Annotated in this window: 47 protein-coding genes (2 of these 47 running past the window's edge); 20 read left to right on the top strand and 27 right to left on the bottom strand. The window is 70.0% G+C overall.

Going from position 1 to position 57,671, the window contains the following annotated elements; all coding sequences use genetic code 11:
* The 5 genes from CLV67_RS37070 to CLV67_RS37050 all read right to left on the bottom strand — a co-directional run.
* Positions 1–245, bottom strand: partial view of a DUF4360 domain-containing protein gene (locus tag CLV67_RS37070; protein WP_106327058.1) — the 5' portion only. The gene continues 337 nt to the left of window position 1, outside the view; the window shows 245 of its 582 coding nt (coding positions 1–245); its start codon is at positions 243–245; its stop codon lies beyond the left edge, outside the window.
* A 135-nt stretch (positions 246–380) separates the two neighbouring features.
* Positions 381–1,400: a LacI family DNA-binding transcriptional regulator gene (locus tag CLV67_RS37065; RefSeq protein WP_106327056.1), complete on the bottom strand. Its 1,020-nt coding sequence runs from the start codon at positions 1,398–1,400 to the stop codon at positions 381–383.
* On the bottom strand, positions 1,397–2,890 hold the full coding sequence (locus CLV67_RS37060) for a glycoside hydrolase family 43 protein (protein ID WP_106327054.1): 1,494 nt from the start codon (positions 2,888–2,890) through the stop codon (positions 1,397–1,399). The genes CLV67_RS37065 and CLV67_RS37060 overlap by 4 nt, the downstream gene beginning before the upstream one ends.
* A gap of 43 nt (positions 2,891–2,933) precedes the next feature.
* Entirely contained in the window at positions 2,934–4,982 is a 2,049-nt protein-coding gene (locus CLV67_RS37055; protein ID WP_106327052.1) for a cellulase family glycosylhydrolase, read from the bottom strand.
* Between the two features lie 95 nt (positions 4,983–5,077).
* Positions 5,078–5,491, bottom strand: a complete 414-nt coding sequence (locus tag CLV67_RS37050) for a MarR family winged helix-turn-helix transcriptional regulator (RefSeq protein WP_239166675.1) — start codon at positions 5,489–5,491, stop codon at positions 5,078–5,080.
* A 53-nt stretch (positions 5,492–5,544) separates the two neighbouring features.
* On the opposite strand from CLV67_RS37050, the gene CLV67_RS37045 reads away from it, so the two are divergent.
* The 4 genes from CLV67_RS37045 to CLV67_RS37030 all read left to right on the top strand — a co-directional run bounded on the left by CLV67_RS37045 (position 5,545) and on the right by CLV67_RS37030 (position 9,103).
* Positions 5,545–6,132: a TIGR03086 family metal-binding protein gene (locus CLV67_RS37045; protein ID WP_106327050.1), complete on the top strand. Its 588-nt coding sequence runs from the start codon at positions 5,545–5,547 to the stop codon at positions 6,130–6,132.
* Positions 6,133–6,183: 51 nt separating this feature from the next.
* The gene (locus CLV67_RS37040; protein ID WP_106327048.1) at positions 6,184–7,620 is read left to right on the top strand and encodes a GGDEF domain-containing protein; all 1,437 of its coding nucleotides are present in this window, start codon (positions 6,184–6,186) and stop codon (positions 7,618–7,620) included.
* 11 nt (positions 7,621–7,631) lie between these two features.
* Positions 7,632–8,129, top strand: coding sequence for a hypothetical protein (locus CLV67_RS37035; RefSeq protein WP_106327046.1), 498 nt, complete (start codon positions 7,632–7,634; stop codon positions 8,127–8,129).
* Between the two features lie 77 nt (positions 8,130–8,206).
* A complete protein-coding gene (locus CLV67_RS37030; protein ID WP_106327044.1) occupies positions 8,207–9,103 on the top strand; it encodes an NAD-dependent epimerase/dehydratase family protein in 897 nt (298 codons plus the stop codon).
* On the opposite strand, the gene CLV67_RS37025 is transcribed toward CLV67_RS37030, so the two are convergent.
* Entirely contained in the window at positions 9,082–9,705 is a 624-nt protein-coding gene (locus CLV67_RS37025) for an HIT family protein (protein WP_106327043.1), read from the bottom strand. The two genes, CLV67_RS37030 and CLV67_RS37025, sit on opposite strands and share 22 nt — an antisense overlap.
* Positions 9,706–9,897: 192 nt before the next feature.
* Between CLV67_RS37025 and CLV67_RS37020 the strand changes: the two genes are divergently transcribed.
* Positions 9,898–10,842: an FAD-dependent oxidoreductase gene (locus CLV67_RS37020; protein WP_106327041.1), complete on the top strand. Its 945-nt coding sequence runs from the start codon at positions 9,898–9,900 to the stop codon at positions 10,840–10,842.
* Positions 10,843–10,857: 15 nt separating this feature from the next.
* Here CLV67_RS37020 and CLV67_RS37015 read toward each other — a convergent pair whose 3' ends face one another.
* Positions 10,858–11,499, bottom strand: a complete 642-nt coding sequence (locus CLV67_RS37015; protein ID WP_106327039.1) for a TetR/AcrR family transcriptional regulator — start codon at positions 11,497–11,499, stop codon at positions 10,858–10,860.
* 208 nt (positions 11,500–11,707) lie between these two features.
* Here CLV67_RS37015 and CLV67_RS37010 point away from each other — a divergent pair, with 208 nt between their 5' ends.
* The 8 genes from CLV67_RS37010 (at position 11,708) to CLV67_RS36975 (ending at position 20,754) form a co-directional block, all read left to right on the top strand.
* On the top strand, positions 11,708–12,898 hold the full coding sequence (locus CLV67_RS37010; protein ID WP_239166674.1) for an oxygenase MpaB family protein: 1,191 nt from the start codon (positions 11,708–11,710) through the stop codon (positions 12,896–12,898).
* Between the two features lie 14 nt (positions 12,899–12,912).
* Complete coding sequence (locus tag CLV67_RS37005) at positions 12,913–14,082, top strand: oxygenase MpaB family protein (protein WP_106327035.1); 1,170 nt, start codon at positions 12,913–12,915, stop codon at positions 14,080–14,082.
* Positions 14,082–16,331 carry a molybdopterin cofactor-binding domain-containing protein gene (locus CLV67_RS37000; RefSeq protein WP_106327033.1) on the top strand — a complete coding sequence of 750 codons (2,250 nt, stop codon included), beginning with the start codon at positions 14,082–14,084 and terminating at the stop codon, positions 16,329–16,331. Before CLV67_RS37005 ends, CLV67_RS37000 begins: the two co-directional genes overlap by 1 nt.
* Positions 16,324–16,797 (top strand): (2Fe-2S)-binding protein, encoded by a 474-nt coding sequence (locus CLV67_RS36995; protein ID WP_106327031.1) that lies wholly within the window; start codon positions 16,324–16,326, stop codon positions 16,795–16,797. Before CLV67_RS37000 ends, CLV67_RS36995 begins: the two co-directional genes overlap by 8 nt.
* Before the next feature lie 184 nt (positions 16,798–16,981).
* A complete protein-coding gene (locus tag CLV67_RS36990) occupies positions 16,982–18,244 on the top strand; it encodes an acyl-CoA dehydrogenase family protein (protein WP_106327028.1) in 1,263 nt (420 codons plus the stop codon).
* Positions 18,241–19,014 carry an SDR family NAD(P)-dependent oxidoreductase gene (locus CLV67_RS36985; RefSeq protein ID WP_106327026.1) on the top strand — a complete coding sequence of 258 codons (774 nt, stop codon included), beginning with the start codon at positions 18,241–18,243 and terminating at the stop codon, positions 19,012–19,014. Before CLV67_RS36990 ends, CLV67_RS36985 begins: the two co-directional genes overlap by 4 nt.
* Positions 19,007–19,741, top strand: coding sequence for an SDR family oxidoreductase (locus CLV67_RS36980; protein WP_106327024.1), 735 nt, complete (start codon positions 19,007–19,009; stop codon positions 19,739–19,741). Before CLV67_RS36985 ends, CLV67_RS36980 begins: the two co-directional genes overlap by 8 nt.
* Entirely contained in the window at positions 19,738–20,754 is a 1,017-nt protein-coding gene (locus tag CLV67_RS36975) for a phosphotransferase family protein (RefSeq protein ID WP_106327022.1), read from the top strand. The genes CLV67_RS36980 and CLV67_RS36975 overlap by 4 nt, the downstream gene beginning before the upstream one ends.
* Here the strand turns inward: CLV67_RS36975 and CLV67_RS36970 are convergent.
* Positions 20,738–21,367: a hypothetical protein gene (locus CLV67_RS36970; protein WP_146169439.1), complete on the bottom strand. Its 630-nt coding sequence runs from the start codon at positions 21,365–21,367 to the stop codon at positions 20,738–20,740. The two genes, CLV67_RS36975 and CLV67_RS36970, sit on opposite strands and share 17 nt — an antisense overlap.
* A 102-nt stretch (positions 21,368–21,469) precedes the next feature.
* On the opposite strand from CLV67_RS36970, the gene CLV67_RS36965 reads away from it, so the two are divergent.
* Both CLV67_RS36965 and CLV67_RS36960 read left to right on the top strand, forming a co-directional pair.
* Positions 21,470–22,759 (top strand): MFS transporter, encoded by a 1,290-nt coding sequence (locus CLV67_RS36965; protein WP_106327018.1) that lies wholly within the window; start codon positions 21,470–21,472, stop codon positions 22,757–22,759.
* A gap of 189 nt (positions 22,760–22,948) precedes the next feature.
* Positions 22,949–23,749: a winged helix-turn-helix transcriptional regulator gene (locus CLV67_RS36960; RefSeq protein WP_106327016.1), complete on the top strand. Its 801-nt coding sequence runs from the start codon at positions 22,949–22,951 to the stop codon at positions 23,747–23,749.
* Here CLV67_RS36960 and CLV67_RS36955 read toward each other — a convergent pair.
* From CLV67_RS36955 to CLV67_RS52240, 4 genes are all read right to left on the bottom strand, one after another.
* Complete coding sequence (locus CLV67_RS36955; protein WP_106327014.1) at positions 23,727–24,350, bottom strand: hypothetical protein; 624 nt, start codon at positions 24,348–24,350, stop codon at positions 23,727–23,729. The genes CLV67_RS36960 and CLV67_RS36955 overlap by 23 nt on opposite strands.
* Before the next feature lie 25 nt (positions 24,351–24,375).
* The gene (locus tag CLV67_RS36950) at positions 24,376–24,648 is read right to left on the bottom strand and encodes a WXG100 family type VII secretion target (protein ID WP_146169438.1); all 273 of its coding nucleotides are present in this window, start codon (positions 24,646–24,648) and stop codon (positions 24,376–24,378) included.
* 152 nt (positions 24,649–24,800) lie between these two features.
* Positions 24,801–29,105, bottom strand: coding sequence for a type VII secretion EssC family protein (locus CLV67_RS36945; RefSeq protein ID WP_106327010.1), 4,305 nt, complete (start codon positions 29,103–29,105; stop codon positions 24,801–24,803).
* A gap of 109 nt (positions 29,106–29,214) precedes the next feature.
* Positions 29,215–29,895 (bottom strand): hypothetical protein, encoded by a 681-nt coding sequence (locus CLV67_RS52240; protein WP_170154147.1) that lies wholly within the window; start codon positions 29,893–29,895, stop codon positions 29,215–29,217.
* Between the two features lie 31 nt (positions 29,896–29,926).
* Here CLV67_RS52240 and CLV67_RS36935 point away from each other — a divergent pair, with 31 nt between their 5' ends.
* Positions 29,927–31,573: a serine/threonine-protein kinase gene (locus CLV67_RS36935; RefSeq protein ID WP_170154146.1), complete on the top strand. Its 1,647-nt coding sequence runs from the start codon at positions 29,927–29,929 to the stop codon at positions 31,571–31,573.
* Here the strand turns inward: CLV67_RS36935 and CLV67_RS36930 are convergent.
* From CLV67_RS36930 to CLV67_RS36910, 5 genes are all read right to left on the bottom strand, one after another.
* Positions 31,546–32,556, bottom strand: coding sequence for a MerR family transcriptional regulator (locus CLV67_RS36930; RefSeq protein ID WP_106327004.1), 1,011 nt, complete (start codon positions 32,554–32,556; stop codon positions 31,546–31,548). The genes CLV67_RS36935 and CLV67_RS36930 overlap by 28 nt on opposite strands.
* Positions 32,557–32,615: 59 nt before the next feature.
* Positions 32,616–34,076 (bottom strand): glycoside hydrolase family 43 protein, encoded by a 1,461-nt coding sequence (locus CLV67_RS36925; RefSeq protein ID WP_239166673.1) that lies wholly within the window; start codon positions 34,074–34,076, stop codon positions 32,616–32,618.
* A 160-nt stretch (positions 34,077–34,236) separates the two neighbouring features.
* Positions 34,237–35,604, bottom strand: coding sequence for a cellulase family glycosylhydrolase (locus CLV67_RS36920; protein WP_106327110.1), 1,368 nt, complete (start codon positions 35,602–35,604; stop codon positions 34,237–34,239).
* A 67-nt stretch (positions 35,605–35,671) separates the two neighbouring features.
* Positions 35,672–36,367, bottom strand: coding sequence for a hypothetical protein (locus CLV67_RS36915; RefSeq protein WP_106327002.1), 696 nt, complete (start codon positions 36,365–36,367; stop codon positions 35,672–35,674).
* Between the two features lie 53 nt (positions 36,368–36,420).
* A complete protein-coding gene (locus CLV67_RS36910) occupies positions 36,421–37,137 on the bottom strand; it encodes an ankyrin repeat domain-containing protein (RefSeq protein WP_106327000.1) in 717 nt (238 codons plus the stop codon).
* 120 nt (positions 37,138–37,257) lie between these two features.
* On the opposite strand from CLV67_RS36910, the gene CLV67_RS36905 reads away from it, so the two are divergent.
* A complete protein-coding gene (locus CLV67_RS36905) occupies positions 37,258–39,600 on the top strand; it encodes a glycoside hydrolase family 9 protein (RefSeq protein WP_239166672.1) in 2,343 nt (780 codons plus the stop codon).
* A gap of 48 nt (positions 39,601–39,648) precedes the next feature.
* Here CLV67_RS36905 and CLV67_RS36900 read toward each other — a convergent pair whose 3' ends face one another.
* Positions 39,649–40,287, bottom strand: coding sequence for an isochorismatase family protein (locus CLV67_RS36900; RefSeq protein WP_106326996.1), 639 nt, complete (start codon positions 40,285–40,287; stop codon positions 39,649–39,651).
* Positions 40,288–40,386: 99 nt separating this feature from the next.
* On the opposite strand from CLV67_RS36900, the gene CLV67_RS36895 reads away from it, so the two are divergent.
* A complete protein-coding gene (locus CLV67_RS36895) occupies positions 40,387–41,355 on the top strand; it encodes a GlxA family transcriptional regulator (RefSeq protein ID WP_239166671.1) in 969 nt (322 codons plus the stop codon).
* A 45-nt stretch (positions 41,356–41,400) separates the two neighbouring features.
* Here CLV67_RS36895 and CLV67_RS36890 read toward each other — a convergent pair whose 3' ends face one another.
* The 7 genes from CLV67_RS36890 to pepN all read right to left on the bottom strand — a co-directional run bounded on the left by CLV67_RS36890 (position 41,401) and on the right by pepN (position 51,994).
* A complete protein-coding gene (locus CLV67_RS36890; protein WP_106326992.1) occupies positions 41,401–41,919 on the bottom strand; it encodes an AAA family ATPase in 519 nt (172 codons plus the stop codon).
* A gap of 621 nt (positions 41,920–42,540) precedes the next feature.
* Positions 42,541–44,772 (bottom strand): beta-L-arabinofuranosidase domain-containing protein, encoded by a 2,232-nt coding sequence (locus CLV67_RS36885; RefSeq protein WP_106326989.1) that lies wholly within the window; start codon positions 44,770–44,772, stop codon positions 42,541–42,543.
* A 194-nt stretch (positions 44,773–44,966) separates the two neighbouring features.
* Positions 44,967–46,322 (bottom strand): BNR repeat-containing protein, encoded by a 1,356-nt coding sequence (locus tag CLV67_RS36880; protein WP_106326987.1) that lies wholly within the window; start codon positions 46,320–46,322, stop codon positions 44,967–44,969.
* Positions 46,323–46,684: 362 nt separating this feature from the next.
* Complete coding sequence (locus tag CLV67_RS36875) at positions 46,685–47,152, bottom strand: NUDIX hydrolase (protein WP_106326985.1); 468 nt, start codon at positions 47,150–47,152, stop codon at positions 46,685–46,687.
* A 466-nt stretch (positions 47,153–47,618) separates the two neighbouring features.
* Positions 47,619–48,806: an acyl-CoA thioesterase/bile acid-CoA:amino acid N-acyltransferase family protein gene (locus tag CLV67_RS36870; RefSeq protein ID WP_106326983.1), complete on the bottom strand. Its 1,188-nt coding sequence runs from the start codon at positions 48,804–48,806 to the stop codon at positions 47,619–47,621.
* Between the two features lie 69 nt (positions 48,807–48,875).
* The gene (locus CLV67_RS36865) at positions 48,876–49,616 is read right to left on the bottom strand and encodes a methyltransferase domain-containing protein (protein ID WP_106326981.1); all 741 of its coding nucleotides are present in this window, start codon (positions 49,614–49,616) and stop codon (positions 48,876–48,878) included.
* Positions 49,613–51,994: an aminopeptidase N gene (gene pepN / locus CLV67_RS36860; protein ID WP_106326979.1), complete on the bottom strand. Its 2,382-nt coding sequence runs from the start codon at positions 51,992–51,994 to the stop codon at positions 49,613–49,615. The genes CLV67_RS36865 and pepN overlap by 4 nt, the downstream gene beginning before the upstream one ends.
* A 47-nt stretch (positions 51,995–52,041) precedes the next feature.
* Between pepN and CLV67_RS36855 the strand changes: the two genes are divergently transcribed.
* A complete protein-coding gene (locus CLV67_RS36855; protein WP_203737476.1) occupies positions 52,042–52,413 on the top strand; it encodes a VOC family protein in 372 nt (123 codons plus the stop codon).
* A 25-nt stretch (positions 52,414–52,438) separates the two neighbouring features.
* Here the strand turns inward: CLV67_RS36855 and fxsT are convergent, their stop codons facing one another.
* The gene (fxsT, locus tag CLV67_RS36850) at positions 52,439–54,937 is read right to left on the bottom strand and encodes an FxSxx-COOH system tetratricopeptide repeat protein (protein ID WP_170154145.1); all 2,499 of its coding nucleotides are present in this window, start codon (positions 54,935–54,937) and stop codon (positions 52,439–52,441) included.
* A gap of 186 nt (positions 54,938–55,123) precedes the next feature.
* A complete protein-coding gene (locus tag CLV67_RS36845; RefSeq protein WP_106326975.1) occupies positions 55,124–55,687 on the bottom strand; it encodes a dihydrofolate reductase family protein in 564 nt (187 codons plus the stop codon).
* A gap of 203 nt (positions 55,688–55,890) precedes the next feature.
* On the opposite strand from CLV67_RS36845, the gene CLV67_RS36840 reads away from it, so the two are divergent.
* Positions 55,891–57,671 carry the 5' portion of a methyl-accepting chemotaxis protein gene (locus CLV67_RS36840; protein ID WP_106326973.1) on the top strand. It continues 184 nt past the right edge of the window, so only the first 1,781 of its 1,965 coding nucleotides appear in the window; it begins with the start codon at positions 55,891–55,893; the stop codon falls past the right edge of the window.

Raw genomic sequence — 57,671 nt, 5'->3', positions numbered from 1 at the left:
CCGACCTGGCAGTTCTTCCGGTAGTCGAGCGCGTCGCCGCCCGACGAGGCGGTGAAGTCCTCGAAGGCGATGGTGATGGTTCCCTTACGCGCGACGGCCTTCAGCGCGCCGGGCGGACACCCGGATCCGTTCGCGTACACCACGTCGACAGTCGTCTTCCCGTCCGGCGGTGGCGCGGGCGCCGCTGATCCGGACACCAGCAGCGACGCGAGGAGCGCTGGCCCGGCGGCGAGGATGTTGAACATGAGATCCCCTTTCACAGCGATTTATCGGCCTACGCCCGTTATCGTGGCACCGGTCGCTGATCCGGAGGGCGTACACGCATAAAGCCCCGACCAACGGATGAGGGGGTAAGGGCCGACCGACCGCCGGTCGTACGCTCAGTCGCGCCCGACCACCGGCGGGGCGGTGCTCTCCCGGACGATCAACCTGGTGGCCAGTTCGATGCCGGTCTGCGTGGCGGTCTCGCCGCGGCCGAGGGCGAGCGCCAGCTCGGTGGCGGCCATCGCCATCTCGGTGAGCGGCTGCCGGACGGTGGTCAGCGGCGGGTCGATCATCGTGGCGATCGGCAGGTCGTCGAATCCGACGACGCTCAGATCGGCCGGCACCCGAAGGCCGAGCGTGCGCGCCGCCCGGTAGACGCCCACCGCCTGCAGATCGTTGCCCGCGAAGATCGCCGTCGGCCGGCCGGAACGACGTAGCAGCCGCAGCGCCGCCTCGTGTCCGCCCTCGGCGGTGAGCGGCGCCCGCGCCACGTCGTCATCGTGGACCGGCAGCCCGGCCGACTGCAGCGCGGACCGGTGGCCGTCGAGCCGGGCCTGGCAGAACAGCTGGTCCGGCCCGCCGATCACGGCGATGTCGCGATGACCGAGACCGATCAGGTGACGGGTCGCGGACCGGCCGCCGTTCCAGTTGGTCGCCCCGACATAGGGCACGTCGTCGGGAAGTTCGCTGCCGGGGTCGAGGACGACGAACGGGATGCCGCGGGCGCGCAGCTGATTCTGCTCGCTCTCGGACAGCTGGGCGACGGTCACGATGCAGTCCGGGCGGCGGGCGATGGTGTCGTCGATCCAGTAGCGGATGGTGCTGCGTTCCGGGCCGAACTCGGTGAGCACGAGACCGATCCGGTGTTCCCGCACCACCTCCTGCACCCCGCGGATGATCTCCACACCCCACTGGTGCTCGAGCTCGTCGACCACCAGTTCCATCAGGTTGCTGCGCTGGGCCGGGCTGGACTTGCGGTAGCCGTACTGCGTGATCAGAGCCTCGACCCGCGCCCGGGTGTCGGCGGCCACCCCGGACCGGCCGTTGATCACCTTGGAGACGGTCGGGACGGAGACGCCGGCCGTCTCGGCGATGTAGGAGATGGTCACCGGCTTGACCGCGTCCTCGGCACTCATCGCGTCAGGATAGGCCGGTAGTCGAACCAGTCGAAGCTCATGGTTCCGTCGGCGGCGTACATGCCGATGACCCGGCCGGTGAAGCCGCCGGCGACCTCGGTGGACAGGTAGCGGCCGTCCAGTTCGGCCAGCACCCGGAACTCGCCGTCCGGCAGCTCGACGCCCAGCCGCAGCGTGTCCGGCTCCTGGCGGGGATGGCCGTCGCCGGGTGCCGCGGCCAGCACGTCGATACGCAGGTGGACCGGTCCGGCGGGCATCGGCCAGGCGGGCATGGTGTGCCGGATCGAGCCGAGGCGGGCGGTCACCCGTACGCCGTCGTCGCCGGCCTCGAGCTCGTAGTGGTGACTCTCGTCGAGGCGGACCGCGAGCCCGCCCCGGCCGGCGGACGGGTCGGCCAGGGTGCTGACCGTGCAGGACGGGTGCTGCTGACGGCGTCCCACGAAGGTGACCTGCGGGTCGTCGAGGGACCGGTCCCGGGCGCGCAGGGTGAGGTGTCCGGGCGGTTCGGTGAGTGACCAGCAGCTGTCCGGGCGGGACCGCACCGAAAGCCAGCGCGGGTGCAGTGCCGGCGCGTCGAAGTCGTCGCGGACGGGTTCCGGCGCGGGCGGGCGGGGTTTCCAGGGTGCGGTCATCTCCGGGCGCAGGTCGCCGACGACCGGCCAGCCGTCGTGCCAGGTGACCGGGGCGAGGAAGGTCTCCCGGCCGAGCACGTGCCAGCCCGGGGTGCCGCCGCCGGGGCGTACTCCGAGGAGCACCATCCACCAGCTGCCGTCGGGCGCCTGGACCAGGTCGGCGTGGCCGGTGTTCTGGATCGGCCGGTGGGTGCCGCGGTGGGTGAGGATCGGGTTGGCGGGGCACGGTTCGAACGGGCCGTCCGGTGCCGGGCCGCGCGCCACCGAGACGGCGTGCCCGCGTTCGGTGCCGCCCTCGGCGATCAGCAGATACCAGTGGTCGTCGATCCGGTACAGGTGCGGGGCCTCGGGAGCCTGGGCGTCGGTGCCTCCGGACCACAGCTTGCGGGGCCGGGTGAACACGTGACCGGTGAGCGGGTCGATGCGGACCTGCCAGATCCCGGCAGAGGTGCACCAGCAGTTGCCGTCCTGATCCCAGGCGAGGTCGGGGTCGATGCCGATGCCGGGCACCCGGACCGGGTCGGACCAGGGGCCGGCCGCGTCGAGCGCGGTGTAGATCATGGCGCCGCCGCCGGGGCCGACGTTCGTGGTGATCAGCCAGAACCGCCCGTCGTGGTGGCGCAGGGTGGGCGCGTAGACGCCACCGGACGACGGCGTGGTGGCCGGCAGGGAGAGCTGGCCGGGCCGGTCGAGGGCGTTGCCGATCTGCTCCCAGTGCATCAGGTCGCGGCTGTGCAGGATCGGCACGCCGGGGAAGTACTCGAAGCTGGAGCAGGCCAGGAAGTAGTCGTCGCCCACCCGGCAGACGCTCGGATCCGGGTGCATACCGGCGACAACCGGGTTCGTGAAGGACGTCATCCTGACCTCTCCGCTTGATGTTTCAACTATCGTAGAGAAAGTTTCAGCTTGGCGATCCGGTCACCGTGGTACCGCTTCGACTGATGCGGTACGACGTACGCGCGCCGCTCCAGAAGTGGAAGGTCAGGTCGACTGTCCCGTCTTTCACCTCGGCGAAGAACTCCGGCTTGAGCAGGAGAGAGTTCTGGGTGTAGTCCGGCTGGAAGTGGGTCCAGAACTCCTTGTAGGGCGTCCAGTCCGCGGGGCCCGCGTTGGTGCCGTCCGCGTACCGGGCCTCCATGGTGGCCAGCTGGTCGCCACCGAACCTGGTCGGAATCGCGAACGACGCCGTGGTCCCCGACGCCGATGTCTGGGCCGGCTGGTCGTACGACATGATGTCGATCTTCCAGGGGACACCCGCGCTGAACCGCGCCTCGATGCTCGCGTTGACGCCCTGTGTGCGGTTGCCCGCCAGGCGTGTCAGCGCCGCGGCGGTGAGTGTGAGCGTGCCGCCGGAGACCGTGTAGTCGGTGCCCCGGAGCAGGTCGGCGCCGTTGTGCCGCAGACTCTGGAAGGTCAGGCCGTTGAGGTTGAGCGTCAGCGTCCTGGCCGTGATCGCGCCGGTGCGCGGAAGGTAGATCTGGTCGGACGACGCCGTGCCGGAGCGGGTGGTCCAGCTCGCCCGGATGATGTCGTGGACACCCTGGTCACGCCAGCGCAGCTGGTTGCGGTCGAGGAACTGCCCGGCGTCCCACAGCATCGTGGTGAGGCCGCGGGTACGGGCATGGTGTCCGACCGCCTCCAGGAACTTGAGGAACTCGCCGCGTTCGATGATCCCGGGCCGGTTGTGGTCCCAGTTGAGCAGCGCCCACTCGCCCACGATCACCGGGATGCCGCGGTCCGTGAAGGTGGTCTTCACCCGGTCGAACGTGCCGGTCAGGTCCTGTTCGACGACCGTGTCGTAGCGGATGCCGCCGGCGATGTTGACGCTGAACGGCCAGTATCCGTAGAAGTGCACCGTGGCCGCGAGGTTCGGGTCGTCGAGGGCGTCGAACTCGGCGGTCAGCGCGTCGAGCCGGCCCTGGTCGGCGTTGGTGTAGAGGGTCGGCAGGACCAGCAGCCGGTCGGCGTTGCCACCGCCGGAGGCGCGCACGATCTCGACGAACCTGGCGTTCAGCTCGCGCAGCACCTGATAGTTCTGCTCGTCGCCGGAGGTTCCGGCGAACTGCGGCTCGTTGATGCTCTCGAACGTGAGTCCGGCCGGGTGGTCGCGGAAGGCCGCGCTGATCTGCGTCCACAGTTTCGTGTAGCGGGCGGTCACCCCCGCCTGGTCCGACGGGTAGGTGTTGATCCATTGCCACGAGTCGTGGTGCAGGTTGATCAGCACGTACAGGTCTTCGGCCAGTGCCCAGTCGACGATCTCGCGGACCCGGTTCAGCCAGGCGGCGTCGATCGTGTACTCGGGGGCCGCGCCGTGGTGATTGCTCCAGGTGATCGGGAGGCGGACGCTGTTGTAGCCCTGCGACTTGACGTGCCGCAGCAAGTCCCGGGTGGTGAGCGGGTTGCCCCAGGACGTCTCACCGGGGATCGCGTCCAGGGTGTTGCCGAGGTTCCAGCCGGGCTGCATGGCGGCCACGATCTCCATCGGGTCCGCCGGCTCGGCGGGCGGCGGGGTGGAGGTGCTCGGCGACGGGACGACACCGCCGGTACAGGCCACGTCGTTGAGCGTGAACGCGCCGGGGATCGCGTTGTTGCCGGTCCAGGAGCCGTTGAAGCCGAACGCGACGCTGCCGTTTCCAGGAATGGCCGCGTTCCAGGAGGCGTTGACGGCCGTGACCTGGTCGCCCACGGCGGTGACGGTCGCGTTCCAGGCCTGGTTGACACGCTGGCCGTCGGCGAACTTCCACTTCAGGTTCCAGCCGGTCAGCGCGTCGCCGAGGTTGGTCACGGTGACGTCGGCGGTGAAGCCGCCGGGCCATTGGGACGCGACCTTGTAGACCACGCGACAGCCCGCGGCCGCTTGCGCGGCTCCGGCCACGAAGATGCCGGCGAGGAGGAGGACAGCCGCCAGAGCGGTATGGAGGGTGGTTCTTCGGGTTTGGGGAGCGGGCATGAGTCACTTCCTGTCGGGGAAACAATCGCAACTCGTAAAGAAAGTTTCTGCCCGCGACCATAGACACGACTTCGATGCGCGGGTCAATGGATGGTTCAGGCGCTGAGTTTGCGCAACGCCTGGAGGAACGTCTCCCGCTCCGCCGGGGTCAGCCGCCCCAGCAGCTCCCCTTCGGCCGCCTGAATGGCGGCCTGCGCAGCGTCGCGCAGCCGGCGGCCCTCGTCGGTGATCGCCAGCAGGCGGACCCGGCGGTCGGCCGGGTCCGGCCAGCGCCGGATCAGACCACGCGCCGTGAGGTCGTCGAGGATCTTGATGATCCGGGTCCTGTCGGCGCCGATCCCGTCGGCCAGGGCGTTCTGGGTGCGCACCGGCTGCTCGCCGAGATGCAGGAGCACCGCGTACGCCCACATGGCCAGCCCATGGGCCTGCAGGATCGGCGCCTCGAGGGCGAGAAGCGTGCGCCCGAGCGGACCGATCATCGCCGCGAGGTCGGGGCGGGCGCTGGTCACGCGCTGACGATACCCGCTTGCGTAAACAATAAGCGCGTGTAGATGATGTGCACATGCCTATCGAATTCACGGACCTTCTCGCCCTCGACCGCACCGCCGTCGAGCACAGCATCACCCTGATCGATCCGATCACCACGGCCGACCTGTCCCGGCCCACTCCGTGCACCGGCTGGGACCTGGCCCACCTGATCGCCCACATGACCGCCCAGCACCGGGGATTCGCCGCGGCCGCCGCCGGGCGCGGCGCCGACCCCGAGCCGTGGAAGGAACTGCCCGCCACCGACCCGGTCGAGGAGTACCGGCAGGCCGCACGGGACGCGCTGACCGCGTTCACGGGCGCGGCCGACGCCGCGTTCACCATGCCGGAGATCGCACCGCGAACGATCCCCGCCCCGATGGGGGTCGGCTTCCACCTGGTCGACTACGTGGTCCACTCGTGGGATGTCGCCATCGCCCGCGGCGTGCCCTTCACCCCCGAGCCGGACCTCGTCGCGGCGGCGCTGCCGATCGCCCTGGCGGTCCCCGACGACGAGCAGCGCCTCTCCCCCACTTTCCCGTTCCGGCCCGCCGTCCCCGTTCCCGGCGACGCACCCCCGTTCGACCGCCTGCTCGCCGCCCTCGGCCGCCGCCCTATGCCCTGACTCACAGGGTTGTTTCCAAAGGTCAGGGCGGTACAGGCCGACCGTCTCGTCATGGGAACCCGCAACATCTGGGTGTTTCTCGGCGGCGCGGCGTCCGCGGTCACCGGACTGGTGATCACGTACGGCACGGACGCGGGCAACATCTTCTACCTCGCCACCTACCTGACGCTGTGCACCGCGGCGTGGCTGGCGGTCGCCCGCACCCCCGAGCCCGATCGCCGGCCGTGGGTGCTGGCCGCGGTCTCCCAGACACTGTGGCTGACCGGCGACATCATCGAGCTCGTCTACTACTACCTGTCGCGGGTGCCACCGGTCGGCCTCGCCGACGCCTTCTGGTTGACCGGCTACCCGATCCTGGCGGTGGCCCTCGTCATGATGGCCCGCCGCCGCGCCCCCGGCCAGCTGCGTGGCGCCGTCCTCGACGGCCTCACCCTGACGGTGGCCGCCGCGCTCGCCGCCTGGCAGTTCCTGATCATGCCGAGCCTGAACAGCGGGTACGGGATGGCCGAGACGATCGTGCCGGCGCTCTACCCGGTCGCCGACGTGGCGCTGCTGGCGGCCGTGCTGTTCATCGCGCTGTCCCCCGGCGAGCGGGGCATGCCGATCCGGCTGATGATCGGCGCGGTGACGCTGTACCTGGCCGTCGACATCGGCTACAACGTGCTGCCGTACTTCTTCGACTACAACAGCGTGGTCGCCCGCATCGGCCCGCTGATCATGCTGGGCAACGCGATGATCATCGCGGCCTGCATGCACGCCGACCGTACTCAGCTCACCAGCGCGGGGCAGCGGGTCAACGTGCTGCACCCGTCGCGGGTGCTGTTCCTGGGCCTGGCGTTCCTGACCGCGCCGACGCTGAGCCTGGTCAAGACCGGTCTCGAGGTCAACGCGGTCGCCGTACTGATCGCCACCGCGCTGAGCACCGCGTTCGTGCTCACCCGGTTCACCATCGCGGTCCGTGAGCAGGAGAGGGCCCAGGCGCAGCTCGCCTACCAGGCCCGGCACGACCCGCTCACCGGCCTGGCCAACCGGGCCGTGCTCACCGACGAGCTGGAGCGGGTCCTGCCGCAGCGGTCCGGGCCGGTCGCGGTCCTCTACGTCGACCTCGACGGCTTCAAGGAGGTCAACGACACCCACGGCCACCATGCCGGCGACCTGGTCCTGTCCACCGTGGCGCAGCGGCTGTCCGGCGCGGTCCGCGCCACCGACCTGGTCGTCCGGCTCGGCGGCGACGAGTTCGTGATGCTCTGCCCCGACCTGCCGGAGGCCGGCGCGATCAAACTCGCCGAACGTGTGCTCGGCGACGTGGCCCAGCCGATCCGGTACGCCGGGCAGGCGCTCGACATCGGCGCCAGCGTCGGCATCGCGGCGTACGGCTCGGACACCCCCACCCATGACAGCGACGTCCTGCGCACCGCCGACATGGCGATGTACGAGGCCAAGAAGCAGGGCCGCGGCCGCTGGGTGATGGCCGGGACCAGCTCCTGATAGCGTGCGGCGTGGTCAGTCTGGTCCTTCACGAGGTGGATCTCGGCATCACCCCGGCCGCCCGGACAGTGCCGTGGTTCACCGGGAAGGCCGAGGACTTCGACGCCGGCAGCCTGCACTACTCGCTGTTCCCGGCCCGCGTGACCCTCAGCGTCGGCGACCTGACGATCATGGGGCCACGCACCATGGTCCCCCTCTTCGACTTCCTCGCCGTCTTGGCCTTCATCCTGCCGAACGTCAGGGACGGCAAGCCCGCCTCGATCGGGTTCACCGAGTCGGCCGACCGGATCCGCCTGCGCCCGGTCGGCGCCGACGACATCGACGTCACCTATCTCGAGGCGCGCTCCCACACGGGCCGTCGACATCGGCGGGAGAGGGTCTCGGCGCGGGCCGATCGCGGCGACCTGACGAGAAGCTTCACCACGTTCCTCGAGACCGGCCGGGCCTTGCTGATCGACGCCTACCCGGACCTCGTACGGAATCCGCTCTTCGGCAAGCTGACGACCTGACGTTGAAACGGATGGCCTATCCGCTAAGCTCGAACACGGCAAGCGGATAGGTCATCCGTTTCAGCCTGGGAGAGAACATGCGAATCCTCGTCACCGGCGGCACCGGCTACCTCGGCTCGGTACTCGTCGAACACCTCCTCGCGGCGGACCACGACGTGGTGGCGCTGACCCGGTCACCGGAATCCGCGGCCAAGGCGACGCGGGCCGGCGCGCGTCCTCTGCTCGGCGGCCTGACCGACACCACGCTCCTCGAGGAGACCGCGGCGCAAGCCGATGCCGTGGTACACACCGCGGTCGACTACTTCGGTGGCGAGGAGGCGATCGCGGCGGAAGCCGCCGCGATGGAGGCGCTGACCCGTGGAGCGGGAAAGGCGGGCACCGGCAAGCCGTTCCTCTACACCAGCACCAACCTCGTCTACGGGCTCGACCCCGCCCACTCCCGCGACGAGGAGGCGGAATTGCCGGAGCCCGGCCTGCAGCCGTTCAAGCTCGTGGGCGAGCGGCTGGCGCGCGAGGCGGCGGGCCTGAACAGCGTCATCATCCGCGCGGGTCTGGTCTACGGCCGGGGCGGTTCCCTGCTGCTGACCAGCCTCATCGACGCCGCGACCGGCTCGGGCGCCGCCACCTACATCGACGCCGGCGACAACTCGTGGACCCCGGTACACGTGGACGATCTCGCCCGCCTGTATCTGGCCGCGCTGGAGCGTCCGGTGGCGGGCACCTACAACGCGGCCGGGCCGCACGAGTTCACCTTCCGCGAACTCGCCGAGGCGATCGCGGAACTGACCGGAACCACCGCGACCTCGATCACCGCCGAGCAGGCCGAGATCGCCATGGGGCCGATGGCCGCGCTGCTCCGGTCCTCGGCACGCATCAACTCCCACAAGGCGCGCGACACGTTCGGTTGGAGTACCAGCGGTCCCGCTCTGCCGGACGACGTGCGCTCCGGCTCCTACCGGGTCGTGAGCCCCTGAGGTGTGCGGGAGCCGCCCGACGAGGCGACCAGCGCGTCCGCGACCAGGGCGGCATCGGCGTCGGCCGGACCGGCGGGGTATTCCGGGAGCAGGTCGTCCCAGACCGGCAGCCACGATCCCCACAGCTGGGCCTGGCCCTCCGGACGGCCGAAAAACCACAGGTGCAGGTGGGCGGCCCCGTCGCCGAACCGGTACAGGTGGGCCCGCGCGATGTGCGGCACCGCCTGCATGTGACGGACGATCCGGGTGCTGAGCAGGCCCATCTCGGCGGCCATCTCATCGGGGAGTTCGGCCAGGTCGTAGTGGTCGCGCGGGTAGAGCATCAGCACCAGCGGAACCCCGACACCGGAGACCCGGGCCAGCCGCCAGCGCTCGTTGAACCAGACACCCTCATCCCGCTTGCCGCAGATGCCGCACGTCGCCGGGTCCTCGCCGTGTCGCGGGGGCTCGGGCGTCACCGGCGGGCGCAGCGGGGTGACCCGCAACCCGTCCTGCTCGAACGGGCTGATCTCCCACATCGTCATGCGAGACAGCGGAAGGCGGCGCTCGGCGTCGGTGGCCGCGAGCGCGTGCTGGTGGAACTCGTCGGGAGTCAAAGCCATGATCGCAGACTATCCAGACCGGACACCGGCTCAGACGGCCGAACCCGGCGATCTCCGGACTGGGTACGCCCCCGCCTGCCCGGTCCGCCGGTACCGGTGGATGCCCTGGACCAGCGCTGACTTGTCGTTGCCGACCCCGACGACAGCGACGCGCACCTTTTCGATCACCGCGTGACGCTATCGTGTGATCCCGTGGGCAACGTGACGGTGGTGGGCGCCGGGGTGATCGGGCTGAGCATCGCCCATGAGCTGGCGACGGCCGGGCACACGGTCCGCGTCGTCGCGGACCGGGAGGCCGCGGCCAGCGTCTCCGGCGTGGCCGCGGCGATCTGGTTCCCGCACGACGTCGACCACTCGGACCGGGTGCTGGATTCGGCGGCGGTCACCTACCGGCGGCTGGAGGAACTGGCTGAGGACCCGCGCACCGGTGTGCACATGCGCCCGGGCACGGTGCTGTCCCGGCGGCCGGACCCGGACACGTCGTGGACGCGGGCCGTTCCGCGGACCGGCCCGGCCGATCCCGCCGCACTGCCGGCCGGGTCGACGGGTGTGCGCTGCACGGTTCCGCTGGTGGAGACCGGCGCCTATCTGGCCTGGCTGCGCGAGACCGTGACGGCGCTCGGTGTGCGTTTCCGGACGGCCGAGGTCGGTTCGGTCGACGAGGTGCTGCGAGCCGACGAGCCGGACGCGCTGGTGGTGGCGGCCGGGCTGCGGTCGGCGGCGCTGCTCGGCGACGACGACGAGGTCTTCCCGATCCGCGGCCAGGTGGTGCGGCTGGCCAACCCCGGTCTCACCGAGTGGCTCACCGACGACGACCACCCGGAGGGGCTGACCTATGTGGTGCCCCGCCGCGACGACGTGGTGTGCGGAGGCACCGGCGACACCGGCTCGTGGGACGAGCAGGTCTCGCCGGAGACGGAGGCCGCGATCCTCCGCCGGGTGATCGCCATGGTGCCGGAACTGGCCGGTCAGCCGGTGCTGTCCCGCGCGGTCGGCCTCCGTCCGGGCCGCCCCACCATCCGCCTGGAGGCGGTGCCCGGCCACGACCGCCCGGTGTTCGCCTGTTACGGCCACGGCGGCGCCGGTTTCACCCTGTCCTGGGGAGACGCCGCCCGCACTGCCGCTCTGCTGGCCTGAAATCCCGGCCGGGTTTCAGCCGGCCAGCATCGGGAGCAGGTAGTTGCGGGCGATGGCGCGCAACTGCTCGGCGTCGTCGAGGTCGACGACGCGACTGGGGATGGCCAGGAACGAGGCGGACAGCCGCACCCACACCTCGGCGACCAGGTCGACGTCGACGGTCAGCGGGATGGTGCCGGCGTCCTGCTCGCGGCGCAGCTGGCCGGCCAGGAACCGCTGCACGGTGGCGAGGGTCTGACCGCCGTCGGCGATCATCGACGGGATGAGCAGGTCGGGTTCGACGTCCATCAGGCCGCCGATGAGCGGGTTGCCCCGGATGGCCTGCAGGGAGCTGACGAAACCGAGGACCACGCGATCGGCGGCGGTGCCGGCCTGCCGTATCTCGACGCGGAACCGGTCGAAGTAACGCCGGAACTCGCGGCGGACGACGTGCTCGACCAGGGCGTCCTTGGTGGCGAAGCGGCGGTAGGCGGTGATCCGGGAGACGCCGGCGCGGCGGGCCACGTCCTCCATGGTGGAGCGCCGGATGCCCATGCGGCAGAACTGGTCGTGGGCGGCGTCGAGCAGGCGGACGGCGACCTCGTCGTTGTCACTGCCGGGGTCGGGGGTGGTCAGCGCGTCGGCGAGCGCTCGGCCCAGCAGCGAGTCCTGGGTCATGTGCACCCTCCCCGGTATTTGTTTACACCATCTGTATCAGAGTACCAACGAGCACCTCGTCATCGACAAAATCTGATTTCCGGCTTGTGAACGATGATTAACTTATGCTTCCATGCTGGTACATCGAAGCAGTTGGCGTTTCACCGTACCAATCCCGTCGGGGGCAGACCGAGCAGGAGCGAACGTGGAACCTCTGAGCAGGCGAAACATGTTGAAGGCAGGCGGCGCGCTCGGCGCGATCGGGGCCCTGAGCGCGGCGGCACCCGCGCGGGCGTGGACCTGGTCGCCGCAGGGCTCGGTCGCCGGACAGGGCCTGGGCGTCGACCCGCGCTGGGTGTGGGACCCGGAGGCCGACCAGCTGGTCGCCTCCCTCATCGACCGCGGCGAGGTCCCCGCGGTCAACGCGCTGCTGCGGACGTGGAAGAAGAACGGCCAGGCACTGCCGGCCGGGCTTCCCGCCGATCTGCGCGACTTCATGGAGTACGCCCGGCAGCTACCGTCCTGGGCCGACCCGCAGAAACTCGCCACGGCGGTCAAGTTCAACGAGAAGCGCGGCCTCTATCTGGGCGTCCTCTACGGACTCGCGAGCGGCATGATGAGCACGGTCATCCCCAAGGAAGCACTGGCCGTCTACTACTCGCAGGGCGGCGCGGACATGAAGGACCGCATCTCCAAGACCGCCAAGCTGGGGTACGACATCGGCTCCGTCAACGCCTATCTCCCCGAGGGCGAGATGATCGTGACGGCGGTGAAGACCCGCCTCGTGCACGCGGCCGTCCGGCACCTGCTCCCGCAGTCGCCCTACTGGACCAAGGTCGCCGACGAGGACATCCCGATCAGCCAGGCCGACATCATGGTCACCTGGCACAGCCTGCCCACCACGGTCATGCGCAAGCTGAACGACTGGAAGGTGCCGATCCCGGAGAACGAGTCGAGCGCGTTCCTGCACTCGTGGCAGGTCGGGGCGCACATGCTCGGCGTCAAGGACGAGTACATCCCGAACTCGTGGGCGCAGGCGAACTCGCAGGCCGACCAGGTCCTCGACCCGATCCTCAGGGCCACGCCGGAGGGCGTCAAGCTGGCCGACATCCTGCTCAACCTCGGTTCCTCGGTGGACGCCGGCATCCTGAGCAAGCCGATCCTCGGGGCGTTCACCCGGTTCATGCTCGGCGACGAGATCGCCGGCTGGCTCAAGATCGCGCGCGAACCGGTGTGGGACAACCTGCTCAAGGTCGCCTGGGGGCCCTTCGTGGCCGTACGCGAAGGATTGTTGCCCTTCCCGTTGGCGCCGAAGGCGTATTGGCTCTTCGACGAGTTCCTCCGCAAGGCGGCGCTGCTGTTCCTCAGCGAGGCCAAGCCGATCAGCATCGAGATCCCGGTCACCAACCGCCCGTCCTAGAAAGGAGATCGGCCATGGCTGAACTCAGCCGACGCAAGATGCTCCTGACCGGCGGGGCGATCGGTGCCGCGACCGCGATCGGGATCAGTGCCGCGGCCCGCGCGCAGGCGGCGAAGCCGTGGAGCAGCCAGTGGGACCCCGAGGCCGACCCGGTCTCCGCCCGGCTGCTCGACGAGGGTGTGGTGCCCCAGGTCAACAAGCTGCTGTGGAACTGGGAGCGCAACGACCAGCCGCTGCCCGCCGGGCTTCCGGACTACCTCGTCGACTTCATCGAGCGGGCGCGGCAGCTGCCGGAGTGGGCCGACCGCACCAAGCTGGAGAGGGCCGCCCAGTTCAACAAGTCGCGCGGCCTCTACCTGAACCTGCTCAACGGGGTCGGCGGCGGCATGCTCAGCACCGCCATCCCGAAGGAGGCGTGGTCGGTCTACTACTCCAAGGGCGGCGCCGACATGGAGGACCGGGTCGCCAAGACCAGCCTCCTCGGGTTCTCGGTCGGGTCGCTCAACGCGTACCGGCCGGACGGCGACTGCATCGTGCAGGCCGTGAAGACGCGACTGGTCCACGCAGCGGTGCGGCACCTGCTGCAGCAGTCGCCGCACTGGAAGTGGGGCATCCCGATCAGCCAGGAGGACATCCTCGTCACCTGGCACACGCTGCCCACGTACGCCATGCGTAAGCTCCGCGACTGGCAGGTGCCGATCACCGCCGCCGACTCGCAGGCCTACCTGCACGTGTGGCAGGTGACAGCGCACATGCTCGGCGTCCGCGACGAGTACATCCCCCAGTCGTGGGCCGCCGCGAACGCCCAGTCCGACGAGGTGCTGCCGCCCAACATGGGCCCGACCCGCGAGGGTGTCGAGCTCACCGACATCCTGCTGGGTCAGCTCGCCGAGCAGACCAGCCCGCTGAGCGTGAGCCGCCCGCTGGTCAACGCCCTGGCCCGTTACCTGGTCGGCAACCAGATCGCCGACTGGGACGGCATCAAGCGTGAGCCGTTCTGGGAGCCGCTGATCGCCACGGCGTGGCCGGCGCTGGTGAAGTTCCGGGAGAAGCTGATCCCGCTGCCGCTGGTGCCCGAGGTCGCGTGGGTGCTGGACGAGGCCGTCCGGCAGTACATCCTGCTGTTCCTCACCAAGGCCCAGGAAACCAAGATCGAGATCCCGACCATCAACCGGCCCGAGTGATGACGGCATCCCGCCGGCGTTTCCTGGGCTATGTGCTCGCGGCCCCGGTGCTGGTGGCCGCCGCCGATCTCGTGTCGGGCGAGTCGGCGGCGGCCGCCGATCTCACCGAACTGCTCGATCTCAACGACATCATGACCGCGGCCGCGCTGCCGACGTCCGGGTTGATCTCGATCGAGGTCAACCCGGACGGCACGGTGTCGTTCGCGCTGCCGCGGGCCGAGGTCGGGCAGGGCATCACCACCTCGACCGCGATGCTGATCGCCGAGGAGCTGGGCGTGCCCGTGCGGCGGGTGCGGGTCACGCTCGCCGACGCCCGGCCCGAGCTGCTGTTCAACCAGCTCACCGGCGCGTCGAACACCACCATCTCCACGTTCACGCCGATCCGGGTGGCCGCCGCGGTCGCCCGGCGGCGGCTCCTGGACGCCGCGGCGACGGAGTTCCGGGCGCCGGTCGGCAAGCTACGGATCTCCGACGGCGTGGTCCTCGGTCCGGCCGGCCAGACCCTGGACATCGGCAAGCTGGCCGAGGCGGCGGCCAGCCCGCGGACCCTGTCGGTGCCGGTGGAGCTCGCCGCGAGGGAGAACTTCACCGTCATCGGCAAGCCGCAGAATCGCATCGACGCGCTCGACGCGGTCACCGGCCGCAAGAAGTTCGCCATGGACCTGGCCGTGCCGGACGCGAAACCCACCATGCTGTGCCGGCCGCCGACCATCAACGGCAAGGTCGGCCTGGTCGACAACCTCGCCGACGTGCTGGCGATGCCGGGCGTCACCGACGTGGTCGCGATCTCCACCGGCGTGGCCGTGCGGGCCGGCACGTTCGGCCAGTGCATCGACGCGATCCGCGCGCTGCGGGTGACCTGGCGGGCCGGGACCGTCGAGGGGAAGTCCGACGCGACGGTGCTCAAGGAGCTGGCCGCGGCCGAGATCCCGCTCGGCCCGCGCCCGCTCACCCCGGTCGTGGAGGGGAAATTCACCTTCCACTTCCGCAGCAACAGCGCGGTCGAGACCAACTGCGCCATAGCGGATGTACGGCCCGGACGCGCCGAGATCTGGTCGGCGCTCAAGTCACCGATCGTCGCCAAGCAGACCATCGCCGCGAAACTCGGGCTCCCGGTGAGCGCCGTGACGGTGCACGTCACCGAGGGCGGTGGCTCGTTCGGCCGCAAACTGTTCTTCGACGCCGCGCTGGAGGCGGCCGAGGTGTCGCAGCGGATCGGCAAGCCCGTCAAACTCATGTGGCACCGCGCCGACGACTCCCGGCAGGGCCGCACCCATCCGATGGCCACGTCCCGGGTGCGGATCGCCTACGCCGGCAACACGGTCCTCGGGTTCGAACAGCGGCACACCAGCATCACCACCGACCTGGGACACGGCCTGGGCGAGCTGTTCACGGCGATGGCGGCGAAACTGCCGATCGGCGACGCCGCGTTCGCGCAGACGTTCTTCCAGTTCAGCCACACGTCGCCGTACCGGTTCGGGGTGCACACCCGGCTGCTCGCCGAGACCGGCAAGGGCTTCAACACCGGCAGTATGCGCAACGTCTACTCTCCCGACACGACCTGCGCCCGGGAGCTGATCGTCGACCAGGTCGCGGCCAGAATGGGTAAGGACCCGTACCGGTTCCGCCGGGACTTCCTGCGCGACGAACGGGCCCGCGCCGTGCTGGACCGGGTCGCCCAGGAGGGCGGCTGGGGCCGGACGCTGCCGTCCGGGGTCGCGCAGGGCATCACGTTCCACTCCGAGTACAAGGCGGTCAGCGCCTGCCTCGTGGAGATCGACTGCCGGCCCGCGACGGTGAACCGGCCGATCCGCGACGGCGTCGGAGGCCCACGCGTCACCAGGGTGGTCTTCGGCGTGGACGTCGGCCTGGCCGTCAACCCGCGCGGCCTGGAGGCCCAGATGATGGGCTGCGTCATGGACGGCATCGCGCTGGCCCTGACCTCCAGCCTGCACCTGCGCGACGGCCACTTCCTGGAGGCGAGCTGGGACAACTACTTCTACACCCGGCAGTGGAACGTACCCACCGACCTGCGGATCATCGTGATGCCCAGCGACTCCGACCAGCCCGGCGGGGCCGGGGAACTCGGTGTCGCCGCGTCGATGGCGGCGGTCGCCTGCGCGTACGGGCGGGCCACCGGCGCGATGCCGACCAGCTTCCCGATCAACCACGGGACACTGTCGTTCACCCCGAAACCGACGGTCCCGCCGATCCCCGCCTCGCCGACCGACGGAGGAACCGTTGCCTGAGCACACCTTTCGCGTCAACGGGCAGCGGGTGACCGTGGACGTCGCCGACGACGTACGCCTGCTGTGGGTGCTGCGCGACATCCTCGGCATCACCGGACCGAAGTACGGCTGCGGCATCAGCGTGTGCCGGGCCTGCACCAGCCACCTCAACGGGCGGGAGATCACCCCGTGCGCGGTGCCGGTCGGCACGCTCGGCCCGGACGACGAGGTCGTCACCATCGAAGGCCTGCCCGGCACGGTCGGTCAGGAGCTGCATCCGATGCAGCAGGCGTGGCTCGACCACGACGTGGTGCAGTGCGGCTACTGCCAGCCGGGGCAGATCATGGCGGCGGTCGCGCTGGTCGAACGGGTGGCGGCGGAGGGCCGCGAGATCACCGACGCGGATCTCGACGGCCTCCGCAACATCTGCCGGTGCGGGACCTACGCCCGGATCCGGGAGGCGATCAGGGCAGCGTCCGGTCGTTGACGAACCGGCCGGCACGTGAGCACACCGTGGGCGGGCATCGCCGTCAGGCGCGTTCCGTAGCCACGACCGGCTGACCCGGAGCGGTTCCCCGGCCGGGAACACGTAGCGGTGTCCGGTCGTACCCCATCACATTGTTGTCGCTCTGGATCAAGACCGGCCGGAGGCCGGGTCTTACGGTGTGGGCATGGACTTCTCACCCTCCGGGCGGGCCGCCGAACTCACCGAGGCGGTGCGGGCCTTCATCGCCGACGAGATCGCGCCGGTGGAACGCAACCTCGAGGAACGCGCCGCCCACGCCCGGCGGACCGGCGCGTCGCCCGGGTGGCAGGTGCCCGACGTGGTTCGCGAGCTGCGCGAACGGGCCCGCGCGCAGGGTCTGTGGAACCTGTTCCTGCCGGCCGGGCACGAGGGGCCGTACGCCGAGAGGTACGGCACACGCGGCGGCGCGGGTCTGAGCAACGTCGACTACGCGCCGATCGCGGAGGCCACCGGCTGGTCGTTCCTGGCGCCATACGTGTTCAACTGCAACGCGCCCGACACCGGGAACATGGAGGTGCTGCTGCGGTACGGCTCGGCCGAACAGCGCGAGCGCTGGCTCGACCCGCTGCTGGACGGCTCGATCCGCAGCGGCTTCGCCATGACCGAACCCGGTGTCGCCTCCTCGGACGCGACGAACATGCAGCTCACCGCGGTGCTGGACGGCGACGAGGTGGTACTCGACGGCCGTAAGTGGTGGACCACCGGCGTCGGCCATCCGGACTGCCGGGTGCTGATCGTGATGGGCCTGACCGACCCCGGGGCGCATCGGCACGCCCGGCATTCGATGGTTCTCGTCCCGATCGGCACGCCCGGGGTGAAGGTCGAGCGGATGCTGGACACGATGGGATTCCTGGACGAGCCGTTCGGGCACGGCGAGGTGTCGTTCACCGGCGTGCGCGTGCCGGCCGCGAACGTCGTCGCCGGGCCCGGTCGCGCCTTCGAGATCGCGCAGGGCCGCCTCGGACCGGGACGTGTGCACCACGCCATGCGCATGATCGGGCTGGCCGAGCGCGCGTTGCATCTGGCCTGCGAGCGTGGCCTGTCGCGGACCGCCTTCGGCAAACCGATCATGAACCTGGGCGGGAACCGGGAGCGGGTGGCCGACGCCCGGATCGCGATCAACTCGGCCCGGCTGCTGATCCTGCACGCGGCCTGGAAGCTCGACACCGGCGGTCCGATGGCGGCGCTGTCCGAGGTGAGCCAGATCAAGATCCTCGCGCCGAACGTGGCACAGCAGGTGATCGACTTCGCCATGCAGATCCACGGCGGCGCGGGCCTGTCCAGCGACTTCCCCCTGGCCGGGGCGTGGACGGCGGCCCGGGCCGTGCGGATCGCCGACGGCCCGGACGAGGTACACCGCGGGCTGGTGGCCCGACTCGAACTAGCGGCACATGGAGCCACTCGATGAAACGTGTTCTGATCACCGGCGGCGCGTCCGGTCTCGGTGCGGCCCTCGCCGCCCGGTTCGCCGAGCGCGGCGACCGGGTGCTCGTCACCGATGTGGCCGCGGGAGCGCCGCACCGGCTCGACATCACCTCGGAGTCCGACTGGGCGACCGCCCTGGAACGGGTCCGTGACGAGTTCGGCGGGCTGGACGTGCTGGTCAACAACGCGGGCATCGCCGCGGGTGGGCGCATCGACCGGCTCAGCGCCGAGCACTGGCAGCGGGTGCTGTCGGTCAACGTGCTGGGCGCGGTCAACGGCTGCCGCACCTTCACGCCGCTGTTCAAGGAGCAGGGCGCCGGCCACATCGTGAACGTGGCGTCAGCGGCGGGGCTGATGCATCCGCCGTCGATGAGCAGCTACAACGCTAGCAAGGCCGCCGTGGTGGCGCTGTCGGAGTCACTGCGCTACGAGCTCGGGCCGTGGGGCGTGAGCGTGTCGGTGGTGTGCCCGTCGTTCTTCCGTACCAATCTGGCGCAGTCGTTGTCCGGTGACGACCCGCAGATGGAGGCCGGGGCGGTACGCCTGATCAACGAGGCCCGGCGCGGCGCCGACGAGATCGCGGTCCGGGTGATCCGCGAGGTCGACGCTCGCAAGTTCCTCATCATTCCGGATTCCGACGGTCGTACGGCGTACCGCGCGAAGCGTTTCACCCGGTTCCTCTACGACCGGAAGATGTTCGCCCTCGGTGCCAAGCTACGCCGCGACGAGAAGACGGAGGCGGCTCGTGAGTAAGGGAGTCGTGCTGATCACCGGTGCCAGCGCCGGCCTCGGGAGTGAGATGGCCCGGCAGTTCGCGGCCCTCGGCTACGACCTGGCCCTCTGCGCCCGCCGCGTCGACCGGCTCGAGGCGCTGCGCGACGAACTGCCCACCAAGGTGGCGGTGAAGGCGCTGGACGTGACCGACGACGAGGCGGTGTTCACCGTGTTCCGGGAGTTCGCCGCCGAGTTCGGCCGCGTCGACCGCGTCATCGTCAACGCCGGGCTCGGCAAGGGTGCGCCGCTGGGCACGGGCCGCCCGGACGCCAACCGGGCCACCGCGAAGGTCAACTTCCTCGGCGCGCTGGCGCAGTCCGAGGCGGCGCTGGAGATCTTCCGCGCGCAGAAGCGCGGCCACCTGGTGATCATCTCGTCGATGTCGGCGCTGCGGGGCATGCGCAAGTCGATGACGACCTACGCCGCAACCAAGGCGGGGGTCGCCGCGCTGGCCGAGGGCCTGCGCTCGGAGCGCATCCCCGGCGTCGACGTGTCGGTCATCTATCCGGGCTACATCCGGTCGGAGATGAACGAGCACGTCAAGCAGAAGACGCCGTTCATGGTGGACACCACGACCGGCGTCCGCGCGATGGTCGCGGCGATCGAGAAACGCAAGACGAAGGCGTACGTCCCGGCGTGGCCGTGGGTTCCGGTGGGCGCGGCCATGCGGCTGCTTCCCCTCTCTGTCGTACGGAAGATGGCGTGACCACCCCGGTACGGGCCGAGGACGCGTTCGACGTCGCAGCGGTGGCGGCGTGGCTCGGCTCGGATCAGACGCCTGAGGTGCGGCAGTTCCGCGGCGGCGCCTCCAACCTCACCTACCTGCTGAAATACCCGGACCGTGAACTGATCCTGCGGCGACCGCCGGCCGGTCGTAAGGCAGCGACCGCGCACGACATGGCACGCGAGTACCGCATCCAGTCCGCGCTGGCGCCGGTCTTCCCGTACGTGCCGAAGATGATCGCGCTCTGCGAGGACGAGTCGGTGATCGGCTCGACGTTCTACGTGATGGAACGCGTCGAGGGCCGGATCCCGCGCAAGGAGCTCGGCGTCCACCTGCCGCCCGACCAGGTACGGCAGCTGTGCACGCGGGTGATCGACCTGCTCATAGACCTGCACGGCATCGATCCGGCAGCGGCCGGGCTCGACGGGCTCGGCCGGGGTGACGGCTACGTGGCCCGGCAGGTGGCCGGCTGGTCCGAGCGTTACCGCCGTGCCCGTACCCGCAATGTCGGCTCGTTCGAGAAGGTGATCCGCTGGCTGGACGCCAACCAGCCGCCCGACCGGGGCAGCTGCCTGATCCACAACGACTTCCGGTTCGACAACGTGGTCTTCGCGCCGGACGACCCGGCCCGGCCGATCGCGCTGCTCGACTGGGAGATGGCCACCATCGGCGACCCGCTGATGGATCTCGGCAGCTCACTCGCCTACTGGGTGCAGGCCGACGACGGATTGCTGTTCCGCGCCTTCCGGCGTCAGCCCACCCACACCCCCGGCATGCTCACCCGCCGCGAGGTCAAAGATCACTACCTGGCGCGTACGGGACTCGAGCTCACCCCGTTCCACCAGGTCTTCGGCCTGTTCCGCCTGGCCGGCATCGTCCAGCAGATCTACTACCGCTACCACCACCGCCAGACCCGCAACCCGGCGTTCCGTCATTTCTGGGTAGCGAGCCTGATGCTGGAGCGCCGCTGCCTGCGCATCATCCGCTCGGCCTGAGCCGGCGGGTGCCGGGACGTCCGGCCAGCATGCAGAGCACCGCGATCACCACCCAGGAACACGACGCGACGATGATCCACTCGCTCCGGGCGTCGGTCAGTTCCTCGGGCAGACGCGGGTCGACCAAGCCTTCGGGATCCCGTACGACGGTGACCCGCTCCCCGACCATGCCCACCGGATCGTCCAGCGCGTCGAACTCGCTCCCCGGCCGCCGTTTCAGCTCCCCCGGGATACGCCGCCCGTCCGGGCCGTCGAGGGTGGAGTAGCGATGCTGATCCTTCCCGGTGCCGTCACGCAGTGACACGACGGTGGCCGCCACCTGCTCGCCGCGCTGGGTGAGCACCGTCGCCCACAGTCCCGCGGTCGCCGCGGCCATGAGCACGGCGCTGAGCACACAGGCGGCGAGGAGCCAGCCCAGTCGAGGCGGCGGGTAGGCCACCAGCACGCCCGCCATCAGGCCACCCGCCGACAGCAGCATGACAGTGAGGACCACCATGTCGGACCGGATCCAGGTCGTCCCGCACACGGCGCCGACGACCCCCACGGCGGTGAATACCGCCAGGTAGCTCGCGCCCAGCGGGTTCACCCATCGAAAACCGCCGCGAGGCCGCATGAGGCGCAGCGTAGGCGTGGCGAACAAGCGAGACCGGACCGGCTCGCATCCGCTTCCGTTAATTGGGATGACATCCACCGCGCCGGATCGGAGACTTTTCGGGTGATCCTGAGCGCCGTCCTCCGCCGAGCACGTCCCCCGTCACGACTGGCCGGACGGTTGTCGCTGCAGTCGCTGCTCTTCGCGCTCGGCGAGGGCACGTTCATGACCGGGTCGGCGGTGTTCTTCACCCAGATCGTCGGGTTGTCGGCGGCGCAGGTCGGCCTCGGCCTGACCATCGCCGGGATCGCCTCGTTCCTGGCGGCGCTGCCGATGGGCAAGCTGGTCGACCGGTTCGGGCCGAAGCGGATGTGGGCGGTCAGCGCGATCGGCCAGGCCGCGATGTTCTCGGTGTGGCCCTTCATCACCGACTTCCGCGGGTACGTCCTGATGGCCGTCGGCATGGAGGTCATCGGCGCCCTCGGCCAGGCCGCGCACGGCGCGTACACCATCGACGCGCTCCCGCCCGAGGAACGGGTGACGTCGCGTGCCTACATGTATTCGGCGCTCAACGTCGGTTTCACCCTCGGGTCCCTGCTCGGCGGCATCGCGCTGGCGTTCCGCTCCAACGACGTGCTGCACGCGCTGCCCTGGTTCACCGCGGCGGTGTTCCTGGTCAACGCCGCCGCCGTCACCCGGCTGCCACGGGCCGCGCACGACAACCGTACGCCGATGGAACGTAAGGTGAAGATCCCCGGGCCGGGACCGCTGCGCAACGTCGGCTGGCTGCTCACGACGTTCTTCACCGGGGTTTTCTGGACCAATCAGGTGCTGCTCAACGTCGTGATCCCGCTGTGGCTGGTGGAGCAGACCGACGCGCCCCGGGTCCTGCTGGCTCTGCTGTTCGCCACCAACACGGTGATGTGCATCTTCCTGCCGATGGCGGCGGCCCGCGGCGTCACCGGAGTGTCGACCGCGCTGCGGGCGATCCGGTTGTCGTCGGCGTTCTTCGTGATCTCCTGCCTGATCACGCTGGCGACCCACGACACCGTCGGCTGGGTCACGATCGCGCTGGTCTGGCTGGGGCACGTGACCGTGACCGGGGCCGAGCTCTACCTCTCCGCGGCCACCTGGACGTTCGAGGCCGAACTGATGGATCCCCGCCAGCGGGGTGCCTACCAGGGCGTGGCCGAGATGAGTGGCACCCTCGGGAAGGTCTGGGCGCCGGCCGTGTTCACCTTCCTCGCGATGAACTGGGGTACCGCCGGCTGGCTGGTGATCGCCGGTGTCATCGTGGTGGCCACTGTCGGCATCCACCCGTCGACCCGGCTGGCGAGACGGTTCCTGGAGAGGCACGTACCGGCCGAGGATCTGGCCGACGCCCGCGTCTCCACCGGGACGTCGGCCGACTGACCCCGGTCACGGTCAGCCCGGCCTCGTGAGGAGTGGAGGACCACCATGACGTGCGGCGATCTCCACGAAACGGGAGTCCATCCGTTGGAAACAGTCCGCGATTAACCTGCGGACCAGCGCAGCACCATCGGACTATGTGCGCCCTCCGGGAGGGCGTTCGGGCACCTCAGGGTGCCGTGGAAGGGTGTCATGAATCTTCTCCTGCTGACTGACGGTCATCTCGATGTGTTGCCTGCACTGGATCTGCTGCCGCACGCCGTCCAGATCGCCTCCCGCGACGCGTGGGCCGAGGCGGCCAAGGGCCCGCACGTGGCCGCGGTCCTGGTCGACGCCAGCGAACAGTTGAACCACGCCCGCGCGACCTGCCGGCTGATCCGCACGAACGTACCCGATGCGCCGTTGATCGCACTGGTTCGCGAGGCCGGCCTGGTGTCCGTCGCCATCGACTGGTGCGTCGACGACTTCGTCCTGACGACCGCCGGGCCGACCGAGGTGGAGACCCGGCTGGGCATGGCGGTGAAGCGGCGCGGGGCGCAGACCAGGAACGGACCGGAACTGATCCACATCGGCGACCTGACCATCGACCCGCACAGCTACACGACCAGGCTGGGCGGCGAGTCGCTGGCACTGACCTACAAGGAGTTCGAGCTGCTCCGATTCCTGGCTCAGGAGCCCGGCCGGGTGTTCAGCCGCGACCAGTTGCTGCGTGAGGTCTGGGGTTACGACTACTTCGGCGGGTCCCGCACCGTCGACGTGCACGTCCGCCGCCTGCGGGCGAAGCTCGGACCGCGGTACGAGGCGATGATCGGCACCGTCCGTCAGGTGGGCTACAAGTTCGTCCTGCCCACGGCCGGAGGCTCCCAGCGAGCCGGCGACGCCCATGCCGACGCGCGGGCGGTCTACGACGACGGGATGCGGTCCCCGATGGACCGGACACCGATCACGTTCGGGAAGCCCCTGGTCAGGGCTACTTCGGAAAGACTTCGGTGATGAGGCCCTTGGTGCCGTCCAGCATGGCGTCCACCGCGTCGACGCTCTTGGGACTGACGCCTGAGGACTGCAGGATCGCGTCCTCGGCGATCTCCGGGTCGTTCGGGTCGTCGATCCATTTGCCGGTCATGCTGACCAGCCCGGACGCCTCGGAGACCACGGCGGCACCGCCGGCGATCGGCAGGGCCGGGACGAAACCGGCCATCGTGGCCGCGCCCGCACCCACCATGACCACGTTCGCGCCGAGCTGGACCCATTCGGCGACGTCGCCGACGGTACCGGCGGCGTCGCGGATCTGCCGCCAGGTGGACGGGTCCTGAGGGGCGCCGCCGCCGGCGGCCTCGCTGCTCTTGCGCTGGTCCCTGGCGTGGGCCTGCACCGTTGAGGCCGCCGACCGCATGGTCTCCCCGGCCGCGCGGAGGGCGGCCGAGTGCCGGCTCTGCCAGTCGTCGCGGAACATCCCGGCGTCACGGCCGGCCCACTGCACCGAGACCATCCGGCCACCGACCGTCCGGCCGATCGACTCGAGCGAGGCCGCGGCCGCCGTCAGGTCACGGGCCAGCGCCTCCAACCGCTCGACGTCGGCGCCCCACATCTCCATGTCCCTCCCCTGTGCCCGAGATCGATCAGCGGCTGGACGCCGACTCCTGCTCCTGCGCGTTGGTGGTGGCGACGCGGGAAGCGTCCTGCAGGGCCTGGGCGACGGTGGTGAGCTGCTTGACGTGGCCCTGCCAGTCGGACTCGAAGCGCTTCTTGTCCGGGCCCTCCCACGGGGTGTTGTGGACCTTGGCGGTGATCTGCTGACTCAGTCGCCGGATCTCGTCGGCGGCCCGGGTCATGTCGCCGGCCAGCTGCCGGACCTGGGCGATGTTCATTCCTGAGGTGATTCCGGCGGCCATCGGGCCCTCCCTGCGTCTCGGCTCACCGGCTCGGCCCCGGTGACTGGTGAAACCGTATGAGCGTGGCCGGATCCGCGGAATGGGGAGCACTCCCCATGGCCCTGCTCAGGACGGGCGAGCCGGCGTTCCCAAGGCGGGCGAGCCGGTCCTTCTCAGGGCAGGGCGACCTGCACGCGTACGGCCCGGCCGGACCGCACGTAGAGACCGCGCCCGGGCGGGAACTCGCCACGGCTGACCCGCGGCAGGTCGGTGCGCAGCACGGCGTCACCGTCGCTCTGGTCGGGCTGCAGGATGATGCCGTGCCGGGCCGTCTTGACGGCCTGCAGCAGCGGCCAGGAGCTGCCCAGCTGCGACGTGTCGCCCTCGGCGATCACACAGCCGCCGGACCGGGCGCACGCGGTCACCAGGTCCTGCAGATAGCTCTCGGCGCTCGTGGACAGGTAGTCGGGGATGCCCTCGACGATCACCGCGAACTCCTCCCCCGCCTCGGCCCGCTCGCACCAGGCACGGGCCAGCTCGATCACGTCGTCGTCGCCGGACGCGGCCGCCGTCCAGTCGGCGATCGACAGCGCGAGCGACCGGCGGCGACCGATGTGGATCATCGGCAGGCCGGGCCGGGCCCGGCGCAGCGAACGGACCAGGGCGGCCAGCACCGAGGATCGTCCGCTCTGCGGCGGGCCGGCCAGCACGAGCGGCTCGCCCGGGCTGAACCCGATCGGCGCCAGGGTGTCGTCGCGCAGGCCGAGGACCGGCAGGCCGTCGCAGAGCACCGGCAGCTCGTCGAGGGTGACGCGCAGCGGCAGCGTGCCGATCGGAGGGGCCGCCGCGACCCCCGAGACCCGCCACTCGCCGGCGAGCCGCTGCAGCGCGTACGACTGCTCGGCGAGGCTGGGACTGCGCCCCGGCACCGCGACCTGCGCCTCGTGCCCGCCGAGGAACCCGCGCCCGGGTATCGGATCCCGGCCGAACGAGTCCGGCCGCAGACCCGCCATGGCCAGGTCGTGTTCCTGCGCCAGCCGCAGCACGAGCTGCCGCTGCGAGGTGGACGTCAGCGCGGGCGGGGCCACACCGGGGCGGTCGGCCGTGGCCACCACGTGCACGCCGACCTGACGGCCGTCCTGCGCGATCGAGTGCAGCACGTCGAGCAGCCGGTCGTTCTCGTACGTGGCGCGGAACGTGCCCAGGTTGTCGAGCAGCAGCAGGATGCGGGGTTCGCCGGGGCGGCCGGCCCGGTCGCGGTACTCGGCGATCGTCCCGGCCTGGCAGGCCGCCCACCGCCGGGACCGCTCGTCGACGGTGTCCCGGAGGTGGCCGAGCAGGCGCACGGTGCGCTCGTGGTCGCCGGCCGCGATCACGGCGCCGACGTGCGGCAGCACGGCCAGTGGGGCGAGGCCGCCTCCGCCCAGGTCGAGGGCGTACACCTGCCAGTGGTCCTGGCCGGCGGCCTCCGCCCGCCCGGCCGCCACCGCGAGCGACCGCAGGGTGGTCGACTTGCCGCTGCCGCCGGTGCCGACGACGAGCATGGTGCCGTCCCGGTCCGGTGCGTACGCCGCGACCTCCCGGGTCTGCTGTTCCGGCAGGTCGAGCACACCGAACGGCAGGCGTCCCGCTTCCGGATCCGGATCGGCGAGGTCGAGGAGCGGGGTCAGCGGCGGCAGCCACGGGCGGCGGGGCTCCGGCAGGCCGAGCTTCTCCGCCGTGGCGCGGACGGCGTCGACCAGGCGCGTGATGTCGGTGTCGCCGTCGCGTACCGGCGCCTCGGTGTCCTCCGGCGGCTGCCACGGCACGATGGCGCCGAACCCGAGCGGCGCGATCGTCACCGTCGGCGCGGGTGGCGTGTCGGAGGTACGGCCGGCGACGTAGAGGGCCTGGAAGGCGGTGGTCCGGCCGGCCCCGGCCTTCGCCACCGCGCGCCCCGGCAGCCCGAGCGGGAACCGGGACGCCTGCGTCGACCCGATCACGTCGAGGCTGTCCTCGTCGTCCGCCATCCGCAACGCGACCCGCAGGTTCGTGTTCGCCCGCAGGTTGTCCTTGATGACGCCGGCGGGACGCTGGGTGGCCAGGATCAGGTGCAGTCCCAGCGATCGGCCGCGCTGGGCCACATCGATGACGCCGTCGATGAACTCGGGCACCTCCTGGACCAGGGTGGCGAACTCGTCGACGACGATGACCAGACTCGGCGGCGTACGGGGGTGGCCGGCCCGCTCCATCTCGGCCAGATCCGGGAACCCGGTCTCGTTCAGCAGCGACTCCCGCAGCCGCAGCTCCGCCTTCAGCGAGGTGAGAGCGCGGTTGACCAGGTGACCGTCGAGGTCGGTGACGAGCCCGACGGTGTGCGGCAGCCGCTCGCAGCCCTTGAACGCGGTGCCGCCCTTGTAGTCGACGAGCAGGAACGTGACCCGCTGCGGGCTGTAGCCGAGCGCCAGGCCGATGATCCAGGACTGCAGGAAGGCGCTCTTGCCGCTGCCGGTGGTGCCGCCGACCAGCGCGTGCGGACCGTGTTCGCGCAGGTCGAGGCTGAACGACGAGCCGGGCAGCACCCCCACGAGGGCGCGCAGGCCACCGGCGCGGCGGCGCGGGCCCTGACCGGCCAGCGAACCGCTCTCGGCCCAGCGCTCGGCCAGCGCCTCGCCGTCGAGCAGGTCGCGGATGCCGGGCTGGTCGAGGTACGGCGCGCTGCGCGGCAGCTCCTCCTGGCCGTCGTCGTACTCGTCGGCCTCGACGAGCGGGGCCAGCCGCCGGGCGAACGACTCGGCGGCGTCGGCGGTGACCCCCTCGACGACGACCCCGGCCATCTGCTCGCCGGTCCGGGTGTCACCGAACACCGCGCTGCCGGCGGCCAGCTCCAGGAATTGGCGGCAGGCGGCCGGCAGCCGGGTACGCAGCCCCGCCGTCCAGATCAGGTGCACGCCGACCGGGCCGCCTCGGGCGACAACGGCGAGCAGCCGGCCCCGGTCGACGGGTGCGCCGTCGTCGACGACGACCACGACCGCGGGCAGGTGCCCGGTCCGCTCCTCGCCGCGCCGGTCCTCGATCAGCTGCTCCAGATGGGCGACGACCATCTCGCACGAGGACGAATCGGCACCCAGCACGGTCGGTGCCGGCGTCCGGCCGACGGTGTGCGGGACCCAGCGCAGCCAGTTCCACTCGGCGGCGGCCGAGGCCGGTGCCAGGGCGGCGACCCGCACCTCACCGGGTGCGTGCAGGGCCAGGACCTGCACGAGCAGGCCGCGGACCACGTCGTGCCGCCCGTCGCCGCAGACGCCGAGTCCCGAGGTGTCCGGCAGCGCGGCGGCCAGCGGGACCTCGCTGATCATGGTCAGCCCGGCGAGCGTGGCGGCGGTCTCGGCGGTCAGGGCCGCGTCGCCGGAGCCGCCCGGAGCGATCGTCCAACGGCTGCGGCTGGGCCGCGTGGCGAGCCCGAGCCGTACGTGGAGGAACCGCGGATGTCCCGGCCGGCGGCTCCACAGCAACGGGCTGCGGTCGAGTGCGGCATGCGACGCGTCCCCTGCCGACGGGTGCTCACCCCGGCGCGCGGCCTGCTCGGTCCGCTGGGCCTGGGCGGCACGGTCGCACAGCGAGCGGACCCGGGCGCGGTAGGCCTCGGCCGCCTTGCGGAACGAGCGCCGCGCCGACATCCACGACTCCAGCACCCCGGCGATCAGAAACAACGGGCTCAGGGCGAGGAAGAGTACGGCCAGCAGCTGCCGGCTGAAGAACCAGAGCACGCCACCGAGCAGGATGGGCACGAGGATGCTGAGCCACGGGACCGCGAGCCGGTTCTCCCGGCCCGGCGGCGTGGGAAGCTCCTCGCTCAGACCGGCGAAGGCCGGTTCCAGCACCGGTGAGCGGATGACCGTGACGACCGGCGACGACACCTCCGCCGGCCGCGCGCCGGACCGGCTCACCCGGAACTCGGTGTCGCCCAGCATCACCACGGTGAACTCGTTGATCACCGCTCGGGTGACGACCACGCCGTCGACCTCGACGCCGTTCGACGAGTTGAGGTCACGGATCTCGATCTCGTCGCCGACGACCACGACGGCGTGCCGCTTGGAGACGAGAGGATCACGCAGCCGTACGTCGCAGCGGGTCGCCCGGCCGACGACGGTCTCGCCCGCGGGCAGCAGATGCTCCTGGCCGGCGTCCGGTCCGCGCAGCACGGTCAGCCGTGCCGAGGCAGCCGGTCCCGTGTTGCCGGGAGCGTGCTGGCCGTATCGCTGAAGGGTCACCGACGTGCCGGAGACGATGCCCGCACCGGCCATCGGCGCGCCCGCCGGCACGGGCCGCCACCGGCCGCCGACCTGGACCGCGAGGGTGACCGGCCCGGCCGGTGCCTCGGACGGCCGCATCGCCCGCAGAGTGCCCGCCACGTCGGCGACGGTCGCGCCGCTCTCGTACGAGATCAGGACGTCCTCCGGCCGGGCACGACCGTGTACCGACAGCTTCAGATCCACCTGTCGATCGAACACGGCGGCCCGCGCGCGCGGAATGGGGAGAACTCCCCATCGGCCCTCGGGCGATCAGGCCAGGATGCGCGGACGCGCGAGGCGCTCGGCGATCAGGTCAGCGGTCGAGGAGGGCGAGGTGTTCGGCGGTCACCCAGCGGGCGGCCAGGGCGTACTCCACGAGCCGGGCCCGGCGGCCACCGGCGAGTTTGTCCGGGCCGCCGTGCAACCCTTTGACGCCCAGCTTGGCGAGCTTGTCGCACACGTTGTCGATCTTGCGGTTGAAGCGGGTGAGCGGCCACCCGAGCCGTTTGGCCGCCTCCTCCGAGGTGGGCAGCACGATCTGCCCCCACCCCTCGCGGCGCAACGACGGCTCCGCCAACGCGATGATCATGAGCAGCTGGTCCGGGGTGAACTCGACGTTGCCGATCGTCATCGTGCCCTCGGCGGTCGGGATCGGTGACACCGCGGGGGTGAATTGCGGGTCGCCGAGGACGACCTCGAACTCGTACGTGGTCGGCCCGGCCGTGAACCGCACCAGCGTCCGCTCCACCACCAGCGGAATCGCGGCTCCCGGCGCGACCCAGGCCTGCAACCGTCCGTCCGGGTCGCTGACGGTGGCCGAAATGCGGCTACCGATGTTGGTGAGCCACCAGAGACCATGGCGCCGATCTAGCGTGAGGAAGTTGCGGTGCAGGTACGGATTGTCGTCCAGGGCGAGGTCGCCCTCCCGGCCGACACGGAACGGGGTGGTTTCGGACAGGGGAAGCGTCTCCCCGCAGAACTCGACACTGTCCATGTCACCGGCTTTCCCGTCGGGGAGGCTCGAGATGGCTGCTGAACGACCGCTGGGTTCACGATATGTGCTCGGCGCGCTGCTCGGTCGCGGCTCGACCGGCCGTGTCTACCGGGGCCGGCGCCTCGCCGACGACCAGGACTTCGCCGTCAAGGTCCTGCGTGACGACTGGTCGGACGACGACGAGATCCTGCAGCGCCTGTTCCAGGAGAAGCGCCTGCTCGAGGCGCTCAGTCACCCGAACGTGGTGACGGTCGCGGACCTGGTGATCGACGACGGCCAGGCCGGCATCGTGATGGAACTCATCGACGGCGGCAGCCTCAGGGCGCTGATGAAGGCAGGCCCGCTGACCACCGCGCAGGTCGCGGCCCTCGGACACCAGATCGCCGAGGCCCTCGAAGCCGCGCACGACGCCGCGATCGTCCACGGCGACGTCAAGCCGGAGAACGTGCTGGTCGCCACCACCGAGCCGGACCTCACGGTCAAGCTGACCGACTTCGGCGTGGCACGGCTCGTCGACGCCACCGCGTCCAAGAGCGTCGCCCGCGTCGGAACGCCCAGCTACATGGCGCCCGAACTGATCACCGGTGAGCCGGTGGGCCGGGCCAGCGACGTCTACTCGCTGGGCGTGCTGCTGTACGAGGCTCTGGCCGGACGGCCGCCGTTCGCGGCCGACAATGTGCAGGCGCTGTGGCACGCGCACACCGCGACCGCGCCCGAGCGCCCGGACGGTGTCAGCGACGCCTGGTGGACGCTGCTGGAGCCGATGCTGGCCAAGAACGCCGCCGACCGGCCGGACGCCGCCACGGTCGCCGCCGCCCTCGAAGGACGCACCGAGCCCGACGTCGCCGGCCTCGCCGTGATCGCCTCCGCCGTCTCCTCCGCGGGCGAGGAGACTCTGCTGCCGGAGGACTCGTTCACCGGCCACGACACGCTGCTCAAGGACCGGCCGGCACCGGTCGAGACACCGGCCGCGCCCGCGCCCCGGCGACGGATCAACCGGTTCGCCGCCAGCGGTGCCGCCGCCGCGATCCTGCTGGCCGCGGTCGGCTCGCTGGCCTGGACGAACGGGTGGGCGTCCGCCGGCACGGCCGCCGACGACAAGACCGTCGCCGCGCCCGCCTCGGTGCCCGCGAGCAGCGCCACGACCTCGGCCGCGCCGTCACCGTCCCCGGCGGTCTCCCCCACTCCGGTCCCGTCGTCCGCCGCGGCTCACCCGTCGCTGCCTCCGGCGGCGCCCGGTCAGACCACGGTGGTCGTGGTTCCCGGCGGCGCCCCGGCCACGACCCGGGAGGCTGCCGGGGCGACCACCGCACCGAAACCGGCCAGCACCACGAAGAAGGCGGCGGCACCGGCCGACACGACACCGCAGTGCAAGGCCGCGTCGAACTCGGGCGGGCTCGACATCGGCGAGGAACTCAACAACTCGGGCGGCCCGAACTTCGTACCCAAACCCTGCACTTCGATCTGGATGACGCTCACCGAGGTGCACTACATCACCTACGCGAAGGCGTGCCTGGAGAACAGCGGCGGAACCGACATCCGCTGCGGCGGCTGGGTGTACCTCAACGACAACGGGGCCTGGAACCGGCTGCTCACCGGCGTGGAACCCGGCGACCGGTGGCAGCTCTACCTGAAGGCACAGGGTCCCGGCTACGTCGGATTCAACTTCAGCGGATGATCCGGTACGGACGCGCGTAGCGCCGCCGCCAGCCACTCGAACGGGTACTGCTCCGGCGGGGTGCCGTTCACCGCGGTGACCAGCGCCATGTAGCGGTCGTACGGCGACTCCGGGTCAGGCGGTGTGCGGTCCCACTCCGCGCCGGCCAGCATGTGGTCGGCGGCCTGGATCCGGAACTCCGGGGTGTCCGGCATGCCGGGGCTGTCCGGCGTGGCGAAGATGCCAGTCAGCCAGCCGATCCACCGGTCGGCGATGTCGCGTGCCCGCGCCGAGTCCGGCGCGACGCCTTCCCGTGCCGCGTCCATCACCGCCTGGCCGATCGGTTGGGCCGCTTCCAGGGCGTCGAGCATCGGCGAGGCGGTCATCAGCGGTCCGGCTCCGGTGGTGCAGATCTCGTGCAATTCATGGCGTACGGCCGAACGTGTCCCGGCGTCGCTGACCAGCTCGGCGAGCTCGATCCACGCCTCCAGCTGGGCGGCTGTGGGGTGGTCGGGCAGTTCCGGCCGGGCCGCCCGCCACCACTCGAGCATCCGCTCCGGCGGCTCCCAGCCGGTGGAGACCTCGGTCCAGAACTCGTCGATCAGCCGGTCGCGTTCCTCGTCGGACATGCCGACCAGCCGGTGCATCAGCGTCACCTGCTCGGCGGTCGAGTCCTGGCGCACGATGGCCGACAGCACCGCGCGACGGCTGCGCAGGCGTGCCTCCTGCTGTTCGAGCAGGGCCAGGTGGGTGGCGGCCAGCTCGGACAGCGTCGCCTCGCCGCCGAGCACCCGTCTCACATCCTCCAGACCCGCGTCGAGTTCCCGCAGCGTGCGAACCAGTTCGAGGCGGGCGATGGCCGACACGTCGTACAGGCGGTGCCCGGCCGGGGTGCTGACAGTGGGCGCGACGACACCGGCATCGGCGTAGTACCGGACGGCACTGACGCTCAGACCCGTCCGCCGGGCGACGTCCCCGATGGCGTAGAGCTCGTTCATTTCCACGACGCCACTATGCGATCTCAAGCCGCTTGAGATGCAACCACCCGGACGCTGCGGATCCCTCAGGAGGACGTGACCGAGACGTTGTCGAAGGCGGCCGCGGCGTTGTAGACACGCACTCCGGACGAGCCCGCGGCGTACGTACCGTCGGTGATGTTGATTTTGGGGTTGGTCATGTCGTTGACGTAGACCTTCAGCGTCGAGCCGGTCGCTTCGACGCGCAGGCGATAGCGCGTGCCCGGGGTGATGGTCATCGGCGCGGCGCCCAGCCGGGTCCAGTTGTTGTTCGCCTTGCCGAGGATGACCTGGCCGGCCGGGGTGATGCCGGCGTAGTAGCCGCGATAGGTGTCGGTGCCGGCGCCCGCGGCGGTGGCCCGGAACACCAGGCCGGCGTCTCCCGCGCCGGAGGTGACGGTGACGTCCGCGTCGAGGACCGCGTTCGTGTGGTTGTCGGCCAGCAGGGACTTGCCGCCGTAGGAGTGCCCGGCCCGGTACTGCCCGCCGGAGGCCGTCCAGGAGCCGCCCCAGGTCTTCCAGGCGATCGCGTTGTTGTCGTCGAAGTTGTCCCGGACCAGCATCTTGACCCGCTCGATGGTGCCGTCGGCGGCGAAGTTCATCCGGTCGTACGCGAGGTATCGGGCGTTGCCGTCGGTCTCGTTCAGCGGCCGGCGGTGGTAGAAGGTGTACCAGGTGTCGGTGCCCGGAATGTTGAGGGCCGAGTTGTGGCCCGCGCCCCGGGCGACGGTGGCGTCCTGCGCGAGGATCTTGTCGAGGCGGCGGAACGGGCCGAGGGGCGAATCGGCCATGGCGTACGCGACGGAGTAGTCGGGGCCGGTCCAGCCGCCCTCCGACCACATCAGGTAGTACTTGCCGTTGCGTTTGAGCATCTGCGGGCCCTCGACGTACCCGGCCGGGGTGATCTCCTTGAAGACGCTGCCGTCGGGGAACGTGCCCAGGCTGGTCATGTCGCTGTTCAGCTTCGCGACGTTGGCGTGACCGTGCCCGCCGTAGTAGATGTAGGCCTGACCGTCGTCGTCGATGAAGACGTCCTGGTCGATCGGCTGCGCGCCGTTGACGAACCGGTCGATCAGCGGCCGGCCGATGGCGTCGGTGTACGGCCCCTCGGGCCGGTCCGCGACGGCCACGCCGATACCGCCGAGCTGGGTGTCGTTCTGGATGTCGTTCGCCGCGAAGTACAGGTAGTAGCGGCCGTTGCGCTGGATCGGGGCGGGCGCCCACACCGCGTATCTCGCCCAGGCGACGTTCGCGGTGGTCAGCACGTTCGGGTGTTTCGTCCAGGTGACCAGGTCGGCGGAGGAGAAGGCGTCCAGGTACGTCTGCTCGGCGTAGCTACGCGAGGAGGTGGGGAACACCCAGTACCGGTCGTTGTAGACGGCCACGTCGGGGTCGGCGTACCGGCCGTCGACGAAGGGGTTGCCCGCGACCGCGGTCGGATAGGCGGGCGGTGCGGCGAGTCCCGGCCCGCTCAGCATGGCGACCAGGACCACGGCGATTGACTTCACGATCTCCCCCATCGACATCCACTGATGACATTGAGGGTTGTCTACTGGCGAATCTCAACAACGTCAAGAAGTTCGCTCTACTCAGGTCGAACTTTAGCTCTAACAGGCAAAAGTCGAGGAGTGGTGGCGCGCACCCCAGAAGGGTGCGCGCCACCGTCCGTCAGAAGTCGTCCGGGGTACGGATGCGGTCGCGGATCCAGGCACCGGCCGGCTTGAGGCGGGCCGTGCCCGAGTACGCCCCGGCCGCGCAGGTGCCCTCGGTGAAGACCGCGCCGGAGCGCATGTCGTCGGAGTAGTTCCAGTTGACCCAGCTGACCTTGTTCTGGGCCATCAGGTCGAGGTACTGCTGGGCGCGGGCGAAGTTGTTGCCACCGTCGCCGGTGGCCTCCTGGGTGCCGAACTCGGTCACGAACATCGGCAGCTTGCTGATCGCGTCACGGAACGTGTTGAGGTAGTAGTCGTCGTGCGAGGCGGCGTAGAAGTGGAACGTGTACATGATGTTCGTGGCGTTCACCGGGTTCGCCAGGATGCGCGACACGCCCTGACCGTCACCGGAGGCGCCCAGCGACGACCAGTCCTCGGTGCCGACCAGCACGACGCCGTCGGAGTCCTGGGCGCGAATCACCGGGATGATCTGATCGGCGTACGACTTGATGGCCGACCAGTGCACGTCGCTCGGCTCGTTCGCGATCTCGTACAGAATGTTGGTCTTGTCCTTGTTCTTCGCGGCGATCTGCTGGAAGAACGTCTTGGCGCGAGCCAGGTTGAAGTTGGGGTCGCCGGGGCTGAGCATGTGCCAGTCGACGATCGCGTACATGCCGCGGTCGTAGGCCTTCTGGATGTAGTCGTTGACCTTGGCGGTGAACCCGGCCGGATCGGTCTCGTAGCCACCCTCCTGGATGTACATCGAGATCCGCAGGACGTCGGCGCCCCACTCCCGGGCCAGCACGTTCAGGGAGTTGTCGTTGACGCAGTTCGCGTACCACTGCAGGCCGTGGGTGCTCATGCCACGCAGCTGGATCGGCTTGCCGATGGAGTTGCAGAGCTGCCGGCCGCAGACCCGGAGCTGACCGTTGCGGGCCAGCGGGGTGGCGCCGGGGATCGGGGTGGTGACCGACGTCGACGGGGTCGGCGACGACGGGGACGGGGACGGGCCGGTGGTGCCGGTGCAGGACACGCCGTTCAGCTTGCACCCGGTGGGCGCGCCTGACCCCGTACCGAGGAATCCGAATTTGACCGAGGCTCCGGGTGCGATGGTGCCGTTCCAGGACCGGTTGGTGAACGTGTGGTGCTGGCCGGAGCTGGTGAGCAGAGCGTCCCAGTAGGAGCCGACGCCGGTGCCGGACGGCAGGTCGAACTCGACCTTCCACGAGGTGATGGCGGACGAGCCGCCGTTGGTGATCGTGTACTCGCCCTGCCAGCCCGAACCCCAGTCGGATGTCTTGGCGAAGGTGGCGGTGGTGGCGGCCGCGGAGGCCGGATTGACGGCGAACAGAGCGAGGCCGGCGGCCACTATGACCGCGGCCATGGACAGGAGAAGGGAACGGTTGCGGCGCAAGGGGGAACCTCCGCATAGATCGACGGAGGGCTAATTATTAAGTAGCTTTACAGTCTTGTCCAGCGCCGCGCCAACGCTGACTCGCCCGGTAGGCCACCGCCCGGACGCCGTGCAGCAGACCGGTCGGATACAGGTCCGGCGACGAGTTGCGGATCGGGTCGAAGGCCAGCGCCGCGTCGGTGTCCCGGGCCAGCAGGTCACCGAGGCGCACCCGGCCGAAAGTCTGCACTCGGTCGGCCCGGACGGCGTACAGCAGCAGGTCGGCGGGCCTCTGCCCGAGCCGCTCGACGTCGTCGCCCACCGGCGTGCCGTCCGGGTCGGGCCCGGCGGCCAGATAGAGCCGGCCCATGCCGGCCCGGTAGGCGGCGATCGAGCCGTACATCGCGTCGAACGTGCGGCGAGGCATCGGCACCCGGCGCCCCCAGCGGCCCGGACCGACCGTGGAGAGCAGCAGGTCGAAGGGCCCTTCCGGCCGGGGGATGCGGATGGCGATCCCCCGCACGTCGGCCCGGCCCCGGCGGGTTCCAAGACCCTTCGACAGTCGTACGACCACCGCGTACCGCCCCGGCCGGTCGATGAACTCGGCCCCGATCGCTTCCGGACAGCCCCAGATTTCCAGCTCACCGGTCATCGAGCGGCCGAGTGGATGGAGGGCGCGCTGCCGCCGGGCCCGGGCCAGGCGTACGCCGAGAGCGGCAGCGACAGCGATCCCGACCAGTGGTGTCCAAGTCATGCCCGCCTTCTTCCCCGCACCCGCCGGTTGATGCGCGGGCTCAGGGACGGGCGTCAGAAGGTGGCCCACCGTACGGCCGCAACGGATCCGGTTTGCTCGATGACGTACCCGTTGGCGGCCGCCCACCGCCGGGCCGCCTCCGCCAGCAGCGGGGTGCCCGCGTTGAGATAGTCCGTCGCGATCTCCTTCGTCCCGTGGGCGTCGAGCAGCGACGCGAGCCTTTCCTCCGAGCCTGGCGCCCCCACCTTCACCGCTAGGCAGACCAGGCTGCGGTGCTTCGCGACACGAAGGGCGACCCGGACGAGCGCCGGGTTGTACAGGCGCGCCGGCGTCCGCTGCAGGGAGTCGTAGAACGGTCGCGCCTTCTCACGGTCGCGCCAGCGGCAGCCGATCAGGTGCGGCAATGTCTGCTCCAGGAGGCGCTCCACAGCGACGAGGTCGACCATCTCGGCGGGCGTGAGACCGTCGTTGTTGCGCAGGTTCTCATCGGCACCCAGCGCCACCAGGCGGGCCACCGCATCCTCGCGACCGGCATGCCAGGCCAGATGCAGCGCCGAATCGCCGTCCGGATTCTGCAGACCGACCTCCTCGGGCGCCACCGCCCCGTCCACCATGGCGGCCACCCGTGCACGGAGTTCCTCGTCCCGGCGGCGACGTTCGGCGGTCGCGCGTTCGGCCGCCGCCAACCGGTGAAACCCCATGATCGTCACCACGACCGCCGCCATCACGACCGATCCCATCACCACCACGAGGACGATCTCCAGCCACATCGGTTCATTGAATCAGGCGAATGACTTCACAACGCACGTAACACGGTGGACACACCATTGAACTGGGAGCGCTCCCATGTAACGATGACGGTCACTTTCCGTGCGAGGTGGGAACCGCCAATGTTGAAGAAGATCACCGGTGTCCTGACGGCCGCCGCGCTCACCGCCGGCCTGCTCTGGGTCGCCATCCCCTCCGACGCCGCGGCGGCCCCGCCGTACCGCTACGGCGAGGCGCTGCAGAAGTCGCTGCTGTTCTACGAAGCCCAGGTGGCCGGCAAGAAGCCTGCCTGGAACCGGGTCTCCTGGCGCGCCGACTCGGCGATGGCCGACGGCGCCGACGCCGGGCTCGACCTGACCGGTGGCTGGTACGACGCCGGCGACCACGTCAAGTTCGGCCTGCCGATGGCGTTCACCACGACCATGCTGGCCTGGGGCGCCGTGGAGAACCGCGACGCGTACGCCTCCTCCGGGCAGTTGACCCACCTGCTGAACAACCTGCGCGTGCCCAACGACTACTTCATCAAGGCGCACCCGTCGGCCGACGTGCTCTACGGGCAGGTCGGCAAGGGCGACGACGACCACAAGTGGTGGGGTCCGGCCGAGGTCATGCCGATGGCGCGTCCCGCGTACAAGATCGATGCGACCTGTGGCGGCAGCGAGCTGGCGGCCGAGACGGCGGCCGCGATGGCGGCCAGCTCGATGGTCTTCCGGCCCACCGACGCGGCGTACGCCGACACCCTGCTCACGCACGCCAAGCAGCTGTACTCGTTCGCCGACCGGGTGCGCAAGATGTACCACGAGTGCATCACCGACGCGACGGCGTTCTACAAGTCGTGGAGCGGCTACGCCGACGAGCTGGTGTGGGGCGCGATCTGGCTGCACCGGGCCACCGGCGACGCGTCCTACCTGGCCAAGGCCGAGGCGGGGTACGACGCACAGGGCAACGAGAACCAGACCAGCACCAAGATGTACAAGTGGACGATCTCCTGGGACAACAAGCAGTACGGCAACTACGTGCTGCTGTCACAGCTGACCGGCAAGCAGAAATACCTCGACGACGCGAACCGCTGGCTTGACTGGTTCACCGTCGGCGTCAACGGTGAGAAGGTGCGCACGTCACCGGGCGGCATGGTCGTCGTCGACTCGTGGGGCGCGCTGCGCTACGCGTCCAACACCGCGTTCGTGGCGCTCGTGCACAGCGACCACCTCACCGACGCCACCCGCAAGCAGCGCTACCACGACTTCGCGGTGCGGCAGATCAACTACGCCCTCGGCGACAACCCGCGCAGCTCCAGCTATGTGATCGGGTACGGCGACAACTCACCCAAGAACCCGCATCACCGTACGGCCCACGGCTCCTGGTGGGACAGCCAGCAGGTTCCCGCCGAGACCCGGCACGTGCTGTACGGCGCGCTGGTCGGCGGCCCCTCGTCGCCGGACGACAAGTACACCGACAGCCGTGGCGACTACGTGATGAACGAGGTCGCGACCGACTACAACGCCGGGTTCACCTCGGCCGTGGCCCGGCTGTACGGCGAGTTCGGCGGGGCGCCGCTCACCGGGTTCCCGGTCGCGGAGAAGCCCGACATCCCGGAGCTGTCGGCCGAGACGACGATCATGCAGAACGAGACCCGGTCGACCGGCGTGAAGGTGGTCGTCTACAACAAGTCGGCGTTCCCGGCCCGCGCCCTGACCGCCGGCAAGTTCCGCTACTACTTCACCCGCGACGACAACTCGGCGTTGCAGGTCAGCTCCCCGTACACCCAGGGTTGTCCGGGTCCGACCGCGGCCAAGCAGCACTCCGGTGACATCTGGTACGTCGAGGTGGACTGCACCGGCTACACCATCGCGCCTGCCGGGCAGTCGGCGCATCGGATGGAGGTGCAGCTCAAGATCGGTGTGGCCGAAGGCGGCACGTGGAACCCGGCGAACGACCCGTCCTACCAGGCGGCGGCCGGACCGAACGCCGGTGTGCCGCTCTACGACGCGGGCAAGCTCGTCTGGGGCGCGGAGCCGGGCGGCACTCCCCCGTCACCGTCGCCGTCGACCTCCGTGTCGCCGTCGGTGTCGGTCTCGCCGTCGGTGTCGGTCTCGCCGTCGGTTTCGGTGTCGCCGTCGGTGTCGGTCTCGCCCTCGACGTCACCGGCCGCCGGTTGCAAGGTCGCGTACAGCGCGAACAGCTGGAGCGCCGGCTTCACCGCCACCGTGACGATCACCAACGGCCCGGCCGCCCTGACCAACTGGAGCCTGGCCTTCGCCTACCCGGCCGGCCAGAAGGTGACGCAGGGCTGGTCGGCGGTCGTCACCCAGTCCGGCACGCAGGTGACCGCCACCAACGCCGCGTGGAACGGCGGCCTGCCGGCCGGCGGCACGGCGAGCTTCGGGTTCAACGGCACCCACACCGGCTCGAACCCGTCGCCCACCTCGTTCACCCTCAACGGCTCGGCCTGCACCACGGCCTGATCCCCGGCTGCCGGCCGTCACCCACCGCCTCGTGGGTGGCGGCCGGTATCACCCCTGCCCGGCGTGCTTCGCGCCGGCGGCGGCGGAGGCGCCGAGACTGGGCGCGGGCAGCGGCTCCCCCGCCGTGACGGCCGCCGACCAGGTGGCGGTGTCGGCCACGGCCGCGAGGTTCGAGTTGAACAGCGCCATCAGCGACGTGTGGACGGTCTTGGCGTCGGTGAAACCGGCCTCGTTGGCGATGTGGATGGCGCCGGTGGCGTCGGAGAGCACCTCGGCCGCGAAGCCGTGGCTCTCCGCCTCGACGGCCGACGCGAGGATGCAGTTGTTCGTCATGTACCCGGCCAGAGTGACCGTGTCGACGCCCTGATCGCGCAGCCACGCCGCCACATCGGTACCCGCGAAAACGCTGCTGAACTGTTTGACCACCGACTTCCATTCATCGGTACGCCGAGACGCGACCTCCGGATGCAGCAGATAGCCGGGCCGTGTCGGGTTGAACACGGGCGCCTGGTCGCCGGCCGAATGCTGCACCACGACCACGGGCACACCCGCGGCGATGGCGGCGTCGATCGCCGCGGTGATGCGGGGCAGCGAGTCGGCGTGCGGCGGGTACTGGATCTCCAGCAGACCGCCGAAGTACTCCTGCTGCACGTCGACGAGGATGAGTGCGCGCTTCGGGGTGCTCATGGTGCTCGTTCTCCTTCGGTCTCGAACAGGCGACACCTAGAGTCTGCTGACGGCGGACCGCCCCGACCACTGGCACAAGTGCAGCGTTACGATGGAATCGTGCCAGTGTCCATCGCCGTGTACGCGTTCGACGGCATCACGATGTTCCACCTCTCCGTGCCGCAGCTGGTCTTCGACGAGGTCACCCGGCTCGGCCTCGCCGACTGGAACACCGTGCTGTTCGCCGACCGTGCCGGATCGGTGCGCACCGCGGAGGGCTATCCGATAGGTGAGGTACGCGGACCGGCCGTGGCCGAGAGCGCCGACATCGTGGTGGTCCCGTCCTGGTTCGAGGACGGCCGGGCCACCGGTGAAGCACTCCGGCACCTCCTGACCAGGGCACACGACCGCGGCGCCACGGTGGCCGGACTGTGTCTCGGCACGGTCGCGGTCGCCGACGCGGGCCTGCTGTCCCGGCGCACCGCGGCCACGCACTGGCACGCCGTCGGCATGCTCGCGGCCCGGCACCCGGACGTCGAGGTCGACCCGTCGGTGCTCTACATCGACCACGGCGACGTGCTGACCTCGGCCGGCACGGCGTCGGCGCTCGACGCCTGCCTGCACCTGGTCCGCCAGCGGCTCGGCGCCGCGGCCGCCAACCGGGTGGCCCGCAGTCTCGTGGTGGCGCCGCACCGGGAGGGCGGGCAGGCCCAGTACATCGAGCGGCCGTTGCCACAGCACGGCTCCGGCGATCCGATCGCCGCGACGATCGAGTGGGCACTGCGCCACCTCGGCGACGACCTGTCCGTCGAACGGCTCGCCGACGTGGCGCACCTGAGCCGGCGTACCTTCATCCGCGCGTTCCAGGCCTCCACCGGTGAGACACCGGCGGCCTGGGTCCGGCGCCGACGCCTCGACGAGGTCCGCCGCCTGCTGGAGTCGACCGATCTGCTGATCGACCAGATCGCCGCGGCCTGCGGTTTCGGCAGCGCGGTCACCCTGCGGCAGAGCTTCGCGGCTGCGTTCGACACCTCGCCGTCGGAGTACCGCCGGAGATTCGACGCCCGCGCCTCCGACACGGCTCGGTGAGATCGCGCCATGTCCACCGATGCCGGCAGCATCGCATGCCGGTACTCAGCTCCTGACGGCGTCGGCGATCCGGCGGGCGGCCTGGTCCGGAGTCAGATGTGTGGTGTCGACGACCTCGGCCTCCGCATGAAGCCACGTGCGCGCCGCTTCGGCGTACGGCTGCAGGTATTTGAGCCTGAAGGGTGACGGCACGACGTGCTCGCGCTCGATGCGGCCGCGCAGGGTGTCCTGGTCGGCGTGCAGGACGAAGTGCCGGACCGGGATGCGGTGCCCCGCGAGGCCGGCGCTGATCTCCCGCCAGTACGGCTCGACCAGGACCGTCATCGGCATCACCAGGGTGCCGCCGGTGTAGTCGAGCACCCGGCGGGCGGTGTCGACGACTAGTTGCCGCCACGGTGGCCAGTGCTGGAAGTTGTCGGTCTCGGGCAGTCCGGGCGCGATGTCCATTAGGGTCTCGCCCACCTTCTCGGCGTCGAGCACCCGGGAGTCCGGCACCAGTGCCCGCACGAGAGCGGCGGTGGTCGTCTTGCCCGCACCATGGGTTCCGTTGATCCAGATGATCACCCGCCGGATGCTAGCTCCCCACCGCACCACACCTCCCCACCTGCCCACCTCCCCGCCGCACCACCACCTGCCCACCTCCCCGCCGCACCACCGCACGAGCAGCGCCCCACCGCACCACCGCACGAGCAGCGCCCCACCGCACCACCGCACGAGCAGCGCCCCACCGTAGATCTTGTGAACTTGCGCCGCCGGAGCAGCCCAAACGCCACAAGATCTGCGGCGAAGGGGATGGGCAGCAGCGGAGCAACCGCCGCACCACCGGCACCACCGGCACTCCACCGCAGATCTTGTGAACTTGCGCCGCCGGAGCAACCCAAACGCCACAAGATCTGCGGCGAAGGGAATGGGCACCACCGCCGCACCACCGCCGCACCACCGCCGCACCACCGCCGCACCACCGCCGCACCACCGCCGCACCACCGCACGAGCGGCACCCCACCGCAGATCTTGTGAACTTGCGCCGCCGGAGCAACCCAAACGCCACAAGATCTGCGGCGAAGTGACGCGCGGCGGGGGGCGGCGGGGTGGGCGGCGGACCAACGCGGCAGGTTGGGCGGCGGACGAACGCGACGGGGTGGGCGGCGGACCAACGGGACGGAGGGCGGCGACGGAGGACAGAGGTCAGACGGCTACCAGGCGCCAGAGGTTGTCGGCGGAGCCGTTGTCGGGCTCCTGGACGACCTGGGCGCCCCACGCGGTGCCTCCGTTGAGGACGGCCAGGAGCTTGCCGCTGTTCACATTGCGGATCTTGTAGACGCCGTTGCCCTGGTCGACGAGCGTCCAGCGGTGGTCGGCGGTGCCGTTGTCGTCCCACTGCATGACCACGGCGTTGTCAGCGGTCGACATGTTCTGCACGCCGAGGACCCTGCCGCTGTTGACGTTGCGGAAGCGGACCGCGGAGCCGTCGGCGATACGTGTCCACCGGTGGTCGAGGGTGCCGGTGTCGCCCCAGGTGACCGCGAGGCCGCCGTTTGCCACCGACATGTCCTTGATGCCGAGGACCAGGCCGGTCGCGTTGTTGACCAGTTTGTACGTGGGTGTGGTCAGCCAGTAGACGTTGTAGTTGATGCCGTGCGCGTCGTAGAAGGGCACCAGGTTGACGGCCGCGCCGTTGGCGGTGGCGCTGGTGCGGGTGACCGAGGAGACGGTCAGTGACGGCGGCGAGGTGAGTGCCGTGTCGCCGTAGTTGCCGGCCAGCACGGTCGGCCCGTACGTGATCGCCTGCAGTCCGGGGTTGTCGTTGGCCGAGCGCAGCACGATCCGCATGGGCAGCCGCACGACGATCGTGTCGTTCGCCGCCCAGGTACGGGTGATCGTCGTGTAGGTGCCCGGTGCGCTGGCGGTGACGGCGGTGCCGTTGACCGTGATGGTGGCGCCGCTGGTCCACGACGGGATGCGGACCCGGATGCTCCACGAGCCGCTCATCGTGCCGGTCAGGCGAAGCGTCGTGGTGTCGCTCTCCGGGAACGTGGTGGTCTGGGTGACCGTGATGCCGCGCTGGGACCAGTTGAGCACCGACGGGGCGAACAGGTTCACGGTCAGCGTGGTGCCGTTGTAGAAGTAGATCGACTCGGCGAGCCGGGTGTTGACCTCGATCCCCGTGCCCTGGCAGCACCAGAAGGTGCCGTAGTCGGTGCTCCACGTGCCCCCGCCCCACGCGGGGCCGACACCGCGGCGGCCACCGGGGCGCAGCGGCGTGAAGTAGGTGACGTGGCCGCGGCTGTCGTTGCGGTTCTGGGCGCCGAGGATGTGGTTGAGCAGCGCCTGCTCGTAGTAGTCGAAGTACGCGGCCCGGTCCGGCTCGGTCACCCACAGCTCGTTGGTCAGCCGCAGCATGTTGACCGTGTTGCAGTGCTCGCAGGTGTCGTTGGTGAGGTACCCGGCGATGGCGTTGGGCGGGCGGAAGTGCTCGGCCTGGCTGTTGCCGCCGATGGCGTACGTGTGCGCCCCGGTCGTGAAGTTCCAGGCGTTGCGGGCGATGTCGCGGTAGCGGGTGGTGCCGGTGGCCTTGTACTCGCGGGCCGCGCCGATCCACTTCGGCACCTGCGTGTTGGCGTGCAGCCCGTTGAGGCTGTCGGTGTTGTTCGCGAGCGGGTCGAAGACGGCGGCGTGGTCGAACCGGCGGGCCACGGTCAGCCAGCGTGAGTCGTTGGTCTGCTGGTAGAGGTCGGTGAGGACGGCGTTCATGCCACCGAACTCGGTCTGCAGCATGGCCTGCATCTGGGACGAGGACAACGCGGCGGTACGGGTGTCGACCCATGCCGCGAGCCGGAGCACCACGTCGCGGGCCTGGGTGTTGCCGAGGTAGCGCCAGACGTCCAGCAGGCCGGCCAGTGTCTTGTGGATGCAGTAGTACGGGACGTTGCCGTTGGTCAGCGTGCGGTTGTGCACAGCCGTGATGTCGGCCTCCGGGAAACCGGACAGGTACCCGTTCGACGCCTGGCACTTCGCCAGCTCGGCGACCATGTAGTTGGCCTTGTCCCGGCAGACGGTGTCGCCGAGCACGAGCCAGGCCTGCGCCCAGGCGGTCAGGAAGTGGCCCTGCACGTGGGAGCGGAACGGGAAGGTCGGCGCGTCCCAGCCACCGTTGGCGGCGGCGCCGCCGGTGGATTGGCCGTGGTTGGCGCGGAACACGTAGAGCAGCCGGTCGACGTCGACGAAGCGCAGGTAGGACAGCGTGCGGGTCTGGTTGTCCATGAGCCGGCCGGCGGTCAGCCTCACCTGGCTGAGCGGGAACTGGTATGCCGACACGCCGGTCTCGGCGGCGGCCGCCGGGGTGCCGGTGTGCACGACGGAGAGCACGGCACCACCGGCGGCGGCGCCAAGGATGCTGCGACGGGATACAGGGAGCACGGGGGTCTCCTCGGTTCGGGGTGGGGGAACGGGGAGTTACGCCTGTGTTACGCGCAGAATGTTATCGATAACAAAGCGCGTGTCAAGGTTTTCCCGAGCGACTGACCGAGGAGCCTCTGCGTAACGTTTTACCACCGCATATAGACGGGGCAGGCAATCGGCAATCGATTGCCTGCCCCGTGACGATCGCTCTATCAGCCGCCCACCGTCCAGTCCTGGACGTCGATCTGGCTGCCGCCATAGCGGGGCGCGAAGAAGCTGAGGGTGTTCAGGGACTTGAGCCGCTGGTGGTCGATCAGCGGGTCGCTGTAGTAGATCGCCGACGAGGTGTAGCGGATCACCCAGTCGGTCCAGCCCGAGGCCTTCGACGCGGTCTGGATGTGCAGCTTGCGGGTGCTCGAGTCGCCGCTGACCACGTACAGGTTGTCGCGCGAGTCGACGGCGATGTCACCGCGGGCCGACCGCTCCAGGAACGGTGTGTACGTCTGGTGCCAGACCTTGTCGGCCTTGCCCCGCCAGTAGTGCACCAGCACGGCCTTCTCCCGGGCCGCCGTGAAGTCGGCGGTGCTGGCCGCCGATGCCGGCAGGTGCGAGGCGAGCACGTGCACGACCCCGGCCGCGTCGACGACCTGCGACTCCTGGTTGATCAGGCCCCGGTTCTGGCCGATGGCCCAGACCCGCAGGTTCGCGGCGTCGGACCGCAGCGGGCTGGAACCGGTGGTCGCGATGACCGTGCCCGCGTTGTTGCGCCAGGTCCGGCCCTTGTCCTTGCTGTAGGCGTAGAAGATGTCGTGGTTGGTGCTCGCGTTCGAGGTCTCCCGCACCGTCCACGTGACGTGCAGCAGCGGGGCCGCCGGATCGAAGTTGTCGTACTCGATGCCGAACAGGTAGGCGTTGTTGCCGGCGGTGGTGCCGTCGATGAATTCACCGATGTACGTCCACGCGCCCGACCGGTACTCGTAGAGCACCTCGTCGCCGGTCCCGCTGTAGCCGGTGCGGATCGCCAGTTGCAGCGTGCCGTCCGGGTGGGCGAAGAACTGCGGATAGGTGACGACGTCCATGCTCGTGCTGGTCAGCCGTGTCTGGACGGTCCCGAAACTGCCCGTCGACCAGGACACCCCGCCCGGCGAGGTGGCCAGTCCCGCGACCGACTTGCGGTAGCGGAACTGCGAGGAGTGCGTGTCGAAGGCCAGGTGGATGGTGCCGTCCGACGGGGCGATCCCGATGCTGATCGTGTTGTGCGAGTCGGTCGACGCGGTGGCGTAGTCGGTGAGCCGCAGGTTCGACCAGGCGCCGGACGGCAGCTGACGGCGCGACAGGTTCACGTATCCGCTCTGATCCCAGAAGGCGGAGTACTGCCAGCCGTTGAACGTGACGATGCCGTCCTGCTGGAACGACTCGCCGTTCATGTAGCCGGTGTAGGTCAGGGCGGTCCGGCCGTTGGTGGTCAGGACCGTGGTGGACGTGTGGGCGACGGTCGGTGCGGCCGCCGCGGCGGGGACCGCGACGAGGAGACAGGCCACCACGACCAGGGGGATGAATCGTTTCATGGGTCCTCACAGCGAGAACGAGAAGGGGACGGAGCGGTGACCGAGACGTTAAGTCCCGGTTCCAAGCCCGTCAATGTCTCTGAGGGCGGGACGCGTGGACAGCCAAGCGGATCTCGGTCGCCGGTGTCGCGTCCGCGCGAACACTGCGAAAGTCCGGAACTCATTGCGAGTGATCTTGCGAGCTGTCGGCCTGCCTTGCGAGTGATCTTTCCGGCTGTCCGTTCTCGCTGAAGTTGGCGGATTCAGACTCCGCACAGTTGTCGCAGCGGGTTCTCGTGGCACATAGTCCGGTTTGGTGGCTTATAGACCGTCTGGGCAGATTGTGTCTCTGCCGTCTTGGCGAGTCTCAATGGATCAGCGACTCAGTGCTGAACCAGGCCATCGACCGCGACCGGAGCGACGTGACCGGTTGCCGGAAGCGTCCGCGCCAGGGCAAGACCGACGTCGACGAGCGACGAGCGGCACAGACCGGCGACATCCGGTATCGACGTCCAGACCGACTCCATCGTCACGCCATTCGGTTCGGGCCGCAGAACACCATCAGTGATCCGGACCTGGTAAAAGACACCGACGTTCTGGTGCTCAATCCCTAACCGCGCCTCCTCGGCGGGAATCACCCGCGAGTCCACGCCCAGCAAGCGTTCGACCACCGAATCGCAGCCCGTCTCCTCGGCGACCTCCCGCACCACCGCATCGAACGGATCCTCCGACTGCTCAACCCTGCCGCCCGGAAGGGTCCAGCTCGTGCCCCCGTTCGGCGAAGCACAATGGACGAGCAGCACCCGCCCGTCCTCGATGCACACGGCATACGCCGCCAGCCGGAAACTCATCCGCGCACCTCCGGACCGACCCTACCGACCCGGCAACCGCGATCCCGCGACCCGCCTCACGCGAAACACCGCCTCGGCAGCCACCACGGAAAGTGCAACCTTCAGCGAGAAAACCCGCCACACCGTCTCAGACCACATGTCAGACCGCTGGTCAGCGACCGCACCACGGACATGATCGTTGAGACATCGAAGACGACGAAACCAGTCGATGGTAGGCCCCGCCCCGACTCGGCAGGACGCCGTCTCCATCCACCTGTCGCAGCCCAGCTCACCCACGCGGCCAGATGACACGATCACTGAGACCGGACAGATTGACTGGCTGCCCGGCTTCTAGTCGAGCCGCTAGCCGCCAGTTGAGCCTGTCGTAGGACCCCCTCCGACAGCGAGTCCGCAACGTGCGTCCGCGGCGGAGCAGTGCCTCGACGCCGAACTCGCCGCGAAACGGACCTGACTTCCTACTGCGCTGTCAGGGTGCTGCGAGCATCGCCAGCACCCTGGGCCACCCGTCCACCCGTGCGCGTTGATCGTCTGCGCGGGTGCCGCCCAAGCGGTGCTGTCCCATGGCGACGCCGGTGGGAACATGCGGGTAGGTGCCGACGACATGCCCGGCCCTCGGGTAGATCAGGATCTTGGTATCGGGGCGCCGCTCCCGCAGCCGTCTCGCAGACCCGGCCGAATCCCACAGCTGATCGTCACCACCGGCGATCGCCAGCAGCCCGCCGGGGATCTTGTCGACCGGGATGGGTCCTCGCGGCACCGGCTTGCCCCGATAGGTCCAGGCAGGCCGGTCGTCGTGGGGAAAACCGGCATGGACGACGTCGCTGGGTGCGTAGACGACCACCCCGCGCACCAGTTCGGGGAAATGCTGCCCGACCAGGAGCGCCGCCTCGCTGCCCCGGGAATAGCCGATCACCGAGACCGGTCCGCCGCCGGTCTGCGCCGCCAGGTGCCGGAGCGCCGTCGCGAAATACTCCAGCGGGACCCGATCCAGCGTCGCCGGCAGTCCCGGCGCGTCGAAGTAGGCCAGCGCCATCGCCGGGTGCCCATGAGAGGCGAGTTGGGCGGCCTCCCAAAGTTGGCTACTACCGCCCTCCGAACCACCGAAAATCAGGACCGGCCGCCGGACGGGGCCCTCCGCCGGCGGCAGATAGATGTCGGCGACGAGTTCGTCGGTGTGCACCCGCTGGTGGGTGACGCCCTCACCGAGCCACTGCCGTCGCGCGACGGCCGTCGCGGTGGCGCCGCTCGCCGTAGTCGCCGTCAACCGCACTTCGAAAGGACCCCGCTCGGGGCGGTTCGGGGCCAGAAAGCTGGTGTCGGGGTCGGCGCCCTCCGGAACCATCGACCAGAACAGGCCCATCCCGTCCACGCCCTGGTAGCTGCCGCCCGTCGAGGAGGCCGTATCCAGGTCGACGACGCCGGTCCGGTCGGTGTGCACCACCGCGGTGCCGCGCCAGGTGATGTTGTTCCGGTCGGTGGTCTCCGAGCGGATCGTGACGGCGCTGCCGGCAGCCAAACCGGTCACCCGGATCCCCACCCGCTCATCGGCGAGTGTGGCCGCGGCATCCACGGTCATCACGGGATGCTCGTCCGTCGCCGAGCAGGCCGGGAGGGTGGCGAGCAACAGAACGACGGTTACGGCGCGACGAAACATCCGGTCAAGCTATTCGATGCGATGAGAACGAGCATCGCGGCCGGGAGCCGGACCGGTACGACCACCCTCCTAGAACTCGGCGACGACCATCCGGTAACCCGCGTCGAACTCGGTCAGCCCCGTCAGGTCGCGGTATCGGTCCTGCCAGTGACCCGACTCGAGGTCGGCCGCCAACCGGGCGAGGCCGGGCCGTAACACCTGCTCCCCGGTCTGCGCCAGCATCGAGATGCCGGACCTGACGACCGGATTCAGGTACGCCTCCGGCCGCCTCCAATACGCCGCGCCGAACCCGTCGGTGCAGTCGTGCGGCACCGGCACCACCTCGACCCGCGCGCCACCGAGCAGGCCGGCCAGGTGCTCGACCGGCACCGCACGGGTGTCGTCGAACGCCGCCGCCTCCGGCAGGTACTCCTCGACCAGCCAGAACCGGCGGAACACGCGCTGATCCCAGGTCAGGATCACCACCCGGCGGCGAGCGATCCGGCGCAGCTCCGCGATCCCGGCCGCCAGGTCCGTCCAGTGGTGCACGGTCAGCAGCGCCGTCACGGCGTCGGCAGCGTCGTCGGCCACCGGGATCTCCTCGGCGCGCGCCCGCACGGCCGGAGCCGCCCCGGGCGGACGCTGGCCGATCATCACGGGGCTCGGCTCGACCGCCAGCACGACCCGTGACGTCTCGTACGACCCGGCGCCGGCGCCCACGTTGATCACCGACCGGGCGTCACCGAGCGCTGCCGTGACCCGGGCCTCGATCCGCGGGTCCGGGCGGCGGGTGCTGGTGTACGTCGTCCCGATCGCGTCGTAGACGGTCATGCCCGGTCGTCCAGTTCGTCGTCCCAGTGCCGGCGCAACACCGCCGGCACGTTGTGGCGCAGCGCGTCGCGTACCAGATCAAGCTCCTGATCGGTCAAGGCCAGCGCCGGGAACGCCCTGCCGACCACGGCCGCGAAAGCCGAACCCCGCTCGGCGAGGGCGGGCGCGGCGGAGACGTAACCGGCGATGTACGGCGTCAGCAGCCCGCGCTGCGCCGGCGACCAGAGGCCGTCCGCCAGCGCCCGGAAACGGCGGACCGAGATCTCCGGGTCGCCGGTCATCGCCGCCCACGCGGACGCCTTCGCCTCGGCCGTGGGGCGGGCCGCCAAAGCGGTGAGTGAGCCCAGCACACCGTCGGCGGTGCCGTCGCGCAGCCGCTCGGCCTCGATCCCCGCCTCGTCGAGGCCTCCCAGCTCCGCGAGCCGGTGCACGACCGTCCAGCGCAGCTCCGGGTCCAGCGTCAGACCGTGATCGGTGGCACCGGAGTCCAGCCAGCGGCGCAGCTGATCCGAATCGGCCGTCGTCCAGGCCAGGCCGCGGGCCAGGGCGACCGCGCGCTGCTCGTCCGGCTCCACCGGGCCGGCGCACGCGGAGGCGATCGTCTCCAGGGCGGCCGGCACGGCGTCGGCCGTCAGCCGGCGGCGGATCAGATGATCACGGACACGGCCGAGGGCGGCGGTCACCAGAGTGGGCGACGGCTCGCGCGGCAGCTGCCGGGCCAGCAGTTCCAGTTGCACGGCCGGTGGCGGGCCGTCGAGCAGGGTCGTCCACACTCCCGCGCGGACCAGCGGGTCGGGCAATGTGGCCAGCCCGTTCGCCAGGGCCTCGCGCGAGAACGGGTCCAGGTCGACGCGCGCGAAGGTCTCGCCGTGCGCGTTCGGAACCACCACCAGACCCGCCCACTCCGGCAGGGGCACCGGCTCGCCGGCCAGATCGATCATCCGGGTGCCGATCAAATTCAGACCTTGGTCGTACGCGCAAACGGTGAACCGGTGCGGCCGGACACCCTCACGCGTCACCACCGGGACATCGTCCCGCCGCGTGACCCGGATGGTGTCGTGCCCCGACCGCCGCAGCCACACCTCGGCCCAGCCGCGGACGTCACGCGACGACGCGGCGTCCAGCGCCGACAGCAGATCCTCGAGGGTCGCGTTCGCGAACCGGTGCGCGGTCAGGTGCGCGTTCACCCCGGCCAGGAAGTCCTCCTCACCCAGCCAGGTCACCAGCTGACGCAGGACGGCGTTGCCCTTGCCGTACGAGATCTGATCGAAAATGGTCGTCGCAATCGCCACGTCGGGCACATCCACGGCCTCGGGAGCCACCGGATGAGTCGACCGGCGCCGGTCGGCGAGGTACGCGCCCGGCTTGTGGACGGCCTCGAACGACACCCGGGTACCGGCGAAACCGGTCAGCGTCTCGGCGACCTCGAACCCCATGTAGTCGGCGAAAGACTCGTTGAGCCAGGCGTCCTCCCACCACAGCGGCGACACCAGATCCCCGAACCACATGTGCGACATCTCGTGCGCGATGACCATGGCCCGGCGCCGGCGGTCGTCGTCAGTGACCCGCCCGCGCGGCAGCAGGAACTCGTTGAACGTGACACAACCGGGGCACTCCATCGCGCCCCAGTTCAATTCCGGGACGAATACCTGGTCGTAGGAATCGAACGGGAACGGCTCGGTGAAGACCCGCGCGAAATGGTTGAAGCAGGCTTCGGTCACCGCTTTCAGTTCGGCGGCGTCACGGTCCAGTTCGGCGGCCAGAGAACGACGGGCATGCCATCCCATCGGTACGCCTCCGTGCTCCCACCGCACCGAATGAAACGGTCCCGCCGCCACCACGAGCAGGTCACAGGGGATCGGCCGGGTCGTGGCGAACGTGTGCCGGCCGTTGTCGTCCGACGTGGGCACACCGTTGGACAGGACCGTCCACGCCGGGTCGGCGGTCACCGTCAGCGAGATCGGCGCCTTGAGGTCCAGCTGGTCGAAGCAGGCGAACAGGCGCTGGGTGATGTCCAGGCCCAGGTAGCCGCCGATGTAGCGCTCACCGTCGGCCGGGTCGGTGAAGGTGTGCAGGCCCTCGCCGTCGGTCACGTACCGCAGCCTGGCGTCGACGACGACCTCGTGCGTGCCGGGCTTCAGCTCGTCGAGTGGAATGCGCCGCCCGTCGTACGCCGTCGTGACCTTCTCGCCGTTGATCTCGACGTCGAGCGATTCGGCCCGGTGCAGTTCCAGAAATGTGTCACCGCCGGTCGTGTCGAATCGCGCGACGACCCGGCTCCGGAAATGATGGGGATCGGTGATGTCGAGGGCGAGGTCGTAGGAGACCGCGGAAAGCATGGCGGCCCGTGCACGGGCCTCGGCCAGGGTCAGCGACATCCGGTCAGTATCCGGCAATCTCCCGACGACAGCTGGCGAGGCGAACCGTGTTCGACGAGATGTTCCCCATTCTGACCACGCCTGATCTGGCCCGGTCGCTACGTTTCTACCGCGACCTGCTCGGCGCGACGGTCGACTACCAGTTCCCGCCCGCCGGTGAGCCGGGCTACGTCGGCCTGCGGCTGGGCCAGTCCCACCTGGGCATCGGCCAGCAGGACTCCCCCGGCGACCTGACCAACGACCGCATCACCCTGTGGATCTACACCGACGACTGCGACGAGGGCCTCTCCCGCCTCCGCGCGGGCGGCGTGCCGGTGCTCCAGGAGCCGGTCGACCAGCCCTGGGGCGAGCGCATGGCCACCGTCACCGACCCCGACGGCAACCGGGTCATCATCGCGTCCCGCGCCACCTCGGGCTGACCCGCGCCACCGAGGATGGGCAGCCTCAGCTTTTGACTTTGAACCGCCGACGCAGCACCCGGGCATCGTCCGCCCGGTCGAGCGCTTCCAGATCGAGAGCGAGGTTGCCGGCCGAGGTGAGGGTATCCGGATGATCATCGCCGAGAACACGCCGACGACGGGCCAACGTGTCCTCATCCAACTCCCGCGCCCCCTCGAACTCACCGAGCCGGAAGAAGTCAACGGCGAGGTTGCTGGCCGAGGTGAGGGTACCTGGATGATCATCGCCGAGAACACGCCGACGACGGGCCAACGTGTCCTCATCCAACTCCCGCGCCCCCTCGAACTCACCGAGCTGGGTGAAGTCAACGGCGAGGTTGCTGGCCGAGGTGAGGGTATCCGGATGATCATCGCCGAGAACACGCCGACGACGGGCCAACGTGTCCTCATCCAACTCCCGCGCCCGCTCGAACTCACCGAGCTGGGAGAGATCAGCGGCAAGATGGCTGGCCGAGGTGAGGGTATCCGGATGATCATCGCCGAGAACCCGTCGGCTGCGGGCCAACGTGTCCTCATTCAGCTCCTGCGCCTGCCCGAGTTCACCCAGATCGGAGAGGTCGATGGCAAGGTTCCTGGCAGCGTTGAGAGTGAGAGGGCTGTCGGCGCCATACAGCCCTCGCCTGCGGACGAACATGTCTTGGTCCAGTTCGTAGGCCTGCCGGTAGTTGCCGAGAGCGGTGTGGGCAGCGGCGAGACTTTCGGAGATGTTGAGGACGATGAGGTCGTCAGGGCCATGTTTGGCAATCCAGGACTGGTGCAGAAATTCGGCCAGGGGCAAGGCCATTTGTGCGTCTCCCCGGGCAAGAAGATGCCAGATCGCGCCGGTCGCGGCACTACATAGGTCGCGATTCTCGGTGGTGGCGGGATTCACGGCAAGGATGTGTGGCAGCAGCGCGGTCCAACGAGGCCACCATTTAGGGTGGGTTGCGTCGTCGGGCCCGGCTGCGGCCAGCAGGTTCTCGACGGTGCTGAGGTGCATGGCCGAGTTCGGGTCGGTGTCACGGAGGACAGCTTGGACGAGGCGGTGCAGGACAGGGCCGCTCGTGGTGAGCCGGGCCAGTCCGTGTCGGCCGAGCTGCCCCAGAACCCGGCGGAAGGCCAGGGGCCGCCGGACGGTCGTGTTCAGAGGTTCGGGAAGCAGCTCGGGACTGGCCGTGAACAGATCGATAGGTATGGTTTCCGATCCCAGCTGTGCGCACATATAGAGCAGCTGTCCCGCTGCCTGGGCTGTATCGCAGAGGTGGTCGGCGGTAAGGGTGACGGTGGCGGCCAGCGACACCGGGTAGCCTGCTGGCGGTCGTCCTTCGCTCATCAATTCTGCGGTGTGAGCGGCAAGATCGTCCAAGTAGTCCTGGACGGGCATCCCGGTCTCGGCGAGCAGGTCAACAGCCTGGCCTACTCCCAGAGGCAGATCACCGAGAGCATCGGCCAGCCGATCGGCATCGGCTTCGGCCAGATGGGGCAGATGTGTCCTGAGCAGTGCGACCGACTCGGCGCGGGCGAAGACGTCGACGTCGACCGCCTCGGCGATGCCGGTCCAGTTCGGGTTGCGGCTGGTGATGAGCAGGTGTCCCGGCCCGTCCGGTAGCCACGGGAACAGGTCCTCGCGATCCTCGGCATTGTCGAAGATCAACAACCAGCGTCCGACCCGTCGAAGATGGTCGCGTAGTGCCTTGACGGCCTGCGGCGTGGGCGTGTCGGGCGGGACCAGGCGTAACTGCTCGTCCTGGGCCAGCGCGGCAAGATGATCAGCGATCAGTTCCGGTTGTTCCGACGGGATCCACCAGACCAGGTCGTAGTCGTCGGCGAAGCGGTGTGCGTATTCCAGGGCGAGCTGGGTCTTGCCGACGCCGCCCATGCCGTACAGGGCTTGCACCGCCACGCGACTGCCGTTCGACAGCGCGTCGCGAAGACGGTCGAGCATGCCGTCGCGGCCGGTGAAGGCGGTATTGCGGCGAGCCAGGTTCCACACCACCGGCAGCGGTTTCACCGGTCGCGGTCCGTCGGTACCAGCGCTCACCTCGGCCCGGCCCGGATACTGCGGGGGTACCACCGACAGCGGCTCGGGTGGGCCCGCGTCGACCGCCCGGCGCACCGCGTCGAGCAACGCGGCCGTCGCCCGGTCGGGCGTCAGGTCGAAGACGTCGGCCACGACGATCGGGGCCCAGATGCCGTCGGAGAGGTCGACGTTCTCGACGCGCAGCGGGATCAGTCTCGCGGCCGGATCGCGGCGGCGCTGGGCGAACCGGGCCGTCCACTCGTCGGTGGCGAACTCGTCGGAGCCCAGGTACTCCGCCGACAGCAGGACCAGCAACGGGTTGTCCCGGCTCAGCGCCCGGTGCATCGCCTCGACGACGTTGGTTCCCGGTACCCGGTCGACACTGTCGAGTTCGGTCCGGTAGCCCGCCGCCTCCAGGTGCCAGCGAGCCCACTGCGCCCAGTCACGGTCCTTGCCGGTGTGGGAGATGACGATGCGGTCGGGCACGCCGTCCACACTGCACGAGCCGAAATCGGAATACGACCTCCGAACGGGTGGCGCGCGGAGAGGAGACCGAACACGAGCCGGAGAGCCTGGATCGCTGGAGCGGCGGGCTGGCGAGCGAGGGTCCGCCGTGAACGTCATGTGCTGGAGTCCGGTGGCCGCGTTCGTGAGCCACCGGACTCCAGCGCACTATGCGGCCGCCGGTCGGTACCGGACGTCCACCTCGGCGATCGGGTCGTCGGCGCCGACGCGGTGCAGGTAGACCGCGCGGCCACCGGCGTGGTCGTAGAGCCGGACGCCGTCGCCCAGCAGCACCGGCGCGATGTGCAGGTCGATCTCGTCGATGAGCCCACGGTCGAGAAGCTGACGGCCGATGTCCGCCGACAGCACCTCCACGTTCTTGCCACCGGCTGCCGCCAGCGCGATCCGCACCGCCTCCGCCACGTCGCAGTCGAGGAAGGTGACCCGCTCGGCGGGCTCGGCGTCCTCGGGGTGGTGGGTCAGTACGAATACCTGTCCGGTCCAGGCCTCGCCGTAGATGTTGCCGGCGTCCGGGAACCGGTCCCAGCCCCGCCGGTCGCCGAGGACGGCGCCCGTCGTCTCGACGTACTGCTCGATGAAGCCGGGCCGCTCGGAGATGCCGGTACTCATCCAGTCCATGTCGTGGTCCGGCCCGGTCACGAAGCCGTCCAGCGACATGGTGAAATGCCACAGCACCTTCCCGTTCGCGGTCTGCGGTTCGAAGTCGCTCATGCTGCCCTCCCGCTGCGCTGATTCGCACGTACACAGGATGAGACGGCATCCGCGGCGAAACCTCATCGGTCGCGAGGCGGCGGCCACCCGCACCACGAGCAGCTCCCCCATCCGCCTCAGGCGGGAACACGTGCTCAGCCCACCGGCCGTAGGTTGAAGAACAGGCTTAGTGGTCCGGCTCACATGCCGAATGGTTCGGTGTGATGCGTTTGAACGGGCTGAGTATCAAGCTCCGGCTGATCGTCTGTGTGGTGCTGATCGCCGGGATCTCCCTGGTGCTCGTCGCCACGGTCATCACGCGGCGTAACCTCGCCGAGGCACGGGATACCGGTTTCGCGTACGCGCAGGAGATCGGTGCTCGCAACGCGGCGCAGGTGCGGGCGCAGCTGATGACCGCGATGGGTACCGCCCGTGATCTGGCGACCGCGATGGCCACCGAGTCGGCGTCCGGGGGCAGCAGGGCCCGGGCCAACGCTCTGCTGCGTGCGCTCATGGACCGCCATCCGGCCTATTTCGGTATGTGGACGGCGTGGGAACCGAACGCGTTCGACGGACGGGATGCCCGGTTCCGTGGTAGCGACGCGCGGCACGACGCTTCCGGGCGGTTCGTGCCGTACTGGTACCGGGACGGGAACGCGGTCACGTCGACGGTGCTCACCCTGTACACCGAGCCGGGGGACGGCGACTACTACCTGATCGCGCAGAAGTCCGGCAAGGAGAAGGTGCTCGAGCCGTACGCCTATGAGGTCGGCGGTAAGGCCGTGCTGATGACGTCGCTGGCCGCGCCGATCGTGGTCGGCGGCCGGACGGTCGGAGTGGCCGGCATCGACCTCACCCTGGACGCGGTCTCGGCGGACCTCGCACAGATCAAACCGTTCGGCACCGGTGACGCGATGCTGGTCAGCGGCGGTGGCCTGCTGGTCGCCGGCGGTGACCCGGAGCAGGCCGGCAAACCGGCCGACGCCGGGATGGTGGAGCTGGCGAAGGATGCCGTCGCGAGCGGGTCGCCGGCCCGCCGGACGATCGACGGCGACGACGAGAAGGTGCAGGTCGCCGCGCCGCTGGCACTCGGTGAGACCGACACCTGGTCACTGGTCGTGACCGTGCCGACCGCAACGATCCTGGAGTCGGCGAACGGTTCGCTGCACATCAGCATGTGGATCACCGGGGCGGCGCTGCTGGTCGCGGCGTTGATCGCGCTCGTGGTGGCGCGGTCGGTGGCACGGCCGATCGAGCGGCTGCGGGACCGGATGGCGGAGATCGCGGACGGCGACGGTGACCTGACCCAGCGGGCCACGGTGCGCGGGAACGACGAGGTGGCGCAGCTGGCGTCCGCGTTCAACAGGTTCGTCGAGAAGGTCGCGGGCACGGTACGCGGGATCGCCGGCTCGGCTGCCGACGTGCAGGCCGCCGCGGACCGGCTCGCCGACGGCACGAACCGGCTCAGCGACGACGTCGTGCACGTCTCCGACAGCCTGGGCACCGCGGCGGACGCGACCCAGACGGTCAACAGCAGCGTGCAGTCGGTCGCGGCCGGGGCGGAGCAGATGAACGCCGCGATCGCCGAGATCGCCGGCAGCGCGGCGCAGGCGGCGCAGGTCGCCAACGACGCCCGGTCGGTGGCGGAGAGCACGAACGGCCAGGTCGCGCAGCTCGGTGCGGCGACCGAGGAGATCGGTGACGTGGTCCGGCTGATCACGTCGATCGCCGAGCAGACGAACCTGCTCGCGCTGAACGCCACCATCGAGGCGGCCCGTGCCGGGGAGATGGGCAAGGGATTCGCGGTGGTCGCGGGCGAGGTGAAGGAACTGGCGCAGCAGACCGCCCAGGCGACCGAGGAGATCACCGGGCGGATCACCGCGATCCAGGCGATCAGCACCTCGGCGGCGACCGCGATCAACGAGATCGTGCAGGTCATCTCGACGATCGGGGACTACACGACGTCGATCGCGTCGGCCGTGGAGGAGCAGACCGCGACCACGAA

Origin of the sequence: Actinoplanes italicus (assembly GCF_003001815.1) — a bacterium.
In the GTDB taxonomy this organism is placed as follows: domain Bacteria; phylum Actinomycetota; class Actinomycetes; order Mycobacteriales; family Micromonosporaceae; genus Actinoplanes; species Actinoplanes italicus.
Note: the sequence above shows the minus strand (reverse complement) of the source record. Positions and strands in the feature narration are given on the sequence as shown.

Excerpts from the sequence above, each read along its gene's own strand:
- CLV67_RS52240 (WP_170154147.1), bottom strand. The coding sequence starts at position 29,895 with ATGGACAGTGTCGAGTTCTGCGGGGAGACGCTTCCCCTGTCCGAAACC.
- CLV67_RS37060 (WP_106327054.1), bottom strand. The coding sequence starts at position 2,890 with ATGACGTCCTTCACGAACCCGGTTGTCGCCGGTATGCACCCGGATCCG.
- CLV67_RS36915 (WP_106327002.1), bottom strand. The coding sequence starts at position 36,367 with ATGACTTGGACACCACTGGTCGGGATCGCTGTCGCTGCCGCTCTCGGC.
- CLV67_RS36985 (WP_106327026.1), top strand. The coding sequence starts at position 18,241 with ATGAAACGTGTTCTGATCACCGGCGGCGCGTCCGGTCTCGGTGCGGCC.
- CLV67_RS37000 (WP_106327033.1), top strand. The coding sequence starts at position 14,082 with ATGACGGCATCCCGCCGGCGTTTCCTGGGCTATGTGCTCGCGGCCCCG.
- pepN (WP_106326979.1), bottom strand. The coding sequence starts at position 51,994 with ATGTCGCTGACCCTGGCCGAGGCCCGTGCACGGGCCGCCATGCTTTCC.
- CLV67_RS36950 (WP_146169438.1), bottom strand. The coding sequence starts at position 24,648 with ATGGCCGCCGGAATCACCTCAGGAATGAACATCGCCCAGGTCCGGCAG.
- CLV67_RS37040 (WP_106327048.1), top strand. The coding sequence starts at position 6,184 with ATGGGAACCCGCAACATCTGGGTGTTTCTCGGCGGCGCGGCGTCCGCG.
- CLV67_RS36970 (WP_146169439.1), bottom strand. The coding sequence starts at position 21,367 with ATGCGGCCTCGCGGCGGTTTTCGATGGGTGAACCCGCTGGGCGCGAGC.
- CLV67_RS36875 (WP_106326985.1), bottom strand. The coding sequence starts at position 47,152 with ATGAGTTTCCGGCTGGCGGCGTATGCCGTGTGCATCGAGGACGGGCGG.
- CLV67_RS37065 (WP_106327056.1), bottom strand. The coding sequence starts at position 1,400 with ATGAGTGCCGAGGACGCGGTCAAGCCGGTGACCATCTCCTACATCGCC.
- CLV67_RS36870 (WP_106326983.1), bottom strand. The coding sequence starts at position 48,806 with ATGTTTCGTCGCGCCGTAACCGTCGTTCTGTTGCTCGCCACCCTCCCG.
- CLV67_RS36880 (WP_106326987.1), bottom strand. The coding sequence starts at position 46,322 with ATGAAACGATTCATCCCCCTGGTCGTGGTGGCCTGTCTCCTCGTCGCG.
- CLV67_RS36990 (WP_106327028.1), top strand. The coding sequence starts at position 16,982 with ATGGACTTCTCACCCTCCGGGCGGGCCGCCGAACTCACCGAGGCGGTG.
- CLV67_RS37045 (WP_106327050.1), top strand. The coding sequence starts at position 5,545 with ATGCCTATCGAATTCACGGACCTTCTCGCCCTCGACCGCACCGCCGTC.
- CLV67_RS36935 (WP_170154146.1), top strand. The coding sequence starts at position 29,927 with ATGGCTGCTGAACGACCGCTGGGTTCACGATATGTGCTCGGCGCGCTG.
- CLV67_RS36910 (WP_106327000.1), bottom strand. The coding sequence starts at position 37,137 with ATGTGGCTGGAGATCGTCCTCGTGGTGGTGATGGGATCGGTCGTGATG.
- CLV67_RS37030 (WP_106327044.1), top strand. The coding sequence starts at position 8,207 with ATGCGAATCCTCGTCACCGGCGGCACCGGCTACCTCGGCTCGGTACTC.
- CLV67_RS36865 (WP_106326981.1), bottom strand. The coding sequence starts at position 49,616 with ATGACCGTCTACGACGCGATCGGGACGACGTACACCAGCACCCGCCGC.
- CLV67_RS36920 (WP_106327110.1), bottom strand. The coding sequence starts at position 35,604 with ATGGCCGCGGTCATAGTGGCCGCCGGCCTCGCTCTGTTCGCCGTCAAT.
- CLV67_RS37010 (WP_239166674.1), top strand. The coding sequence starts at position 11,708 with ATGTTGAAGGCAGGCGGCGCGCTCGGCGCGATCGGGGCCCTGAGCGCG.
- CLV67_RS37015 (WP_106327039.1), bottom strand. The coding sequence starts at position 11,499 with ATGACCCAGGACTCGCTGCTGGGCCGAGCGCTCGCCGACGCGCTGACC.
- CLV67_RS36955 (WP_106327014.1), bottom strand. The coding sequence starts at position 24,350 with ATGGAGATGTGGGGCGCCGACGTCGAGCGGTTGGAGGCGCTGGCCCGT.
- CLV67_RS36845 (WP_106326975.1), bottom strand. The coding sequence starts at position 55,687 with ATGAGCGACTTCGAACCGCAGACCGCGAACGGGAAGGTGCTGTGGCAT.
- CLV67_RS36905 (WP_239166672.1), top strand. The coding sequence starts at position 37,258 with ATGTTGAAGAAGATCACCGGTGTCCTGACGGCCGCCGCGCTCACCGCC.
- CLV67_RS37025 (WP_106327043.1), bottom strand. The coding sequence starts at position 9,705 with ATGGCTTTGACTCCCGACGAGTTCCACCAGCACGCGCTCGCGGCCACC.
- CLV67_RS37055 (WP_106327052.1), bottom strand. The coding sequence starts at position 4,982 with ATGCCCGCTCCCCAAACCCGAAGAACCACCCTCCATACCGCTCTGGCG.
- CLV67_RS36960 (WP_106327016.1), top strand. The coding sequence starts at position 22,949 with ATGAATCTTCTCCTGCTGACTGACGGTCATCTCGATGTGTTGCCTGCA.
- CLV67_RS37005 (WP_106327035.1), top strand. The coding sequence starts at position 12,913 with ATGGCTGAACTCAGCCGACGCAAGATGCTCCTGACCGGCGGGGCGATC.
- CLV67_RS36900 (WP_106326996.1), bottom strand. The coding sequence starts at position 40,287 with ATGAGCACCCCGAAGCGCGCACTCATCCTCGTCGACGTGCAGCAGGAG.